Genomic DNA, 56,736 nt, shown 5'->3' on the forward strand with positions numbered 1-56,736 from the left:
CCCGCGGAGCGGGTCCCTCCGGGCTTCGCCCGGAGCAAGCGAACCACCGCGCTGCGCGCGGTGGTTGCGCTCCCGCTCCGCGGGAGCGCTGGCGGATGGCTGCGCCGTCCGCACACCCTGCCCGCTGCGCGGGCAGGGTGACGGTCCGTTCGCTGCGCTCTCGGACCGGTGGGACTTCGTCCCACCGCCTGGCTTTCGCTTCGCTTCAGCCAGGCCGGCGGGTCCGCTGCGCTCCCCCGCCTGACGGTCCTTCCGGCTGCGCCTCCAGAACCGTTGGGGCCCGCTGACGCGGGCCCGGCTGGCTACTGAGGGTCAGACGCTCGTTCGGGTGGGTTCCGGTGTACCGCGCACATCAGATTGATGCAGCATGTACCGTTGGCGGAAACAGGAGACCCCCGGAATTCCGAGAGGAACGACCGCTGATGGCCGGTCACCACGAGCTTACCGGACCCGATCCCGCACTGAGCAGCGATTCTCTGCGCCGGGTGACGCAAGACGGCGCCCGTGAACGTCTGGCTGAGGTGTTCACGCTCCTGGAGGGCGCGTGCCCGCGAGCGAGGCGGACGACCTGGTGACCGGGGCGCAGTGCCAGGTGGTGGAGCTGGACGGCATGGCGCCGGCCTCCCGGGGCTCGCTGTTCGCGGACGGCTGGGATGACGGCGTGAGGGCTGTGGGCGAGGCCCCGGTGGGCATCTCGGACCGGGAGTGGTCCCGGCGCGGCGGCCGGTCGGCCGGGGCCGCTGAACTGGCCGTGCACATCGCGGACGTGAGGCAGCGTGAGCGGGCGGGCCTGGTGCGGCTGGAGAGGTTCGTCCGGGAGAGTGTGCTGCCGGGCATTCATCCGCACGCCACGGCACGGCGTCGGGTGAGGCCGGCGGTCTGTGCACCGCGCGCACGAGGAACAGCGACGGGGACGGCACCGAATCGTCTGCACGCTCGATGCCGGGCACTGCGACTCGGACGACAAGCCGCCGTTCAAGGACGCAAAGCCCGGCGGCCGGCACAAGGTGGATACGTCGATCTGGGCGTGGCATGCATTCCGCACGCGGCCGTCTGAGAATCTGTGACATCCGAGAAGGAGGGGTGGAAAATGTCTTTGGTTCCGCTCAAGGAACACCAGGTGGACCACAAGTTGAGTTTCCGGGATTGGGTCGGATTCCCTGCAAGATCTTTCGTGCCTCCGGAGGGGGCGCGCGCCACGGGGGTGTCCGCGACCGGGTCGGGGAAAACGATCACGGCCGCAGTGTCCGCCCTAGAGTACTTCCCGGACGGGCGGATTCTGGTGATGGTGCCCACGCTGGACTTGATCGTGCAGAGCGCCCAGTCCTGGCGGCGGGTCGGGCACCGTGCCCCGATGGTCGCGGTGTGCCGGGTGGACCGCGATGAGGTCCTGGAGCAGCTCGGGGTTCGCACCACCACCAACCCGATCCAGCTGGCCCTGTGGGCCGGGCGCGGGCCCGTGGTGGTGTTCGCGACCTATGCCTCGCTGGTGGAACGGGAGGACCCCGCCGACATCACGGGGCGGCGCAGGATGCCAGGGCCGTTGGAGGCTGCCCTGGCCGGTGGGAAGCGGCTGTACGGGCAGCGGATGGCTCCGTTCGACCTGGCGATCCTGGACGAGGGGCACATGACTGCCGGGGACATCGGCCGCCCCTGGGCAGCGATCCACGACAACGGCCGGATTCCCGTCGACTTCCGGCTGTACCTGACCGCGACCCCGAGGATTCTGGCCTCTCCCCGGCCGCAGCGCGGAAGGGACGGCCAGGAGCTGGTGATCGCCTCGATGGACGAGGACTCGGCCACCTACGGGAAGAGGATTTTCGATCTTGGGTTGGCGGAGGCGGTGGAACGCTCGATCCTCGCCGGGTTCGAGATCGACGTGTTGGAGATCCGCGACCCTGACCCGGTCCTCGGGCTGTCGGAGGACGCGCTGCGCGGCCGGCGCATGGCCCTGCTCCAGGCGGCGCTGCTGGAGCACACGGCGCAGATGAACCTGCACACCACCATGGTGTTCCACCAACGGGTCGAGGAAGCGGCCGCGTTCGCCGCGCAGATGCCGGCAACGGCCGCCGAGCTGTACACGGCCGAGGCGTCTGCGGCCGCTCTCGCCGACGCGGAGGAACTGCCCGCCTCGTCCATCGACGCCGAGCTCTACGAGCTGGAAGAGGGCCGCCACGTGCCCCCGGACCGGGTGTGGGCGGACTGGCTGTGCGGCGACCATTCCATCGCCCACCGGCGCGTGGTGATCCACCGGTTCGCCAACGGCATCGACGCAGACAACCGACGAGTACACCGGGCGTTCCTGTCCTCGGTACGGGCTCTCGGGGTCGGCGTCGACATCACCGGACTGCGCGGAGTGGAAGCGGTGTGCATCGTCGGCTCGCGCAGCTCCCAGGTCGACGTCGTCCAGAACATCGGACGCGCCCTGCGGCCCAACCCCGACGGCACCACCAAGACCGCGCGGATCATCATCCCCATCTTCCTCACCCCCGGCGAGGACCCCAAAGACATGGTCGCCTCAGCCAGCTACCAGCCCCTGGTCGACATCCTCCAGGCCCTGCGCTCGCACTCGGAACGCATGGTCGACCAGCTCGCCTCCCGCGCCCTGACCCGTGGCCAAGAGCGCCGACGCCTCCACGTCCGCCCCGCCCTCACAACGGGAGCAGACAGCGGTGACGACGGTGAGGAGCCCGACGAAACGCAACAGGAGGTCGACCGCGTCACCTCGGTCGTGGTCAACTTCGCCTCCCCCCGCGACGCCGCCGACATCGCCGCACTGACCCGCTGCCGCGTCATCCGACCCGAGTCCCTGGTCTGGCTGGAGGGCTACCAGGCCTTGATCCGCTGGCGCGCCGAGAACGAGATCACCAGTCTGTACGCCGTCCCGTACGACACCGAGACCCCAGTGGGCGTGACGAAGGACTACCCCCTGGGCAGGTGGGTCCACCAGCAGCGCCGCGCCCACCGCGCAGGCGAACTCGACCCCCACCGCAAAGAACTCCTCGACGACGCCGGAATGGTGTGGGAACCCGGCGACGAGGCATGGGAGAACAAACTCGCCGCCCTCCGCTCCTACCGGCGCGCGCACGGGCACCTCGCACCCCGCCAGAACGCCGTCTGGGGCGAAGGAGCGGCGATGGTGCCCATCGGGCAGCACACCGCCAACCTCCGCCGGCAGGGCGGCCGGGGGAAAGACCCGGAGCGGGCCACCCTGCGCGCGGCACAGCTGACGGAGATCGACCCGGACTGGAACTGCCCATGGCCACTCGACTGGCAACGCCACTACCGGACCCTAGCCGGTCTGGCCGACGCCGACGGCATCCTGCCCCACATCGCGGCGGGCACCGTCATCGACGGTGACGACGTGGGCAAGTGGTGCTGGCAACAACAAGAACCGGGCACCTGGACGCGGCTCCTGCCCGAGCAGCGGGAACGGCTGACCGCCCTCGGCATCAACATCCCCGCAACCCCGTCTCCCGCCCCGGCTGCCGCCCGGTCGACGAAGGGCTCCGGGAAGGCGCCGACGGCCTTCCAGCGGGGCGTTCAAGCCCTCGCGCAGTGGGTGGAGCGGGAGGGCCAGCGGCCTGTACCACGCGGCCATGTCGAAGCCGTCGTCATCGACGGCCAGGAGCACCAGCACAAGCTGGGCGTCTGGTACACCAACCAGAAGCAGCGCCGGGGCAAACTCGCCCCCGAACAGCGGGCCGCGCTCACGGAGCTGGGCGTGGAATGGGCGTAAGAGCCGGACAGCGTGCTCGGGTACCGCCCTCCCCTTTCTTTTCCTCAACTCCAGCCAGGGACATGGCGAAAGCGGCCGCACCAAAGATGCCAGCGGTCAGACCACGCCCGTACGCCTGTGGTGACCTGGGCGAACGCCGGAGCGCCAGGAAGGATCGCGCAACAGATGTCGCAACCCGGCACGGCTCAGGCTCCGGGACGGAAGAGCCTGCCCGGCGGGACCTCATGCAGCCTGTGCCGTTTCCCGGGCGCGGGCCATCTGCCGCAGCTGCGTGCGCGCCACCGGGGCCGACGGAGTGGTCTCCCAGTACGGGCGCCGCCACAGACGTACGGCCAGCCGCACGAGTCGGCGGCGCAGGGCCGCGGTGTCACGGGGCCAGGGCGCGGCGAACGCTTCGTAGGTGGCGTTGAAAGCGTGCTACGTCGGCACCCAGGTCGTCAGGGAAGCTCGCCGCCGCAGTCATGAAGCGTCTCGTGAGCACCAGCAGCGATGTGAGCGCGTAATTTTCTGACGTTACTGAACGGCGTATTTTCCGAGGTCAATTGGGATACGCGCAGCAATCTGCAGCGGTCAAAAAGCTGCTGCCGAAAAAACTTTGGAACGTCGTGTGACATTCACGCTTCCACCCTGCACAGGACTCAGTACAACCAGGCGACTGACGTCGCTGACCTCGCGCGTGTCGAAGACATCGTCTGAGGCGAAGTCAGTCCAAGACGAGGAGTTCTGTATGTGTGGGGAGCACGAGATCGCGGAGGCGGTCGACGCGCACCTGTCTGTCAACCGGACAGACCGGATCCGGCGCGATGCCGCTCAGGTCAGTGAACTGGCTGAGAGTGGCTTCGCGGGGCTGGCCTACCAGGTCTTCGAGAACGAGCTGTGCAAGGAGAACTGGCCGGTCCTGCGCGGCATGCTGCGTACCGGCAAGCTCGCCGGGATCGCGCAGAAGCGGTGCAGGGAGTTGGGCCGCTCTTTCTGGATCCACCCCGCCGACTCCGCTCTGCTGCGCAGCAGCGGCGAGGCCCGCGACGAGCTCCTCACCGACCTGCTGCTGCGTGCCCTGAAGTCCTTCAGCTTGTTCTTTATGGTCTGGCCTGGTCGCGTGCGGTGATCGTCTCGGGGCGTTTGGCGGTTTTGCCCACGTCGTAGCGGGTGGCGGGCCGTCGGTTCTTGGAACCGAGTGGCCTGCCGGGGCCTGGCCGGGTGGGTTTCGGCGCACGGGCGGGGCAGGGCAAGGTGGCACGGAGGTTCCGAAACCCTCTGCGGACGCGGGCCGGGGTGAGGCGGGCGGGTTCGGCGGGCTGTTCCCAGGGGCGGCGGAGGTCCTCGACAAGCGGGCGGCCGAGCCGCAGTTGGGTGTGGGCGGTGATGACCAGCCACGTCCAGCGGTCCGCCGCCTCGGGGGTACGGATCTTCGGGCGGGTCCAGCCGAGTGTCTGCTTGATCATTCTGAAGGTGTGCTCCAGGTCGAACCTGCGCAGGAACGCCTGCCAGCGCAGATCGACGTCCTCGCCGCTCATCCCCGTCTTGGAGGACCACAGCCAGACCGGCAGCGGGTCTCCGCCGCCGGGCAGGTGGTCGACCTCCAGCCGGATCAACGTGCCCTCGACGAGCGGGAGTTCGCCGTCGTGGCCGATCCAGGCCGAGCGGGTGGTGAGCCGGGGGTGGATACGGTCCCACGCCATTGCCCGGGCGGTGCCATAGCGGTCGGTGACCTGCACGGTCGCCGCGTCCGGCTCATCCCAGGTGTCTGGCCTGGCGAAACGGAACTCTTTGCCGTGCTTCGGAGGCCGCCCGCCCTGCGGCGGCGAGATCCAGGGCCGGGGCACGGGCTTGCGCATCACCCGGTCCGAACGCAGTCGGCCGAGCACTTCGACCGGCAGGCCGTGAAGGAGGTGGGCCATGCGCGGGGCGTCGTATCCGGCGTCGAAGCGGTGACTTCGGCGACGTCGTCCTCGGGTCCGAGGCGCACGGCGTCCAGCAGCTGGCACTAGGAGGTGCGGCCGGATTCGAAGGCGGCGACGAACGAGTACGGCCAGCCGGGGATCATCACGTGCTGGTCCCGGCCACGGCCGTAGGTGTGGCAGAACAACCGCTCCGCGCTGCACGGTGCGTCCGGCCGCAGCCAGTTGCTCACGTCCACGGCCAGGACGAGCCGGCCGTCGGCTGCCTTGGGCTGGGGCAGTGCGGCCAGCGTCCGCCGCAGCCGCCCGGCGTCGGTGCGGCCGCGGTTGAGGGCGTCGTACAAGGCGCCGTGTCCACGGCGGTGCTCAGCCAACAGCGTCAGATCCACCGGCGTCCTCACCGGCCCGTCCGCGCACAACAACGCGTCGGTCAGTTCGAACAGTTCGTCACGGCGGGCGGTCAGACACGCATAGAAGTCGTCCCGGAAGTGTGACGCCACCGCGAACGGCTCCCGCTGGGCATCGTGGTGCAGCAGACTCATTCCCCCACGGCCTTCGTACTGGTCAAGTGCCTCTTTGGTCGGAGCACAGGATCAGGCGAAGGCCGTGTTCACGTCCCCGGAATCCCCGTACGAGCGATCACGTTCGGGGCATCGTTCGAGCACAGACTCGCAGGGGGACAAGCCAAAGCTGTGGCACCGTCAGAACTCCGACGACAGCCCTGGGCAGCCCGAGCGCACCACTCCGAACGGAGTGCCTCGTGGAGGCCTCATGGGGACTGACGCTGCGAGCGCCGCGCTGCGGGGAAAGCGACACCGAGGACTCCGCCTGCGCCACTGCCGAGCACCAGGCCGATCGCCAGGTTGTCGAAGACAGCCAGCCCGAGCACAAGCCCGACTCCGATGCCGATCAGCATGCCTACAACCAAACCTGCGCTGATAGACGGTGCTCCGGCGTCCTCACTATTCGTCACACGACCATTGTGTCGAACGAGCCTTCGAAGGCGAGATCCAATACGGCCAACCTTCAAAGTAGGCCAGACCATAAAGAACAAGCTCAGGCGCAACGCGCTGGTCCGGGGCGGATGGAAGCCCGACTACAAGGGGCGCCGCGGGCCCAACTGCCTGACCACGTACTTCGTGGGCGAGTGCATCTGGGAGTTCCGTCGGGTGTACACGGCCTGGGCGAAGAACCGTCAGAAGTGGGCCAAGCAGCGTGCCCTGGAGGGGCCGGGGCTCTTCGACGCGCTCATGGCGGCGGGCTACCTCTCCGAGCCCGAGGCCGCCGTCCTCAGCACCGACTTCGAGGACATACTGAACGAACAGCCCCCGGTCACCCAGGCCGTCATTCGCATGACCACCGAGGGCTACGCGAACACCGAGATCGCGGACGTACTGCACGTCAGTCACTCGACGGTCAGTTCCCGCAAGACCCGCTTCCGTGACGTCCTGTACCAGGCCGCCCGGGAGCGGCGTATCTGGATCCCCGAGCAGCTCCACACCAAGGCCGACACGCACCGCCGCAAGCAGCGGGGTGCGGCGTGACCGTCCAACTGCTGATGTTCCTGATGCTCATGCTGGGCATGTGCATCCTGTTCTCCGTCTTCGCCGGCCTCATCGGGTTCGGCATCGCCCGCCTGGTCAAGGCCCCGGTGAACAGGGTGATCGTCTGGGGGAGCTGCGTGGCCTTCAGCATCATGACGCTGTGCATCGCCGTGATGGCGATCGTCCTGCCGCTGGTGACGTGACCGGCCCGTCGCATGCGTGAGCGCGAACGGGCTTCACAGCCGCACTGTGCAGCCCGTCGCTCTTCCAACCAGTGCAACCAGCCCCATCCCGACCACCTGGGATCAGATGCACCCCGTTGACCGGCCGGTGAGGACCGCGAAGGGGACAGAAGCACCCTCAGGCGCCCTTGGTGAAGATACGCCCAGTCTCGTCAGTCAAGGCCTGCAGGTGCAGCGCCCGGTTATGGGAAGCGGCGCCGCCGATACCGACCGCCATCCCGGCGGCATCGACTGCGCCGCCGACGGTGGCTGCGGCATAGCCGCCAGTACAGACGGCTGCCCCCGCCACGATCATGGGAATACCGATGATGGCGCCGATGATCGTGAGAGTCAGAAGCGTACCGAAGACGATCATGCCGATGCCGGTGAGCACTCCCACGCGCCAAGCTCACAGACCCGTCGCCACCTGTAAGATCACAGCTTGTCGCATGAAGTAGACAGATCATGTCGCATCGAGTAGCCTAGCCGAGTGCAGAAACGAGCACTGCTCCGGGAACTGCGGCGAATCGCCGCCGACAAGGGGGCGGATCTCGTACTCGCGAGACAGGGAGCACGTCATGAGATCTACACCCTGCAAGGTGTGTCTCTTCCCGTCCCGCGACACCGAGAGATCGCCGAAGGGACCGCCGAGACTCTGATCAAGGCGGCGGAGGGAGCGTGATCGACGGGGGGCCGAGTCCAAGTCGGCCCCCCACCGATCAGGATCCCACCACTTCGGCGAGGCGTACAGGAAGGGAAGGAGAAATGGGCGACACAACGACATACAACGCGATTGCGAAGCATGATGGCTCCCACTGGGCTGTGACGATCGCCGACCTACCGCAAGGCTTCGTCGGAGTCACACAGGGGCGCACTTGGAGCGAAGCGAGCAGGATGGCCGCCGACGTGGTGGCGATGCTGCTAGAGATTCCCGAGGAGTCGTTCAAAGTCGTGCTGCGACCGGCCGATCCCGAAATGGCCGAAGCAATCATCACGGCCGAGGAGGCTAGGGAAAAAGCCGAAGAAGCCGCCAAGGCGGCCACTGAGGCTCTCATGGCCGCCGCACGAACTCTGACCGCGAAGGCCACGGTCAGAGACGCGGGAGCCATGCTCGGCGTCTCACACCAATACATCGCCAAACTCGCACCCAAGAAGGGCTGACACTTCTCCACTCAAGGCCACGGCGCCCCCGCAGGTTCACAAACCTGCGGGGGCGCCACAGCCACACCACTAGTGAACAAAACGGAGCCTGTCAACGCGATCAAGGCAGGTAGATCGTTCTATCCCTGTGCCGGGATCGTTTGATCGTCGTGTCGGGGGTCGGGGGGCTTGTTGATCCAGGCGGCCTCGGGGAGTTTCGGGGGTTCGGGTGCCCCGCGGACGAATCGTTCGGGGTGCTGGCGGTAGACGCTCGCGAGGACGTCGGCGCGCATCTCGCGGAGCTGGCCGGCGAGGCCGAAGTGGACATCGAAGGGGGTGTGCATGGCTATTCCGGAGTGCCGGTGGGCGAGGTTGTACCAGTCGAAGAAACCGGTGCACCAGGCGCGGGCGTCCTCGATGCAGCCGAACCGCTCGGGAAAGTCATGCCGGTATTTGAGGGTCTTGTACTGACTCTCCGAGTACGGATTGTCGTTGGAGGTCTTGGGCCGCGAGTGCGACTTGGTGACGCCCAGGTTGTTCAGCATCTGCGCGACATTGTGGGCAATCATCGGTGATCCGCGGTCAGAGTGGATCGTCAACTGGCCCTGCTCCACTGGGTACCTGGTGATCGTCGAGGACAGGAACCGCTCGGCCAGCTCCTTGTTCTCCGAGGCGGCAACCATCCAGCCGACCGTGTAGCGGCTGTAGATGTCGATGATCGTGTAGAGGCAGAAACAGCTGCCCTTGACCGGGCCCTTCAGCTTCGTGATGTCCCACGACCACACCCGGTTCGGTGCGGTGGCGATCAGCTCGGGCTTCTTGCGCGGCGGATGCGTGGCCTGCCGGCGCCGTTCGCGCACCTCGCCGTGCCTGCGCAGGATCCGGTACATCGTCGCCTCCGAGCACAGGCAGATGCCGCGGTCCAGCAGCACCGCACAGATCTCGGCGGGCGCCATGCCGACGAACTCGGCCGAGCGCAGCACGGCCAGGACCTTCGCCTCCTCCGTCTCTGTCAGGGCCCGCGGATGCCACTTGCGCTCCCGCTTCGGCCGCACCGGAGCCGGGGACGTGCGGTGGTGCCGATACCAGGTCGCCCGGCTCAGGCCGAGCGCGGCGCACGCCTGCACCCGTCCCACCAGCAACGACAGCGATTCCAGGGCCTTGGCGCGGGCGGCCTCGAAGACCCCTCCCGCTGCCGTCACGGCTTCTCGCCCGTCGTCCCGTCGCTGCCCGTGGCGAGTTGATCCAGCAGCGCGGAGAGTTTTCCCTGCACCTCGATGACGGTGCGGGCCTTGCCCAACTCGCTGCGGAGCCTGGCGTTTTCGGCTTCGAGCCGGGCGATCTCCTTCTCTCCGGGATCTGCCTTCGGCCGGCCCGCAGGGGCGGCGAGCGCCGCCTTCGCGCCGTTGTCCCGCTGCTGGCGCCAGTTCGTGATCAGCGACGAGTACAGACCCTCGCGCCGCAGCAGGGCACCCTTGCCCTGCTTGTCGAGCGTCTCGTACTCGGCCAGGATCCGCGCCTTGTAATCCGCCGAGTACCGCCGCTGCCCGGCCGACCGGGGTGTCACCTGCGGATCCGGGGCCCCGTGGTCGTTGGTGCTGGCCACTACGGGCACTCCTCCTTCTCCGCCCTCGACTCAATGAATCATCCAGTATGCCCGGCTTGAGTCACTTTGACAGAGAGGGCTTCCCTGTTCGATCGCCCCTACATCACCGGCACGATCGCCGTGGGACAGCACCCGGGGATCACGAGTCCCGACCTCGCCCAGGCCATCACCGACCACCGCGGCCGACACGTGTCCTGCTCGGCACCGACGAAGCACTGCTGTACCGGCGTTTTACCGGCTCCGCCTTCCTCGGCGCCGTGACAGCGGTGCCCGCGTGGACTTCGCCGGCACTGACCTGTTCGCCACCGGCAGCCGGAACCTTCACCGCACAACGCCACGTCGAAGACCTGCTCACCCTCACCAGCCGACCGCGCCCGGACCACACCGGATCATGACCGTGTCACCGACGCCGGAAAGCAAACGGCGGCCGTATCGAGAACGTCGATACGGCCGCCGCTGCCGTGACGAGGTTCGGTCGCCCGGCGGTGATGCCGGAATGACGAGAATCAGACGCCGTAGGGGTTATCGATGATGTAGACCCAGTCCCCCTCGGTCGTCCTCTTCATCACCTCGACCGCCTTGCCTTCCACTATGCCGTCCTCGCTCGTGATCCGCCAGGACGGCTGGACCATCGCCAGGTCGCCGTTCTGATGGACCGACGCGGCCACCACCTCCATGGTGCTGGGCGAGGCGAGGTAGGGCTTCAGCGCTTCCTTGATGTCTTCCCTGCCGTAGACCGGCTCCTGTCCCGGTCCCGGTACGAACATGGCGTCTTCGGCGAACAGGGAACCCAGTCCGTCGAGGTCCCGGTCCTTGAGGTACTGGGCGAAGCGCTCGTGCACGACTTCCGGTGTCATGTTCTTTCCTTTTCTTTCTCTCGTTGCGGACGGGTGGGTCGGCGGCGGCCCTGGGTGAGGTGTCAGCGGGTGTGCGGGTCCGGCAGGGTGACGGGCTCGCCGGGAGTGGGCCAGTGCAGCGGGACGCCGGCGGCGTCGAAGGTCTGCTGGACGTGGCTGCGGTCTTCGGTGTAGTGCGCCCAGCCCTCGGCGTGCACGGCCACCACGAGGGGGGCGCCGAGCAGGCGGCGGGCCTCGACGGCCTGGGTCGCGGTCAGCGACAGCCGTACGTCACCGAATGCCTCGAAGCCGGCCGCGCCCAGGTGCAGCAGCGCCACGTCGACGCGGTACCGCTCGGCCAGGGCGCTCATCGAGTCCAGGTCGACGGTGTCACCGGAGACGTACACCGTCGGTGCCGAGCCGTCATCGGTGTGCAGGAGGAAGCCGGTGACCGGGCCGGTGAGGTCCTCGGTGCCGACGGGACCGTGGCGGGCGGGAACCGCGGTGATGTTCAGCAGCGTGCGGCCCGGCTTCGACAGGGTCCGGGTCTGCCAGGGCTCCAGGCCGACGGCCGCGCCCCCGAGATCCTTGGCGCCGGCGACGGTCGTGAACACGTTCGAGGCAGCGGAGGCCGCCGTACGCCCGGCAGTGTCGAGGTTGTCCAGATGCCCGGTGTGGCTGACCACGACGGCATCGAGAACGGGCAGTTGCGAGGGCTTCAGCGCCGGGTCGGCGGTCTTGCGCACCGGGACCGGGCCGTCCTGGTACTCGGTCCCGGCGGCGTCGAAGGTCGGGTCGGTCAGCAGCGTCCAGCCGGCCAGGCGGATCAGCGCGGTGGGGCCGCCGAGCACCGTCACGGTGTTCGCGTCACGGGTCACGGCAACGTCGATTACCACGGGTTACTCCTTGACGATCAGGGGTTGGTCCCCTCACTCTGACCGAGTTACTTTCTATGGGGAAGTACATACCTTCAGGTGAGGTGAGCACGTGCAGGAAAGCAAGCGGGGCAACGTCCGTAATCCCGCCTGCCCCGGCAGGCAGCTGTTCGACCTGGTCACCGCCCGGTGGGCCGCCCTGGTCCTGGTGGATCTCATGGAGGGCCCGCAACGCTGGTCCGAGCTGCGCCGACGGGCCGGCGGCGTCAGCGACAAGATGCTCGCGCAGACCCTGCGCGACCTCGAAACCGGTGGACTGATCACCCGCACCGTGCACACCAGCCGCCCACCGACGGTGCAGTACGCCCTGACCGACCTCGCCCGCGGCGCCACCGCCGCACTGCAACACCTGCAGAACTGGGCCGAAGAGCACACCAGCGACTACGACCACTACCGGCGCATCCACATCGTTGACCCGAAGCCCTGACCAGCATGAACTGCGTGCAAAGCTCAGAACTCGACAACGGCTCGCCGTCACTCACGGTAGGCGCACAGCGGCTTCCGCACGGCAGGTCGCCGCCGATGGCGGGATCGTGGGTGGTCTGCGTGCCGTTCACGTTCCGCGTACCCGGCGCCGGCGCCGGCGGCCAGGAGACGGAAGGCACGGGGTGGCCCGCCTCGCTCGCCGGGTTCCCGCTGGGGCAGTGGACCGCCGACGCGCGCCGGGTCTACGCCCGCGGTGACATGGACGCCGACCGCGTCGCGCAGCTGGAGAAGCTCGGCATGGTCTGGTCGCACTTCGACGTCGCGTGGGAGAAAGGCCTGTCCGCCGCACGCGGATGGGCCGCCGGACACGGACACCTCCTCGCCCCGCCGGACGCCACCTACCAGGGCTACAGGGTGGGCATCTGGCTGAAGAACGCCCGCGCCGCCGCCCGGCGCGCCCAGGAGCTCGAACAGCGGCATGCCGAGGGCCTGCCGGTCCCGTCGCCGGCCGGGGCGCTGCCGGACGAGCGGCGCGAACAGCTGGAGGAGATCGACGCGTCCTGGTGCCCCTCGTGGCCGGTGGCGTGGCAGCGCTGCTTCCACCTGGTGAGGATGCACCTGGACGCCGGCGAGGCGCTGCCCACCGAAGCGGGCGACGTCGTACGCCAGGGCGAAGACCTCGGACGGTGGGTGACGTCCGTACAGCACAGGTGGGACAGACTCACCACCGTCCAGCAGTGGATGTGCGAACACATCCTCGGGATCGAGCCCGCCACCGAGGACGAGAAACCACCGCCCCGCCGCACACAGGCCGACACATGGGCACTCAACTACCAGGCCGCCCAACAGTACTACCAACGCGAAGGACACCTCCAAGTCCCCAGGACGTGGGTAGAGCGGATCCCCATCAGCGGTAACGGGAGCAGCACGGACCACGAGAAACGGAAGGACCAAGAAGAACGGAAGGACCAGAAAGAACGGAAGGAACGGAAGGAACGGAAGGGGCGGGAGGACCAGGAGGAACGGGAGGGGCGGGAGGAACGGGAACTCCGGCTCGGGGCATGGATCAACAACCAACGCAGCAGAGCCACGACCCTGACCCCGCAACGGATCGAACAGCTATCCGCCATCGGCATGCGCTGGACATGATCACCATCACCGTCACCGCGGCAGCTCGCTCGACCCGGTCCCCAACACTCCCGGCAAGCACCCGAAGAACCCCACCGGCAAGAACAACAAAACCCCGGCCGAGGAAGAAACCCGGCGGACACCGCCGAGACACCGCTGTCACGGCCACCACCCAGCAACTCACCCCCGTCCCCACGGAATATCACACCACCTACCGCCAACCAACCGCAACAACAACCGACAAAGATCCCCACCAGGACCCGCCACCAGCAGCAGCAGACATCCCAGACCTCAACCAGACACCAACCACACCCAAACAAACCCACAACCCGACAAACCTCGGCAGCGTCCACCCGAACGCTCTTCGGCGCGCCACCGCAGGGGACTCGCTGATCGATCTCGGCTCCCTCACCACGCACCCGCATGCCACCGGCCCCTTCGGACCGCCCCCCACCCCCCCTTTCCGCAGCTCACGTGGCCCGCGTCTCGGAACTGCTCGGTCAGATCGGCTTCCCGGCCGTCCTGGCCGGCCTGCCGACCGAAGACACCGAGACCGCTTCCTTGACCGGTCATACAGCCGACAAGATCGTCGGCGGCCCGAGAAAGTACCTGCTGAAACACTTCAATGCCCTGCACGAGTTCTACCTCGCCGCATCCCGACGGCACCTCCTCCTCGTCCTCTGGTGGGACTGCCCCAGAACCTCACAGCCAGGACACCACCCAGAACCCGGGGAATCACGAGCCCTAAAGATCGATACGGATATGCGCCACATCCGTGAACTCCACGCCCAGACCCGCCGCACGCGTGTTGTTGTTGCGGAAGTACATCTCCGCCAGCGCGTCCGCGGCGATCGCGCGGAGCTGGTGTTCGTCGGCTCCCGCGTCGCGGGCCGTGAACAGGCGCTGTGCCCAGTGCGGAGGCAGGGCCTGGGTGATGTCGCGGGTACGGGCGTCGTCCGTCGTACCGGGCGCCGCGGTGAAACCGAAACGCGCGCGGGCCGACACGATCACACCGTCCGTCGAGGCGGCCTTCTTCTTCGCGCGGGCGCGGACCTGGGGCTGCCAGCGCTTCCTCACCTCGTGCTCCAGGCGCCCACGCAGATCACGGCGAGGACGTTTCAGTTTCCCCGCCACGTAACGCTCCACCGTGCGCTGGGAGATACCGAGCGCCTCGGCGGCGGCTCTGGTGCTCTTGAGCTGTTTCACCAGGTACTTCATCTGCGCCTGGGCACTCTGGGGGATACGGCGCGTGAACGCCGACTCCAGCGCCGCGTCCAGGCCGTCCCCGACCGAATCCGACATTGCCGGCTACTCCCCTTCACCCGTACCGGGAGCCGTCTTGATGAGGTTGGCGAGGTTGAAGACCGTGCCCGCCTCCTCGAACTGCTCCTCCGCCCACAGGACCGTCCTCGTCCCCTGATGCTTCACCATCCCCGGCGACACGCCGAGCCGGAAACCGCCCGGCAGCGGCTTTCCCTCACCGGTGTGCGGCAGGGCGTCCAGCGGGGACGGGCCCCCGGAGGGGTAGACGACCGCATCCGTGCCGATCGCCACCGGGTACACGCCGGCCATGGCGGCGGTCTTCAGCAGCTTGCGGTGGATGCCGATGCGCTGGTTCGCGAGTACCGCCGCCCGGATGTCCGGACGCCACGTCTCCCTCGCGAGCGCGGGCCACGGCTCGTAGTACGGCACCTGGCCCCGGCTACGCTGGCGCAGCTTGCCGATGCCGCCCTTCGCCGTCGCCTTGACCGCCGTCGCCAGCAAGCCCAGTACCGGATCGGCGTCCCCGGTACGGGCCATCGCCTCCAGGAACTCGCGGCCCGCCAGGTCGGTGGTGACACCGAGATCCGCCATCGTCGCCACGTACGCGTCCCGCAGCCGCTTGTACCAGCCGTCCAGATAACGACCGGACCGGGTACGGACATACGCCTCGGTCGGGGCGACCTCGAAGCCGAGCTCCACCGCGTACGCGACGGTCGGAGTGGCGTACCAGGCCGGGCCGGCGGGGGGCTCGCCGGACGGAGTGAACGGGGACGGGAGAAGTCCGGCATCCACCTCACGACCGTCGGCCCGCACCCGCGACAGGTCCACGTGGGACAGGTCGACCAGCCACGAACCCGGCAACGACGGGTCGAACGGCGGGTTGTCCGGCAGGTGGGTCGGGCCGTTCAGGCCGACGTTGAGACCGTTCGCCGCCGCCGCGAACGACATGTTCACATCGACCGCGACCAGGAAAGCATTCCCGCACTCCTCGTCCGTCAGCGGGCGGCACCAGTCGTAGGGCTCCTCCATCAGCATCTCCGCGGGCGTACGCAGATGATGACGCGCGAACCTCCCTTTCAGCAGCGGGTGTTCGTCCGGCACCTCGCACTCCACCACGTCGTACACAGCCGTCAGCGCGTCCGGGTTGAACGCCCGTCCCCACGCGCCGGTGGCCTCGTCCTTCTCCGCACGGGTCGGCGGGCGCAGGGCCACCATCAGTTCCAGGCCGGTGACCGCTGTCGTACCGCGTGGTGTCATCACCCGCTGTGCGTATGTGCCGAGGTAACGGGCGAGGTCGGCCGGGTGCATCGTGGGCAGGACCGGAGCGTCCTTACGGTCCCACTCGCGGACGTCCAGAGCGTTCCAGGCAGGGATGCACACCTGGACACACTGCCGCCTGGAGCCCTCCGCGGGGCGGTAGACCCGCGCCCACGGGCCGAATCCCCGCCGGGTCAACTGCCAGCCGGCCTTGAGGAGTTGCCTGACCGTCCGGTGGCTGTCCGGGAGCCGTCCGGCGCGCCGCTCCTCCTGCGACAGGGCGGCGGGCAGGCCGTAGCGCTCCAGTACGGCCGGGGTGAGGACGAGCACCGGGTCGGCGTCGCGGCCGTGGCGGTGCAGGCGGGGCTGGCCGAGACGGGCCTCGGCCAGCGTCCACTCGATGAGCGCGGGCAGGGAGCGGGCGGGTACGTCCAGGACGAGGCCGCCGACGCAGTACGCCGATACCTGGCCGTCCTCGACGTCGATCACGGCCAGCGGGCCGTTCTCGAACCTCGGGTCGGTCGCGGGCTCCGCCGGGGTGGTCTTCCTCGGCGCCTTCTTCGTCTTCGTCGGCTGTCGCACAGCCGGTCCGGGGGTGCCCGGTGCCGGACGGGCAGGGGGCTCTACGGCAGCCGGGGCCGTCGGCACAGTGGAGGGGGGCGGGGCCGTCCTGCGCGTGTCCGGTGCGGGCTCAGGAGCAGGTGCAGGCGGGGGCGCGGCAGTCGTGGCGGGGGCGGCCGTGTCCTTCACCGGTGCCGTGGAGTCGGGGGCCTCGGGGTACAGCTCCGCGAGTTGCTTGAGCAGCCGGGCGTATCCGTCCCGTTCCGGTGGCCTCGGTTCCGTCCTGCCGGACTCCCAGCCGCCCACCGTCGCCCGCCGTACGCCGAGCGCCCCCGCCACCTCGTCGAGCGTCAGGCCGTGCGCGGTGCGCAGCCGTTTGCGCTCCGCCGGTGCCGGCAGTGCGGACCTCGACGCGACCAGCGCATCCACCCGGCCGAACAATCCAGGATCAGTCTCGGACACGGACACACCTCCCGCACCGACCATAACGTGAAGCGCACCTATCGCGTACGAACGGCGTACGTGTCGCGCACGTACGGAGTGCTCAGGAGCCTCCGGCGCCGAACGTCTTCAGGATGCGGTCCGCCGCCAGCGCCGGGGTCACCGTGCCCGTGCGGATCTCCTCCTCCACCTCCGGGGTCAGGGAGCGGACCGCGGGGTCCGTGTGGAGGCGGGACAGGAGTTCGTCGTGGACCATCGACCACGTCCACGCGACCTGCTGGTCCTGGCGGCGGGACGTGAGGCGGCCCGTGGAGTGCAGGAGGGTGCGGTGCTGTTCCAGGCGCTCCCACAGCGTGTCCAGGCCCGTCTCGTCGCGGGCGCTGCAGCTGAGGACCGGCGGGGTCCAGGCGGCGTCGCGGGCGTGCATCAGGCGCAGGGCGGCCGACAGTTCGCGGGCCGCCGTGCGGGCGTCGCGTTCGTGGGGGCCGTCCGCCTTGTTCACCGCGATCACGTCCGCGAGTTCCAGGACGCCCTTCTTGATGCCCTGGAGCTGGTCGCCGGTGCGGGCCAGGGTGAGGAGGAGGAAGGAGTCCGTCATGTCGGCGACCGCCGTCTCGGACTGGCCGACACCGACCGTCTCGACCAGGACGACGTCGTAGCCCGCCGCCTCCATCACCACCATCGACTCGCGGGTCGCGCGCGCCACCCCGCCGAGCGTGCCCGAGGTCGGGGAGGGGCGGACGAACGCCGCCGGGTCCACCGACAGGCGCTCCATCCTCGTCTTGTCGCCCAGGATGGAGCCGCCGGTGCGGGTCGAGGAGGGGTCGACGGCGAGGACGGCGACGCGGTGGCCCATGCCGGTGAGCATCGAGCCGAACGCGTCGATGAACGTGGACTTGCCCACGCCGGGGACGCCGCTGACGCCGATGCGGCGGGAGCGTCCGCTGTGCGGGAGCAGCGCCGTCAGCAGTTCCTGCGCCGGGGCGCGGTGGCGGGGGTGCACCGACTCGACCAGGGTGATCGCCCGCGCGATCACCCCGCGCCTGCCCTCCAGGACGCCCTTGACGTAGGCCGCGACGTCCGTCACAGGGCGTGTCCGAGGCCGGACGCCAGACGCTCCACCAGGTCGTGGGCCGCGTCCGGGACCACCGTCCCCGGCGGGAAGACCGCCGCCGCGCCCATCTCCAGGAGGGTCGGGACGTCCTGCGGGGGGATCACGCCGCCGACCACGATCATGATGTCCCCGCGGTCCTCCGCCGCCAGTTCCTCGCGCAGGGCGGGGACCAGGGTGAGGTGGCCGGCCGCGAGGGAGGACACGCCGACGATGTGGACGTCCGCCTCCACCGCCTGGCGGGCCACTTCCGCCGGGGTCTGGAAGAGGGGGCCGACGTCGACGTCGAAGCCGAGGTCGGCGAAGGCCGTCGCGATGACCTTCTGGCCCCGGTCGTGGCCGTCCTGGCCCATCTTCGCCACCAGGATGCGGGGGCGGCGGCCCTCGGCCTCAGCGAACGCGTCCACCAGGGCACGGGTGCGTTCCACGGTCGCCGACTCGCCTGCCTCATTGCGGTACACACCGGAGATCGTACGGACCCGGCCCGCGTGACGGCCGAACACCTTCTCCAGGGCGTCCGAGATCTCCCCCACCGTCGCCTTCGCGCGGGCGGCGCGGACCGCGAGGTCCAGGAGGTTGCCCTCGCCGGAGGCCGCGCGGGTCAGGTCGTCCAGGGCGTCGCGGCACGCCTGCTCGTCGCGTTCGGCGCGCAGGCGGCGGAGTTTGTCGACCTGGCGGGTGCGGACGGCGGAGTTGTCGACGCGCAGGACCTCGATGTCCTCGTCCGTGGCCACCCGGTACTTGTTGACGCCGATCACCGGCTGGCGGCCCGAGTCGATACGCGCCTGGGTGCGGGCGGCGGCCTCCTCGACGCGGAGTTTGGGGATGCCCTCGTCGATCGCGCGGGCCATGCCGCCCGCCTGCTCGACCTCCTGGATGTGCTGCCACGCGCGGCGCGCCAGGTCGTAGGTCAGGCGCTCGACGTACGCGCTGCCGCCCCACGGGTCGATCACCCGTGTCGTGCCCGACTCCTGCTGGATCAGCAGCTGCGTGTTGCGGGCGATGCGGGCCGAGAAGTCCGTGGGCAGGGCGAGGGCCTCGTCCAGGGCGTTCGTGTGCAGGGACTGGGTGTGGCCCTGGGTCGCGGCCATCGCCTCCACGCAGGTGCGCGTCACGTTGTTGAAGACGTCCTGTGCCGTCAGGGACCAGCCCGAGGTCTGTGAATGGGTGCGCAGGGACAGGGACTTGGCGTTCTGGGGGTCGAACTGCTTGACCAGCTTCGCCCACAGGAGGCGCGCGGCGCGGAGTTTCGCGATCTCCATGAAGAAGTTCATGCCGATGCCCCAGAAGAACGACAGCCTGGGGGCGAACACGTCGACGTCCAGGCCGGCTTCACGGCCCGCGCGGATGTACTCGACGCCGTCGGCGAGGGTGTAGGCGAGTTCCAGGTCGGCCGTCGCGCCCGCTTCCTGGATGTGGTAGCCGGAGATCGAGATCGAGTTGTAGCGGGGCATGTGCCGGGAGGTGAACGCGAAGATGTCGGAGATGATCCGCATCGACGGGCCCGGCGGGTAGATGTACGTGTTGCGGACCATGAACTCCTTGAGGATGTCGTTCTGGATCGTCCCCGCGAGCTTCTCCGCCGGGACGCCCTGTTCCTCCGCCGCGACGATGTAGAGGGCCAGTACCGGCAGGACCGCGCCGTTCATCGTCATCGACACGCTCATGCGGTCCAGCGGGATGCCGTCGAAGAGCTGGCGCATGTCGTAGATCGAGTCGATCGCCACGCCCGCCATGCCGACGTCGCCGGTGACGCGCGGGTGGTCGCTGTCGTAGCCCCGGTGCGTGGGCAGGTCGAACGCGACCGACAGGCCCTTCTGGCCCGCCGCGAGGTTGCGGCGGTAGAACGCGTTCGACTCCTCCGCCGTGGAGAACCCCGCGTACTGGCGGACCGTCCAGGGCTGGTTGACGTACATCGTCGGGTACGGGCCGCGCAGGAACGGCGCCGCGCCCGGGTACGTGGACAGGAAGTCCAGGCCCTCCAGGTCGTGCGCCGTGTACAGCGGCTTCACCGGGATGCCCTCGGGGGTCTCCCACAGCGGGGCGTCGCCGCCCGCCGCGTGTTTCAGCGCCGCGTCCCAGTCGGCCGGGGTGCCGTCGGCCGACGGCTCGCCCAGTCCGATCCCGGAGAAGTCGGGGATCCCCATCACGCCACTCCCAAACGGTCGAGGGCGGCGGTCAGCACGGCGACCGCGTCACAGCCCGCGAAAACGTACGCGTCCACACCCGGGTAGGTGCCCCGGCCCGCCAGCGACACGTGGGCCGCGCCCTGGGACCTCAGGGCCTGCGCGGTCCGCGCCGCCTCCTCCTCGTACACGGCGTCGCCGGAGCACAGGCACACCTCGGTCGTGCCGCTCTCCTGGAACGTGCCCTCGGTGACCGGTTCGATGCCGCCCGCCTGGAACAGGGCCGCCGCGAAGGAGAGGCGGGCGGTGTGGACGGCGGCCGGGCCCAGGGCCGCGAGGTAGACGCGGGGGCGGGTGCCCGTCGCGGCGAGGTGGGTGTCGGAGCGGGCGCGCAGTACCTCGTACGCCTCGTCGCGGCGTACGCGCGGCAGGCCGCCCGTCGGGGGCTGCGGGGCGGGCGGGCGGTGTACCGGTTTCTCCGCCAGGTGCGGGAACTCGCTCACCCCGGTGATGGGTTCACGGCGTTTCGCCAGCTTCGTCGAGCGGTCCGCCCACGTCGCCGCGAGGTCGTCGGCGAGGCGGCCCGAGCGCAGGGCCGGCGCCATGCCGCCGCCCTGCTCGATGCCCTGGAAGAACTCCCAGGCCGCGTGGGCGAGTTCGTCCGTCAGGCGCTCCACGTACCAGGAGCCGCCCGCCGGGTCGATGACGCGGGCCAGGTGGGACTCCTCGATCAGGATCGTGGAGGTGTTGCGGGCGATGCGGCGGGCGAACGCGTCCGGGAGGCCGAGGGGCTCGTCGAAGGGGAGGACGGTCACCGCGTCCGCGCCCGCCGTGCCCGCCGCGAGCGCCGCGACCGTCGTGCGCAGCATGTTCACCCACGGGTCGCGGCGCGCCATCATCACCGGGGACGTCACCGCGTGCTGGAGCTGTGCGGCCGGGGCCCCGCAGACCTCCGTCACGCGGGACCACAGGCGGCGGGCCGCCCTGAACTTCGCGATCGTCAGGAACTGGTCGGCCGTCGCCGCGTACCGGAACTCCAGCTGGGCGCATGCCTGTTCGGCACTCAGGCCGAAGTTCGTCAGGTCGCGGAGGTAGGCGACCGCCGTGGCCAGGGAGCAGGCCAGTTCCTGGGCCGCCGAGCCGCCCGCCTCGTGGTACGGGAGCGCGTCGACCGTCAGCGCGCGCAGGCCCGGGTGTCCGTCCGTGCAGCGGCGGGCCAGGTCCGCCGACGGGATGTCCGCTCGCTCGCCCGTGCGGGCCTCGTGTCCCAGGGGGTCGGCGCCCAGGTTGCCCCGTACCGCCTTCCCCGCGACGCCTGCCGCGTCGTACAGGCGCAGCAACTCCTGTGCGGACGCGGCTGTTTCGGCGCCCGCGTCCAGGACGACGGGGGCCAGGTCCAGGTAGACGCCGTCCAGGGTCGCGGCGAGGTGCTGGGGCGGGATACCGGTCAGCCACAGGGACGTGACGCCGTTCTCCAGGTCCATGAGGACGGCGTCGTTGTGCGGTGCCGTGTGCCGCTGACGTACGTCCCAGCCGCCGGCCGTGTTGCCCTCCGGCCTCGATCCCCTCGTGAACGGGGCGAAGCCGGGCAGGCCGGGGTCGGGGGCTGTGTCGTGCGCGGTGTAGAGGGGGCGGGTGCGCAGCCCGTCCTCCAGCGCGGTGGACAGGGCTTCCTCGGCGGCGGTTCCCTCTACGTCCTTGCCCGATTTGCGCAGGACACCCGCCACCAGGCGCTGCCACTGCTCATGGGGTACGTCAGGGAATTCGCCGGCCAGTTCGAGCCCGTCGTCAGGCAGGACCGTCATGGTCGGATGCTAGGACACGGGCGCGGAGGAGCGGAGAGGGCGCGGCTGTGACCTTTCCCTCGGTCTTCTTGTGATCGCGATCTCTTCGGGGGCGGGGTGATCTGTGTGGGGGTCAGATCCAGCCGTCCAGGGACTTCATGAAGGCGTCGTGGTCGTCGCGGTGGATGGTGTGGCCGGTGCCGGTGACGGGTCTGACCTCGAATCCCTGTTCTTTGAGGCGGGTTGCGAGGGCGGGGCTGACGAGGGGGCTGGGGTCGGCTGTCAGGACGAGGGAGGGGACGACCGGGTGGGTGGGGATGCGGTCGAGGGCGTTGGGGCCGAAGACCGCGTGGGTGGTGTCCGGGTCCCAGGCGGCGAGGGTGGCGAGTTCGATGTCCAGGTCGGTGGTGGTCCAGTCGGGGTTGCGGGTGGAGAGGGATGCGCGGGTGGCGTGTTTGAGGTCCGTGTAGACGGCGGGGTCGACGGTTCTCCCGTGGTGCAGGGCCCAGGCGGGGTCGGCGTAGACGGCTCGCGCGGGGGTCAGGTGTTCCACGGCCAGGGCGAGGGCCATGCCGCCGAGGGAGTGGCCTATCGCCAGGTCCAGGTTGTGCGGGAGGGTTTCGGTGAGGTCGTCGGCCCAGGATTCGGCGCTGTAGGGGCCTCGGGGGCTGGCGCCGTGGCCTCGGAGGTCCACGGCGATCACGCGGTAGCCCTTGGCGGCGAGGGCGGGGCCGACTCGGTGCCAGGTGCGGTGGTCGGACATGATGCCGTGGATCAGGGCGGCGGTTCGGGGGCCGGTTCCCCATTCCTGGGTGTGGAGTTTCATCGGTGCCCTGCCCTTGCCCTTGGCGGGTGTGGTGATCACATCATCCGGCCGGAGGGAGAAATCGCGGGAACTGTGGGGTGGGATTCGGGCACGATGCCTGCTGTGGATGATGTGTTGCAGGGGCTCGCGGCCAATCCCGCGTTGCCGGGTGAGTTGGTCGATCGGTTGATCGGGTTCGCTGACGATGACGTCGTCGGGGTTCTTGCCGGGCGGGAGGACCTGAGTCGGGGGCAGGTGGTCGCGTTGGCGGGGCGGGGGGAGGGTGCCGTTCTATCGTTGGCCTGGGCCGGGAAGTTGGCGGTCGGTGACGTCGATCCGGTGAGCCGGCCGCTTGCTGCGATCGCGATGCTTGATCAGGGGCTGGGGGATGTGGAGTGGGCTCGGGTCCTCGCCGGTGATCCCGTTGTCGGGCATCGGGAGAAGCTGGCGAGTTGTCCTGGGCTTCCGGACGATGTGGTCGAGCGGCTCGCCGGGGACGCCGATGTGTCTGTCGTCGCCGAGCTTGCGTGGTTCGCGTCGGCGGAGGTGGCGGCGGGGCTGGCCCGGCATCCTCACGCCGAGGTGCGGATCGCGGTGGCGGGGAATTCTCGGACGCCGCCGGAGGTGCTGGCGATGCTGGTCACGGGGGTGGGGTTGCCTCCGGTGCGGTGGTGTGTCGTGTGTGAGCGGGTGGAGATTCCCTTCGTCCATCCGAGCGACTGCATGCGGCCCGACTGTGATCTGCCGTCCGGGGCCGCTTGTGACGGGTCGCATCAGTCGTCCGTCCATTGGATCCTGCATCGGGTCGCGGGCAATCCGGGTACGCCCGCCGAGGCCGTCGTCGGGCTCGCGGATCATCCGGAGATGCTGATCCGGTGGCAGGTGGCCGAGCGTGCCGACCTGCCGCAGGACGTGTACGCGCGGCTCGCGGTGGATCCGTACGCCGGTGTGCGTGGTGCGGTCGCCGGGAATCCGGCGATCGGGGAGGCGGTGGCGCGGGTGCTGGCCGGGGACGAGGACGTCTCGGTGCTGCGGGAGCTCGCGCACAACCCTGCCGTACCGCTCGATGTGCTCGTCTCGGTCGCCGGGGTCTCCAAGGTCGGCGCGGTGTTGTTGCCGAGGGTGGCCGCCGCGAGTCCTGCGGAGGTGGAGGAGTTGGCGGTGTCGCGGAGTTCGTCGGTGCGGGTGTTGGTGGCTCTTCGGTCGGATCTGCCGGAGGCTGTGCGGGATGCGTTGGTGGTCGATCCGGATGCGAAGGTGGTGAAGGCCGTCGCCCGGCATCCGGGGCTGTCCGAGGGGCAGTTGAGGGGGATGGTCGAGCGGCACGGGGTGCGGGTCGCCGCTCAGGTGGCGGTCAATCCTGATGTGCCGTGGGGGTTGTTGGAGGAGTTGGCGCTTCAAGTGCGGCCTGTGGGGAAGGTGTTGCGGGCGGTGGCGGGGCGGGCCGATGCGCGCGGGGCGGCTCTGGTGGCGTGCCTCGGAGAGGTGCGGGCGCGGCGGGTGGCTGCCGCGCATCCTGCTCTGCCGGTGGAGGTGATCGTGGAGTTGCTCGGGCATGAGGAGGACGGCGTGGTGGAGGCGGCGGCCTCCAATCCCTCGCTGCCGGTCGAGGTGATGCTGGGGCTGCTGGCGTGAGGGGAGGATGGCCGTGTGGTGGCGGTTCCGCATGATGCCGAGGGCGTTTCCGAAGGGGTCGAGGGTCAGACGTCCTTGATGTACACGAGGGCGTCGATGGTTGGCAGGTGGCTCGGGTCGAGGGGGGCGTAGCCGAACCAAGGGGACACTCGGGGGTGGGTGTTGGGGAGGTGGGCCGGGTCTATGACGTATTGGGGGTGCGGGATTTCGTACAGGAGGCCCTCCAGGGTGTCCGGGGGCGGGGTGTCGACGCCCTGGTGGTGGAGTGTGCCCAGGGCTGTTGCCGCGAAGGCGTAGTTCTTGCCCAGGCGGGCGGTCACCAGGGCGCCCGCGCTCCACCATTCGACCTTCTCGTGCCACATCTGCATCGAGCTTTTCTCGCGCTGGAGGTGGGCGTTGTGGGCGTGGACGAAGGTGGGGCCCTGGTCGGCGAGGGCGAGGAGGTTGTGGGCCATCGTCGCGTCGCGCTGGGCGCACAGGCGGGTCATGCGGGTGGGGGTGGGGTCGGCCATCCAGTGGTGGTAGCGCAGGAGGGCGGTGGCGGTGCGGGCGTACAGGTCGGCTCGGGGCGAGTGGGGCTGGTGGTCGAGGAGGGCGGTCAAGTCGTCGGCGAGGAGGCGGAGTTGCTGCGCTTCGGGTGAGCGGCCCGGGGAGCGGGTGGGGTCGAGCATGGCGGCCTGGTCGGTCCAGCGGGCGTCGGGGCCGAGGAGGTGGTCGAGGTGGGTGGTGTCCAGGGCGAGGTGGGTGTGGAGGGCGGTGAGGGCCTCGCGGGGGCTTTCCGCGTGGGTGATCTCGAAGGGGCCGTCGAAACCGGCGAAGTGGACGTGTTCGGCGGCGGGGCGGGTCTCGTTGTGGGCGCGCATCCAGCGTACGAGGTCGCGGTTGGCGCGGTGGGTTCCCCAGTCGTGGCTGAAGCCGTGGGTCATGACGTCGTCGAGGGTGCCGGTGCCGGTGGTGATGTAGTCGTCGACGAGGAGGGCCTTCAGGCAGTCGCTCTCGATCGCGATCGTGCGGTAGCCCTCCTGTTCGGCGAGTTGGCGGAAGACGTGGTTGCGGAGGTCGAGGAGGGTGTTCTCGCCGTGGGTGGGTTCGCCGAGGGCGAGGAGTCTCGGGCGGGTGGGAAGGAGATCGAGGATGGCTCGCGCCTCGGCGGGACGGGCGGTGTCCTTGATGTCGGTGACCATGCCTTCAACGGTATCTTTGAACCTTCGGTGGAAACTTTTGCGGGATTTCGGCGGGGATATGGGACGTAACCTTCAAACGGGTGGGAAGCTGCGGCCGGTCGATCTGGCGCGGGGGCACGGGATTTCCACGCAGGCCGTGCGCAATTACGAGGAGGACGGGATTCTTCCCGTCGCCGGGCGGACGGTTCATGGGTACCGGGTCTATACGGCTGTGCACGCGCGGGCGCTGGGGGCGTTTCTCGCGCTGGTGCCGGGGCACGGGCATGCGACGGCCTCCGCGATCATGCGGGCCGTGAACTCGGGGGACGTCGACGAGGCGTTGCGGATCGTCGACGGGAGTCATGCGCAGTTGCTGGAGGACCGGCGCACGCTGGAGGCCGTGGAGGGGGCGCTCGGGGATCTCACGCCGGTGGACGAGGCCGGCGGGGTGTTCATCGGGCCGCTCGCCGCGCGGCTGGGGGTGCGGCCGGCGACGTTGCGGAAGTGGGAGCGGGCCGGGTTGGTGCGGCCCGCTCGGGATGCGGTGACCGGGTATCGGGTGTACGACGCGGGGGCGGTGCGGGATGCGCGGCTGGTGCATCAACTCCGGCGCGGGGGTCATCTGTTGGAGCGGATCGCGCCGGTGATGGCGCAGGTGCGGGCGGCGGGCGGGGTGGAGCCGCTCGGGGGGTTGCTGCGGGAGTGGCGGGGGCGGCTGGCTGCGCGGGGGCGGGCGTTGCTGGGCGGGGCCGCTGAACTGGACGGGTATCTGCGGGAGTTGGAGGGGGTGGGGCTCCCGTGAGAGGGCTGGAACTCCTGTGCGGGGGTGCGTCCTTGTATCTCCAGGTGGCCGGTGGTGGAGGCCGTCGGCGACGGTTTCGAGGTTGTCGGCGTCGCCGGTTGCGGTGAGTCGGGACAGGGGGAGGTGCGGGCCGGGTTGCGGGTGCTGGAGAGGCGGCTCGTCCCCGGCGCGAGCCGCCCCGGGAGGTGCGCCGGGAGTCGGCGTGAGGGGTCCTCAGAACGTGAGGAGGATCTTGCCGAGGACTCCCCCGGCCTCGAACTGCTCGTGCGCGGCGCGGACTTGGTCGAGCGGGTGGCGGGCGGCGATGCGCAGGCGCAGGTCGCCCTTGTCGATCAGGGCTACCAGGTGGGCGAGGTGGGCCGCGTTCTCCTGGACGTAGCTCTTCATCGCGCCGGGGACCTCGGGGAGGGGTTCGTCGGCGATCGAGACGTACCGGCCGCCGGGGGCCAGGAGGTGGCCTGCGTCCAGGCCGGCGGTGTCGAGGATCGCGTCGTACGTCGCCGGGGTCAGGTCGGTGAGGGTGTGGGTGACGTGTACGGCGCCCAGGGCGCGGGCCTCCTCGTGGTGCGCGGGGCGGGAGACCAGGGCGTCGGCCTCGGCGCCGGCGTGGCGGGCGAGCTGGACGGCCAGGCCGCCCACGGCTCCGGTGGCGCCGATGACGAGGAGGCGGGCGCCTTCCGTCAGGGCCGTCTTGTCGAGGGCCTGGACAGCGGTGACGCCGGCCAGCGGGAGGGCGGCGGCGTCCGTGAGGGGGACCGTCGCGGGGGCGTGGGTGAGCAAGTGGGCCGGCAGGGCGACCAGTTCGGACCAGGTGCCGCGGGCTGTGGCGATCTGGGCGGACATCGCGACGACCTGGTCACCGGGTTCGAAGGGGGCGTCGTTCGCGGTGACGACCGTGCCGGAGAGGTCCCAGCCGAGGGTGGCGGGGAGGGCGGGGCCGATGTCCTGCGCCCGGGTCTTCCAGTCGACCGGGTTGAGGCTGCTCGCGGCGGTCCGGATCAGGACCTCGCCGGGGGCCGGTACCGGGTCGGGGATCTCGCGGACGGTGAGGACTTCGGGGCCGCCGTGGTGGTCGATCCGTACTGCGCGCATGGTGCGTTCTCCTCCGGGAGGGCATCGGTCTTGTTCGCTCCCGACGCTAGACTCTGACATCGGTGTGAGAGTCAAGCCGAAGGGGAACCGCCGGTGCGTATCGGGGAGTTGTCGCGCAGGACCGAGGTGCACGAGCGGCTGCTGCGGTACTACGAGGAGCAGGGGCTGCTGTGTCCGGCACGGCGGCCCAGCGGATATCGGGAGTACGCGGACGACGATGTCGACACCGTCCGGCGCATCCGCTCGCTGCTCGCCGCCGGGCTCAGTACCGCGACGATCGGCGCGATCCTGCCGTGTCTGCGGGATACGCCGGAGGGGTTGGTGCCGACGTGTTCGGATCTTGTCGCCGATCTGCATCGGGAGCGGGAGCGGATCTCGGGGTCGATCGCTGAACTCCAGGCGTCGTTGGGGGCGTTGGAGCGGGTCATCGCGGCGGCGCCGGAGGATGTCACGCGGCGGGCGTTGGCTGCGCTCGGCGGATGAGCGGGGACGGCGCGGTGGGAGCGTGCGGATGACCACCGGCCTTGTACTGCCGGCGAGTTGGGGGACGCGACGCCTAGGTCAAAGGGGTCAGCTCCCCTCCCGTGCGGGCGCGTTCGACGGCCCGCGCCGCTGAAGCTCGCCCCTCATGACGCTCCGCCCAGAAAGACGCGGACCACCTCGTCGAGCGCCCGGGTCGTGAGGTGCAGGCTCTCGACGTCCACGTGTTCGTCGTCGCCGTGGAAGAGTTTGCGGGTCTTGCCGACGTCCCAGCCGGGCGCGTACACGCCGAAGCCGTACGCCACTCCCCCGGCGTCGCGGACGAAGCGGGCGTCGGTGCCGCCCGCGGTGAGGGTGGGGAGTATCTCGGCGTCGGGGAGCTGGTGGCGGATCGCGTCGCCCATCACCTCGTACAGGCGGCCCTCGGGGGACGCGGAGGCGGTGCGGCGGGACAGGCGCTCGATCTCGACGCGGTCGGCCAAGTCGCCCAGGGCGGTGCGGAGTTCGGCGTCGATCTCGTCGTCGTCCTGGTCCGGCAGGGAGCGTACGTCGACCTCGATGACGGCCGTGGAGGGGATGACGTTGAGCTTGTCGCCGGATTTCAGGACGGTCGGCGCGAAGGTGAGGTGGGTGAGGGCGTGTGCGAAGCGGGCGCTGTCGCCGAGGTGGACGAGGTGGTCGTCCAGCGTGTCGGGGTTCAGGAGTCCGGCCGTGACGTCGGCGGGGAGGCCGGTGGCGTGGACGAAGTCGTGCCAGCGTTCGTCGGTGCGGGCCGGGGTGCGGTGGCGGGCCACTCTGAGGGCGGCCTCGGCGGCGAGGAGGGCCGCGTTGTCGGTGCCCCAGGGCATCGAACCGTGTCCCGAACTGCCCCGGATGTGCAGGCGGCGCGGGAAGGCGCCCTTCTCGCCGACGGTGACCGTGACCGCGCGAGGTCCCACGCGGGCGCCCGCGCTCTCGGTGAGGGCGTGGTCCCAGGGCAGCAGGCCGGGTGCGTGCTCGGCGATCCAGCCGACGCCGTAGCGGCTGCCGGCCTCCTCGTCGGCGACGGCCGCGAACACCAGGTCTCCGGCGAGCCGGTGCGGCGTACGGGAGACGGCCTTGGTGACGACGGCCATCGCGGAGGTGAGGTTGAGCATGTCGATCGCGCCCCTCCCCCACACGATGCCGTCGCGGACCTCGCCGGAGAACGGGTCCCGGGTCCAGGTGCGCGGATCGGCCGGGACGACGTCGGTGTGGCCGAGCAGCGTCAGTGCGGGGGCCTTCGGGTCGTGGCCGGGGACCCGGAAGAGGGTGGTGACGCGGCCGGGGACGGGTTCGACGCGTTCGGTCTCGACGGCGGAGCCGGAGAAATAGTCGGCGAGGGTGTCGGCGGTGCGTGCCTCGCCGCCGGACTCCGGGGTGGGGGTGCCGTCGTTGACGCAGGCGTTGCGGATCAGCGCCGACAGCAGGTCGACCGTTTCCTGGGGGTCCGGAGTGGATTGCCGGTGAGGGCTCATACACTTCATCGTCGGTCTGTATTCATGCGGATACAAGCGGATACCTGGGGGGAGAGGGTTCTCCATGAGTCCACAGAAGCGTTAGACGGCCCCCTCACTCCATGAAAGGTTCCGCCGATGCCCGGCTTCCTCGACCTCGTCCCGGACCCCGAAGGGCGCCCCCTGCTGGGCATCCGCCGGTTCGGCGAGCCGTTCCTCCTGACCGTCTCCCTCTCGCAGGGCCTCGGCTCCAGCGACCTGTGGCTCGACCGGGGGCGGGCGGGCAAGGCGCGGCTCGTGGAGTTCCGACGGGTCGGGGAGCGGGTGCTGTTCGCCGTGCGGAACAAGCATTTCCTGAGCACGGGGGATGCCGCCGCCGTGCGCGCCGGGGCGGAGTCGTTCGCGCTGTCCGTCGTGTGGAGCGGGCCGGTGCTGCGGGAGGAGGGCGGGCTGGCCGTCGTCGATGCCACGGGGCTCGCGCTGTACGACCACGACCGGGTCGCCGAGCATCTCGCCGAGCACGGGCAGGGCGAGTACGTCCTCGACGAGCCGACCAGCGTCGCGCTGGCCGCGTCCGCGTCGCCGCGCGGTGTGCGGCTGCCGGCGCTGCTGACGTTCCGGGGGCCCGGCCGGGGTGCGGCCGTACGCGCGGTCGCCGCCGATCCGCGCGCGCTCAGCGTCGTACAGCAGCTCAATCTCGTACCGCTGCCCTCGTCGCCGATGCCTGCGCGGAGTTATCACCCCGCGTCCGGCGGGTACGGCGTCGGCTATGTCGATCACGGGCTCGGTGGGCGGCAGGTGAAGGTCCAGCCCCGGTTCCGGGTGGGGGGCGGGGCTCCGGCGGTCGTGTTCCAGGTCGATCCCGCCGTGCCGGAGCCGCTGCGGTCGGCGGTCGTCGAGGGCGGGAACTGGTGGCGGGAGGGGTTCGCCGCGATCGGGCTGCCCGAGGCGTACCGGGTGGAGGCGGGGGGCGCGGACTTCGATCCGTACGAGCCCGGGGTGAACGGCGTCGTGTGGGTGCACCGGGCCGGACGCGGGTGGTCGCTCGGGCAGGGGCTCACCGATCCGCGTACCGGGGAGGTGCTGCACGCGCGGGTGCGACTCGGGTCGCAGCGGGTGGAGCAGGTGCGGGCGCTCGGCGAGGCGCTGCTCGCGCCGTACGGGCAGCGCGACGAGGCCGAACGGCTCGCCGCCGTCGAGGAGTTGGTGCTGGCGCGCATCCGGCAGCTCGCGGCGCACGAGATCGGGCACGCGCTCGGGTTCATGCACAACTACGCCAGTACGACGCACTTCCACCCGTCGGTGATGGACTATCCGCACGCCCGGATCGGCGTGAACGCGGACGGGACCCTGGATCTGGGGGACGCGTACGCGGCCGGTCTCGGGACCTGGGACCACTTCCTCGTCCGGCACGCGTACGGCGATCTGACGGACGCGCAACTCGCCGAGCTGCGGGAGGAGTTCAGGCATCTCGCGTACGTCACCGACGAGGACGGGCACGGGCCGGACGCCGCCCATGCCGACGGGGTTCCGTGGGTCACCGCCGGTGACGCGCTTCCCGCGCTGGAGCACATCCTGCGGGTGCGGCGGATCGCGCTCGCCGGGTTCTCGCGCGGTGTGCTGCCGCCCGACCGGCAGACGGGGGAACTGGAGGAGCGGGCCGTGCTGCTGCATCTGCTGCACCGGCACGAGGTGACCGCTGTCGCGCGGCTCGTCGGCGGGGTGCGGTACGGGTACGGGGTCGCCGGAGACCGTGGAGTGGGGACGGTCGTGGTCGAGGCGGAGGTTCAGCGGAAGGCGTTGAGGCGGCTCGCCCGGTTGCTGCGGGCCGAGGAACTCGCCCTGCCCGAGAGCGTGTTGGGTGTGCTGACGCCGCCCGCGATCCGGTACGAGCGGAGCAGTCAGTACTACGACACGTCCGCCGGGCGGGTCTTCGATCCCTTCACTGCCGTGCGGGTCGCGGTGACGCTGGTGACGGAGGCGTTGTTGGATCCGGCCCGGCTGAACCGGGTGGCCTGGCAGCATGCGGCCGATGTCTCGGTGCCCGGGGTGGCGGACGTTCTCGACGCGATCCTGTCGGCCACCTGGGGGCGTGCTGACTCAGTGTCGGCGGATGTGCCTGCGGGTACGGCCGTGCAGCACACCGCCGACTGGGCCGTTCTCCAGCACGTCCTGCATGTCCTTGACGGGGGCGGGCTGCACGCTTCCGTCCGGACCGAGGCGCGTTCCGTGCTGCGGCGGTTGGCCGTGGAGCTGGGGCAGGGCGACGAACGGCGGCGTGATGCCGCCGAGTTCGTGACCTCGTACCTCGCCGATCCCGCCTCGGTCCGGCTGGAGCCGTTGCCCCGGGTGCCGGCCGGGGCGCCCAACTAGCGTTTCGGGAGCGGGACTCCTGTGCGGCGGGACTGCGCCAGGGACGCCGGGGAATCCGTGCTGCGGGCGGCCTCCGTGGGGATGTGTGGGGGTGTCCGTGGCATCGGAGGCGGGGTGTAGCCGGTCAGGCGGGCCGTTCCCCAGACGTACGGGTCGGCCTGGGGGCTGCCGTACGGGGACCAGGCCAGGCGGGTCTGGCCGGTGCGGTCGGTCGTGTCGGAGTCGTAGACGAGGATGTTGAGGGCGAAGCGGTCGGGATCGGGGGGTGCGGGGAGGTCGGTGAGGGGGATCTTCGCCTCGATCGTGTAGCCCTGGGGCGTGGGGTGTGCGGCGACCTGGAGCGGGGCTGGGCCCTGGTGGTTGTCGGCGTCCCGTTCGGCTGCCGGGTGTCCGTGGGGGGTGGTGCGGGGAACGATGCCGGTTTTGAAGGTGGTCGAGGTGTCGTCGGCGTCGCCTCGGGGGTCGATGGCGATCTCCACGGAGTCGGTGCGCCAGTGGCGTTTGACGTCGGTCTCTTCCAGGGCCGCGCTCTGTCTGTCGTCCTGGACCCGGATCAGGACGTACAGGTCGTCGGCGTGGCGGGTGAGTCTGGCGGTTGCCGAGCAGTCCTGTGCGGTGGCGGTGTCGCCCTGCCAGTGGGTGAGGGGGAGTTCGGGGCCGGGGTATTCGGCTTCTCTGCCGGTCAGGGTCGGGGGGCGGGTGGCTGCGGGGATCGTTGTCGTCGGGCGGGGCGGGTAGGCGGGTTGGGCGTTGTTGGCCAGCCACGGGAGGCCGATGCGGTGGGTCCAGTCGCGGAACTCGGCGTACCGGGGGCGGAGTTCGGGTTGGTCGTGGACCGGTGCCTCGACCGGGTGGGTGTCTTCGGCGAGCACGGTGAACCAGTCGGAGTCGAGGTGTGCGGGGACCTCCTGCGGGAGGGCGACCCAGCCCTGGGTGCGGTAGGCGCGGGACGCGTCGCGTTCGGCCTGGGCCCAGGTCGTGCGGTGTGCGCGGGAGGGGGTGCCGGACCAGACGCCGATCACGGGGAGGCCGGTGTCGGGGTCGGTGCGGCGGGTTTTCGGGGCGTCCGGGCCCAGGAGGTGCTGGAAGTTGGCGTTCTGGGCGAGGAGGCGGCGGGGTTGCCAGGGGGTGAGGTGCCGGAACGCTGTCGGGTCGGCCGCCTTCCAGAACGCCTCGATGGCCAGGCGGGCGGAGAGCTGGTGCGCGCCGTGCTGGCCGAAGGGGCGGGGGTCCATCGTGACGACGGTGTGGGGGGTGGTTCTGCGGATCAGGTGGACGATGCTTCGGAGGGTGTCCTGTTCGTTCCAGATCCGTGCGGTCAGGGGGGCCGAGAGCGTGTACCAGAAGTCGGGTTTGTCGAGGTAGTAGACGTTCTCGATGCCCGCGTACGCGGTTGCCGTGCGCTCCTCGGTCTCCCTGAGCAGGCCCAGTTCCGCGCCCTCCTGCGGGCCCGTCGCGTTTCCGCCGCCCTCTCCTCGGGTGACCGTGAGGATGGAGGTGGTGAGGCCGTGGAGTTCTCGCCATTGGCCGAACGTGGAGAGGTTCTGGGCCTCGTCGTCGGGGTGGGCGCCGATGAAGAGGATGTCGGTGTGGGCGGGGTTCTCGCGGGGGCTCGCGGCGAGGGCGCCTGCGGCTACCAGGGCCGTGGCGAGGAGGGTTCGGCGGCGCATGGGGAGTCCTGGGTGCGGGTGGGGGTGGACCCGCACGGTAGCGCTCTTACCGGCTGGAAGGCCGCAGTTGACGTTGTTTCACGTGAAACATGCGGAAAGTGGTCAGAAGCGGTCCAGGGTCTCCTGTGCCTCCGTGGCCATCCTGGTGACCAGCTCCTCGGCGGACGGCAGGTCGGTGATGAGGTCGACGGCCTCGCCCGCCCAGACCGGACGCGGGGTGATCACGCCTGCGGCGAGGTCGTCCTCGTAGTCCTGGCGGGCCCGGGGGTCGGCCGTCGCTTCGGCCTCTCTCCCCCGCCAGCGGTCCAGGTGCGGGTGGTTGAGGGTGCGGGCCGGGTAGTGCGCGGGCCAGGCGGAGCCGCGCATCGGCGCAGGAGTTCCGGTATGTCCTCGGCGGTCCCGTAGTTGTGTTCCAGTGCCGCCCAGTTGATCCGTTCCCCCATGCGCGTGACCCTATAGGGCCACCAGCCGCCCGCTGCGGCCCCGGAGTCGTAGCGAGGCGAGGGTGCCGAACGCCGTCGTCATGGCGAGGAGGACCGCGCAGGTCGTGAGGACCGTGCCGGGGTCGCCGGAGAGGGCGGCGCGCAGGCCGTGGGCCGCCCAGTAGCCGGGGGACGCGGGGGCGATCGTCGCGATCCAGGCGGGGAGGGACGAGAGGGGGACGAAGGCGCCGCCCACGCTGCTGAGGAGCATGCCGCCGATGTCGTAGGCCGCCGAGAGTTCGCTCATCGTGCGGGCCAGGACGCCGAGGAGGGCGCCCAGGGACAGGAGGGTGCAGCTCCAGGTGCACAGGACGGCCAGGAGGAGGGCGGGGTGGGGGATGCGGAGGGCGAAGAACCAGGCGCCCGCGGCGATGATCAGGAGCTGTTGAGTCAGGAGTGCGGCCAGGACCGGGAGGGATTTGCCCGCCAGGAGTTCGGCGGGGCTCAGGGGGGTGCTGCGCAGGCGGTCCCAGGTGCGGGCGAGGCGTTCGGTGAGGATGGCGCTGCCGGAGATGCTGAGGGCGAGGAGGGAGAAGGTGACGAGGGTGCTGATGACGGCCTGTTCGGTGCCCGCTCGGGGGCCTTGCGCGGCGGCGTAGAGCGGGCGGAGCAGGGTGAGGAAGACCAGGGGGAGGATCATCCGGCTGAGGAGGGGGCCGGGTTCGCGGAGCATCAGGAGGGTGTTGTGGCGGACGAGGACGGCGAGGCGGGTCATCGGGCGGTCGCTTCCAGGGAGTGGTAGAGGTCGTCGAGGCTCGGGCGGCGGACGTCGACGGTGACGGGGGTGCGGCCGGTGGCGAGGAGGGCGGCGAGGTCGGCGGCGGGGGTCTTCGTGGGGGCGCGGTGGTCGGGGCCGGTGGCGAAGGTGACGCGCAGTTCGCCGGGGAGGTCGCGGGTGAGAGCCTCCTGAGTGCCCCGGGCGATGACGCGGCCTTCGCGGGCGAGGGCCAACGTGGCGTTCAGGTCGACGAGTTCGGGGAGGTAGTGGGTCGTGTAGACGACGGCGGCACCGGCGGCGGCGCGGGCCTTGACCGCGTCCAGGAGTGCCGTACGGGTCTCCGGGTCGGCGCCCGCCGTCGGCTCGTCCAGCAGCAGGAGCGGGGGTGAGCCGACCATGGCGGTGGCGGCCTGGACTCGGCGGCGCTGGCCGCCGGAGAGGGTGCCGGTGGGGCGGTCGGCCAGGTCCGTGAGGTGGAGTTCCTCCAGGACGCGGGTGATCTCGGCGTCCCGGTGGCGTCCGTGCAGGCCGGTGAGTCCGGCGCAGAGCCGTACGTTCTCGCGGGCGCTGACGGTGCCGTACAGGGCGAGTTCCTGGGGTGCGACGCCGAGCAGATGGCGTGCGGCGCGCGGGGTGTCGTGCGGGCCGATGCGGAGGTGGCCCTCGTCGGGCTCGATCAGGCCGGTGACGGTTTCGACGAACGTCGTCTTGCCCGCGCCGTTGTGGCCGATCAGGCCGACGATCTCGCCGGGGGCGACGGTCAGGTCGAAGCCGTCGAGCGCGCGGCGGGGGCCGTAGGACTTCACGAGTCCTGTCACCGTGAGCATGTCTGCCTCCAGGGGATGTATACGGCGTATACGTCTACACTGTAGACCCATGAGTGGCAGGCGGGAAGAGATCCTGGACGCGGCGCTGGCGATCGCCGACGAGCGCGGACTGGAAGCGGTGTCGATGCGGGCGCTGGCCGACCGGGTCGGGGTGACGCCGATGGCGTTGTACCGGCACGTCAAGGACAAGGCGGCGCTGCTGGACGGCATGCTCGGGCGGCTGCTGGTCGCGCTGCCGCCGGGTGCCGCCGAGGAGCGGCCCTGGGACGAGCGGCTCGCCGTCCTCGCGCGCGCCGTCCGCGAGGTGACCCGGCGTCACCCGTGGGCCGCGCAGCTCCTCTTCTCCCGCCCCGCCGTCACCCCGGACGCCGTGCGCGCGGTGGACCTCGTCTACGCGGCCCTCATCGAGGCCGGGGTCCCGGAGCCGGCGGTGCCTCGCCTGGAGCGGCTGGTCAGCACGTTCGTCATCGGGTTCGCGGCGTCGGAGGCGTCCGGCCGCTTCTCCCCCGGCAGCGTCGACCCCCGCGGGCGGCGCGGTCAGCTCCCGGAGGGTGAACTCCCCGCGCACAGCAGGCTCGCGCCCTGGCTGGACCTGCCGCTGGACCTGACCGCCGAGTTCGAGGCGGACCTCGCGGACATCAGGAGGCTGGTCGAAGCCGTCGCAGGGCGCTGAGGCTGTCGGGTCCGGCCTGGTAGACGACGAGTTGCTGGCCGGGAGCCTCGCGGACGTCGAACGCCTGGTAGGTCAGGGTGAGGGGGCCGACGTCCGGGTGGCGGAGGTGTTTCGTGTCGGACGTCTTGCCGTGCACGGTGTGGGTGTTCCACAAGCGGGCGAAGTCCTCGCCGAGGGCGGCGACCAGTTCGCGCAGGCGCGGGTTGTCCGGGTCGGGTCCGGCCGCCTCGCGGAGGTGGCCGACGACGGATACGGCCGTGCTCTCCCAGCGCGTGTTGACGTACCGGCCCGCCGGGTCGAGGAACGTCATGCGGGCCAGGTTGTCCAGGCGCTCGAAAGGTGAATAGAGGGCCCTGGTCAGGGCGTTCGCCGCGAGGATGTCCAGCGTGCGGTTGACGACGAACGCCGGGGTGTCCAGGTGGGCGTCCAGCAGGCGGCGCAGGGAGGGGCTGACCCGGTCCGTGGTCGGCGTGAGGGTGTTCGGGGTGGTTCCGGCGAGGCGGTGCAGGTGGGTGCGGGCCTCGGGGGCGAGGTGCAGGGCGCTGCCGAGCGCCTCGACGACCTGCGGTGAGGGGCGGCGTTCTCGGCCCTGTTCGAGGCGCGTGTAGTAGTCCGCGTTCATCCCGGCCAGGACGGCGACCTCCTCACGGCGCAGCCCCGCGACCCTGCGGACACCGTGGCTCGCCATGCCGACGTCGCCGGGGCCGAGAGCGGCTCTGCGCGCGCGGAGGAACTCCCCCAGGTGGTTGCCGGTCATGCGTCCAGGCTAGGCGGTCGCGCGAGGCCGTGCCCGGGTGTGGCGTACCCAGGCAACGGCCGTCCTGGTCCGCCCTGTTCACGCCGCTCAGACTCGCTGCCGTACCCCACCGGACAGGAGTTGCGGACATGAAGGTCGTACTGGTCACCGGAGCCAGCAGCGGGATCGGGGAGGCGACCGCGCGCCGGCTCGCCGCCGACGGGCACCGGGTGTTCCTCGGCGCGCGGCGCGTCGACCGGCTCGAAACGCTGGGCAAGGAGATCGGGGCCGCGTACCGGCGGCTCGATGTGACGTCCCTGGAGGACGTGCGGGGGTTCGTCGATGCCGCTCGTGCGCGGTACGGCCGTGTCGACGTCGTCGTCAACAACGCGGGGGTGATGCCGCTGTCGCCGCTGGAGGCGCTGCGGGTCGAGGAGTGGGACCGGATGATCGACGTCAACGTGCGCGGGGTGCTGCACGGGATCGCCGCCGCGCTGCCGGTGATGCGGGAGCAGGGCGGGGGGCACTTCGTGAACGTCGCGTCCGTCGGCGCGTACGAGGTGTCTGCGACCGCCGCCGTGTACTGCGCGACGAAGTTCGCGGTCCGTGCGATCTCCGAGGGGTTGCGGCAGGAGGTGGCCGGGGGTGTGCGGGTCACGTTGGTCTCCCCCGGTGTGACCGAGTCCGAGCTTGCCGACGGGATCTCGGATCCGGTCGCGCGGGAGGCGATGCGGGCGTACCGGGCGGTGGCGATGCCGGCGGCGGCGGTCGCGGAGGCGGTCGCGTACGCCGTGGGGCAGCCGGAGGGGGTGGATGTGAACGAACTTGTGGTGCGGCCGAGGGTGGTGGGGTGACCGGGGGTGGTGCAGGCAAGGTGGCTCAGCCAATTGGCCACCGCCACCGCCACCGGCTGAGTGGCTGAGTGGCTGAGTGGCTGAGCCAATTGACCACCGTCAGTGGCCAAGTGGCTCAGCCGATCAGTGGCTCAGCCAGTCGCCTGGACCGCCTCGCGGATCACGTCCGCGACCTCCTTCGGCCGCGACACCGCGACCGCGTGGGACGCGCCGGCGAGTTCCGTCACCTTCGCGCCCGCGCGTTCCGCGCCGAAGCGCTGGACGTCGGGGTTGATGGCCTGGTCGGCGGCGGCGACGATCGCCCAGGAGGGCTTCGTGTGCCAGGCGGCGGTGCTCGCCGTCTCCCCGAACACGGCGGCGGCCAGCGGGCGTTGGGACACGGCGAGGACCGACGTCGTCGCGGCCGGGACGTCGGCGGCGAAGATCTCCGGGAACGCCTCGGCCTTGATGGTGACCTCGGTCGCGGTGGTCCCGTCCCCGGTCGGGTACGACCCTTCGCGCAGGTTGCTCACCAGCGGCGACAGCGGGTAGCGGCCCTGGAGTCCGCCGAGGCTCTCGCCCTCCTCGGGGGTGTACGCGGCGACGTAGACGAGGCCGACGACGTTCTCGGCGGCGCCCGCGACGGTGATGACCGCGCCGCCGTAGGAGTGGCCGACGAGGACGACCGGGCCGTCGATCTGCCCGACGACGGACGCGATGTACGCGGCGTCGGACGCGAGACCGCGCAGGGGGTTGGGCGGGGCGGTCACCGCGATTCCCTGGCCGGTGAGTTCGGCGACGACGCCGGACCAGCTCGCCGCGTCGGCGAAGGCACCGTGGACGAGGACGACGGTGGGAGTGGACATACGAGTGTTCTCCTCAGGAGTGGAGGGCGGTGCGCAGGGTGTCCGTCGCCAGTGTGATGGCGGCCTCGGCGGCCTGGGTGCCGCGCAGGGCGTTCAGCATCACGAAGTCGTGGATGATGCCCTGAAACCGTACGGCGGTGACCGGAACCCCTGCCTCGCGGAGCTTCGCGGCGTACGCCTCGCCCTCGTCCCGCAGGACGTCGGCCTCGGCCGTGATGACCAGGGCGGGCGGCAGTCCGGTGAGCTGCTCGGTGGTGGCGCGCAGCGGGGACGCGGTGATCCGGGCGCGGTCGGCCTCGTCGGCGGTGTACTGGTCCCAGAACCACCGCATGCCGTCGCGGCGCAGGAAGTAGCCGGTGGCGAACCGGTGGTACGAGGGGGTGTCGAAGGCGGCGTCGGTCACCGGGTAGAACAGCACCTGCTGGACCAGCGGGACGTCCCCGCGCTCCTTGGCGAGCAGCGTGAGCGCGGCGGTCATGTTGCCGCCGACGGAGTCCCCGGCGACGGCGATCCGCGTGGCGTCCAGGCCGTGTCCGGCGCCCTGTTCGACGACCCACCGCGCGACGGCGTAGTTCTGCTCGACGGCGACCGGGTAGCGGGCCTCGGGCGAGAGGTCGTACTCGGGGAAGACGACCGCAGCGCCCGCGCCGACGGCGAGTTCGCGCACGAGCCGGTCGTGGGTGTGGGCGTTGCCGAAGACCCAGCCGGCGCCGTGGATGTACACGATGACCGGGAGGGTGCCCTCGCTGCCGGCGGGCTTGACGATGCGGGCGCGGACGCTGCCGGTGGGGCCGCCGGGGACGGTCACCCACTCCTCGTCGACGTCGGGTTTGTCGATCTCGCCGGACTGGACGTCGTCGACGGCCTTGCGGCCCTCGGCCGGGGGCAGGTCGAAGAGGTACGGCGGGTTGGCGGTAGCTTCCGCGAAGGCACGGGCGGCGGGTTCCAGCACCGGGTCCACGGCATCGGGCATGAGTGTCTCCGTGTTGTTCGAGCGGGGTGGGCGCAGGCTTCTCCGGCGGCGGATCGGCCTGCCCCGTCAGCCTGGCAGGCGTCCCTGCCCCGGCGCATCAGTAAGTTGACTGTCCCAGCGCCGACGCGAGGAACCGGGCTCCCTGTCCGATCGCGGCCCGGGTGGGCGGGCTGTCGCGCAGGGAGTTCAGGGAGACGAAGTCGTGCACGGTCCCCAGGTAGCGCACGGCGGTCACGGGGACGCCCGCGCGGCGCAGCAGGCCCGCGTACTGCTCGCCCTCGTCGCGCACGACGTCGGCCTCGGCGGAGACGACCAGCGCGGGCGGAAGTCCCGCGAGGTCCTGTTCGGTGGCGCGCAGGGGGGCGGCGGTGGGTTCGGTGAGGGCGTCGGGGTCGTCGGCGTACTCCTGCCAGTACCAGGCGACCGCCTCGCGGGTGAGGACGTAGCCGGACGCGAACCGCTGCGCGGACTCGGTGTCGCTGTCGGGGTCGGTCAGCGGGCAGTACAGGAGCTGGGCGCGGATACGGGGGCCGCCGCGCCGCTTGGCCGTCATGGCGAGGGCGGTCGCCAGGGTCGCGCCCGCGCAGTCCCCGGCGACGGCGAGCCGGCTGCCGTCCAGGCCCAGGGTGTCCGCCTGGCCGGCGATCCAGGTGAGGGTGGCGTACGCCTCCTCCAGGGCGACCGGGTAGCGGGCCTCCGGGGTGCGGGTGTACTCGGGGACGACGAGGGCGGCGCCGCTGAGGTCGGCGAGTTCGCCGACGATGCGGGCGTGGGTGCGGGCGTCGCCCAGCATCCACCGGCCGCCGTGGAGGTAGACGACGACCGGGAGGGGGCCGGACGCCCGGCGGGGGCGGAAGAGCCAGAAGCCGACGAGCCCGGAGGGGCCGACGGGGGCGACGCGGAACTCGGCGTCGAGGTCGTCGTCCGGGTGGCCCTGCATCTCCAGCAGGGCCTGGCGGCCGTCGACGGGGCCGATGCGGTGCAGGTAGGGCGGGCCGGCCGAGGCGTCGACGAGCCGTCGGACAAGGGGGTCGAGGACTACACGGTCCGGGTTCACGCGCCTCCTTGCGGCGTGCCAGGGTCTCACGAGTCCTCGACGAGGTCCCGGAGCTGGTTGCGGCTGCTCACCCCCAGTTTCGGATACACCTGGTACAGGTGGGAACTGACGGTGCGCGGCGAGACCATGAGCCGTTCCGCGATCTCCCGGTTGCGCAGCCCCTTCGCCGCGAGCCGGACGATCTCGCGCTGCTGGGCGGTGAGTTCGGCCAGCGGGTCGCTGCGGACCGGCGTCGTACCGACTCCGCTGGCCCGCAGCTCCACCCGCGCCTCCTCGGCGAGCCCGGCCGCGCCGAGCCGGGTGAACGTCTCCAGCGCCACCGCCAGCAGGGGGCGGGCGTCGAGGGGGCGGCGGCGTCTGCGCAGCCACTGCGCGTAGTGGAGCCTCGCCTGGGCGCGGGCCGGCGGCCACTGGTCGGCGGCCGGGTTGACGGTGGCGAGCCGGAAGTGGTGCTCGGCGTCCCGCGCGGGACCGGTGAGGGCGGCGGCATGGTGCAGGAGCAGCATCGTCCGGGTCGTGGGGCGGGGGCCCAGGGCGATGCGTACGGCCTCGACGACCGGCGCCGTCTCCTCCTGGCGTCCGGTGCGGTGGGCGGCTGCGGCGAGGTCGGCGACCGCACGCGGCGACAGGAAGTAGTGCAGCGGCGTGCCGTCCTCGCCGAAGAGGCTACGGAAGTGCCGGTACGCGGCCTCGTGGTCGCCGGCCACCGTCGCGGCGACGCCCTCCGCGCGCAGGAGGCGGGCGTGGGTGGCGCGGTTCTCGTCCAGGTCGACGGCCGTCCACGCCAGGTCGGTGCCGCCGGGTACGCCGCGCAGGGCGCGGAGCGTCGCGCGCAGCGCCTCGACGTCGGTCCGCACGAACTTCAGGGCGTGGACGGCCGCGAGGGCGGCGATGCGTTCCAGGTGCTCGTCCGCCTCCGCCCAGCGGCCGGTGTCGATGAGGGCGCCCGCCATCGCGGTGAGCGTGGGGGCGGCGGGGCCCATCGCGCCGTACGCGCTGAGCCCGGCGTACACCTGGCGGAACGTCTCCACGCACAGGTCGGACTCGTCGGCGTACCAGGCGGTGCCGCCGATGCCGAGGGTCCAGGTCAGGTCGGCGACCCGGTCGGCCGGTTCGCGGCCCGGCGTGCCCCGGCGGATGTCGCGCAGGAGGTCGGGGGCGTGGGTGGGGTCGGCGGCGGCGAGGGTGGTGGCGCGTACGGCGGCCCAGCTGCCGTTGCTGGACAGTTCCGCGTACGGGGTGTCGCCGTGCCGGTCGCCGGCGCCCGCGAGGAGGGCGGTGAGGGGGGCGCGGGGTTCGGGCAGGCCCGACTGGTAGGCGACCGCGCCGAGGACGCTGGCCAGGGCGAACACCGTCATGCCCGAGGTGGGCGGGGTGGGGGCGAGGGCGTCGGTGAGGATCTGGGTCGCCTGCCGCTGGCGGCCGTGCAGGGAGAGGGCCATCGCCACGCCGCAGGCCGCCATGGAGAGGACGTCGCGGTCGGTGGTGAGGGCGGTGACCTGGTCGTACAGCTCCCGGACCCACGAGGGGTCGGCGGCGTTCGTGGCGGCGTGCAGGGCCTTGGCGTAGCGGCGGGCCCGGTCTGCGGGGGCGGGGCTGCACTCGGCCGCGCGTTGCAGGGCGCGGGCCGCCGCGTGGAAGCCGCCGCAGCGTTCGGCGAGGCGGGCGGTGTCCTCCAGGGCGGCGGCCACGGACTCGTCGCGGCCGGGGCAGGCGGCGGCGAGGTGCCAGGCTCGGCGGGAGGGGTCGTCGGTGAGGGCTGCGGCGAGGTCGCGGTGGGCCTGCTGGCGCTGGTGGGCGGGGGCGGCGTGGTAGCAGCCCGCGCGGGCCAGGGGGTGGCGGAAGAGGACGCGGCCGTCGGCGACCGTCACGAGGCCGGCGTCCTCCGCCGGGGCCCAGGCGGTGAGGTCGTCTCCGGTGCCCGCTGCCTCCATGACGGTGACGAGGTCCTCGTACTGGGAGGCCGCCGCGTACAGGAGCAGGCGGCGGGTGGTGTCGGGGAGGGCGGGGAGCCTCGCGGCGTACAGGCGTTGGATGCGGTCCGTCTGAGGGAGGGCGCCGGTGGGGAGTAAGCCTTGCCGGGCCGCGCGGGAGAGTTCGATGAGGGCGAGGGGGTTGCCCTGGGCCTGACCGAGGAGTTCGCTGCGGGCTCTGCCGGTGGGGGCGTGGGGCTGGGCGTCGAGGAGGTCGGCCGCTGCCTCGTCGGAGAGGGGGCCCAGGAGGGTCGTACGGAGGTCGGTGGGGACGCCGTCGGGGGGTGTCTGGCCTCGGGCGGCGAGGAGGGTGGGGATCGTGGTGCGGCGGAGGACGAAGGCGAGGACGTCCAGGGAGTCGCGGTCGAAGAGTTGGAGGTCGTCGGCGGTGAGGAGGAGGTGTCCGGGGCGGGGGGACTTGGTTCTGGCGTCGGTGTCGGGCTCGGCTCGGGGCTGGGCTGTGCTTTCGGCTTCGGCTTCGGCTTCGGCTTCGGTGAGGAGTGTCAGGACCGCCAGGCGCAGGAGCATCGGGTCGGCCGGGGTGCCGGTTAGGGCTGTGCCCAACGCCGTGTCCAGGGCGGTGCGTTGGTGGTCGGGGAGGGTGGCCGTGCGGGTGAGGAGGGGCAGCAGGAGCTGGTGCAGCGAGGCGAAGGAGTGGTGGGCCTCCGCCTCGCTGCCCCGCGCGGTCAGGACGAGGTGTCCGCGCTCGCGGGCCTGGTCCGTGACGGTCGTCAGGAGCCGGGTCTTGCCGGTGCCGGGGTCGCCGAGCAGGAGCAGGGTCCTGCCGTGCGCGACGGCGTCCTGGAGTTCGGCGAGTTCGGGGCCACGGCCCGTCAGCTGTCCTTCGGTGTTGTCGGCCACCGCTCTATGATCGCCTGTTCTTCGACGCGTTGCCGTGCTCCTCCGCGAGGCCGTGCGGGTGCCGACGGAGCCCGGCAACAGCTGGCTCTCGCCGATGAGTTCGGCGTTCCGGTGGGCGGGGTGGACATGCTGCGTGACGGCGCGTCACAGACCGGCTGTGGTCGATCAGCGCCACAACCTGGACCGGGGCTTGACGATCGGTCAGAATCTGTTGAAGCACGGCCTGTACCACGGTCTGTCGCGCACCGAGCGGCGGAGCCGGGCGGACGGTCCGCTGGGGGGAGATGGGTCTCGCGGACCCGGACGGGGGCGAAGGCCGGTCAGCTGTCGGGCGGCCAGCAGCGGGTGACGACCGCCCGCGCGCAGATGCACGAGCCGTCCGTGCTGTTCGTGCTGTTCGTGTGCGACAAGCTGACGGCGCCGCACGCACGGGGGTGTGACAGTGGTGATCACCACGCACGACAGGGACGCTGCGGCACGCCCCTGCGACCGCGTCGGCATCAGGGACCCCGGCCGCCTGCGCCTGCACACCTCCGCTGACCGTCGACGTCGCCGTGCCCGCCCTGTCCGTCCTGGGGTTCGGGGCGGCGGGCTTCCCACCGGACAAAGGAGTTGGCCATGAGCGACGTTGCTCGACCGACGGGCGCCTCGCCCGGGCCCGGACGGGTCGTGGTGACCGGCGGCGCCGGGTTCCTCGGTTCCCACCTGTGCCGTGTCCTGCTCGGCGCGGGCCGCGAGGTGGTGTGCGTCGACAACCTGTGCACGGGCCGTCCGGCGAACGTCGCCGACCTGGCCGGGCATCCCCGGTTCCGGTTCGTCGAGGCGGACGTCACCGAGCCGCTGACGATCGACGGGCCGGTGTCGGCCGTGGCGCATCTGGCGTGCGCGGCGTCCCCCGTCGACTACTTCAGCCTGCCCGTCGCCACGCTGCGCGCCGGCGGCCACGGCACGTACAACATGCTGGAGCTGGCCCGCGCGAAGGGCGCGCGTTTCCTGCTGGCGTCCACGTCCGAGGTGTACGGCGATCCCCTGGTCCATCCGCAGACCGAGGAGTACTGGGGGAACGTGAACCCGGTCGGGCCGCGTGCCGTGTACGACGAGTCGAAGCGGTTCTCGGAGGCGATGGCGGTCGCGTTCCGGGGGGAGTTCGGGGTGGACACGGGCATCGCCCGCATCTTCAACTCCTACGGCCCGTTCATGCGCGCCGACGACGGGCGGGTCGTCCCGACCTTCATCACGCAGGCGTTGCGCGGTGAGCCGCTGCCGGTGATGAGCGACGGGCGGCAGACGCGGTCGCTGTGCTACGTGGACGACACGGTCGACGGGCTGGTGGCGCTGCTGGACAGCGGGGAGGCGGGCCCGGTGAACCTGGGCAACCCGAACGAGATCACCGTCCTCGGACTCGCCGAGCTGATCGTGGAGATCACCGGCAGCCGCTCCCCGCTGACGTACATCGCGCCGCACCCAGACGACCCCCGGCGCCGCAGGCCGGACATCGCGCGGGCGCGCGCCCTGCTCGACTGGGAGCCGCGCGTCGCCCTGTCCGACGGTCTGAAGCGGACCGTGGAGTGGTTCACGCGGGCCCGGGCCGATGCAGGCACGTCCCGGTGACAGCGGCGGCACGCCACCCGTACGGCCGCTCACGGCCGGGTCGTGGCCCGGCCCACTCCCATGCAGGTCAGGCCGAGGCCGCTCAGGCGGTCGCGGTCGAGGGCGTTGCGGCCGTCGTACAGGAGGCTGCCGCGCATCGTTCCGGCGACCTCCGCCCAGTCCGTGTCCTGGAGGTCGGACCATTCGGTGACGACGATCAGGGCGTCGCAGTCCTCGGCGGCCTCGGCGATCGTCTTGGCGCGGCGGACGCGGGTCCAGGGGTCGTCCGAGGGGAGACGGGCCATGGGGTCCCAGCCGGTGACCTCGCAGCCCTCGGCGAGGAGGCGGGCGGCGATGACGGCGGAGGGGGCCTCGCGCATGTCGTCGGTGTCGGGCTTGAAGGTGAGGCCGAGCAGGGCGATACGGCGTCCTTCGAGGCCGCCGAGTTCCTGCTTGATCCGCTGGACGGCGCGGCGGGGCTGGAGGTCGTTGACCTCGATGACGGCCGACAGCAGTTGGAAGGGGTAGCCGCTGTTGGAGGCCATGGCGCGCAGGGCGCGGGAGTCCTTGGGGAAGCAGGAACCGCCGTATCCGAGGCCCGCGTTCAGGAAGTGCGGGCCGAGGCGGTGGTCCATGCCGACGGCGCGGGCGACCTCGACGACGTCGGCGCCGGTCTTCTCGCAGACGGCGGCGATCTCGTTGATGAACGTGATCTTCGTGGCGAGGAGGGCGTTGGCGGCGAGTTTGACCATCTCGGCGGAGGGCACGGTCATGATCTCGACGGGGCCTTCGACGCCCTGGTGGAGGTCGGCGACGAGCCGTGCGGTGGCCTCGTCGTCGGAGCCGACGACCACCCGGTCGGGACGCAGGAAGTCCTCGACGGCGCGTCCCTCGGCGGTGAACTCGGGGTTGGCGGCGTAGCCGACGTGCGCGAGGCCGGCCGCGTCGAGGGCGCGGCGGACCTTCTCGCCGGTGCCGACGGGCACGGTCGACTTGAGGACGACGGCCTTGAGGTGCGCGGCGTCCTCGATGTCGGCGACGACGGACCAGACGCGGGAGAGGTCGGCGTCGCCGGAGGCGGTGGGCGGGGTGTCGACGCAGATGTAGGCGACGTCGGCCCCGTCCAGGGCGTCGGCGGCGTCCAGGGTGAACGTCAGCCGGTCACGATTCTCGCGGATCAGGTCCTCGAGTCCGGGTTCGTAGATGGGGATCCGGCCCGCGTTCAGCAGGTCGACGCGCTCGGGGACGATGTCCCGTACGACGACCCGGTGCCCCAGCGCGGCCAGGCAGGCACCGGTCACCAGACCGATGTAGCCGGCGCCGAATACGCCCACGCGCATGGCAGGCCCTACCTCTCCGACGTGTCCGCGGCACGCGGCGCGCGCGTGCCCTGTTCCTCCGGCACGGCCGGCGGCCCGTCCCCGGGCGCCTGGCCGTCGTCCCCCGGTGCTGCGGAGATCCACGGCCCGGCGTCGGCTCGGAGCGTACCGGAGACCTCGCCGGTGACGGTGCCGAGGTCCTGGTCGGCCCTTCAGGTGCGCAGGGCGCCGGTCATCTCGGTGACGAGGGCCTGGGCGTGGGGGGTGATGAAGAAGTGGCCGCCGTCGAAGATCCGCAGGCGGAACTCGGCCTCGGTCAGGCCGGACCAGGCGCGCAGTTCGTGTTCGTCGGCGCGCGGGTCGTGGGTGGCGCCGAAGACGGTGAGCGGGGTGGTGAGGGCGGCCTCGGGGACGTACCGGTAGGTCTCGTTGACCTCGAAGTCGGCGCGCAGGGTGGGCAGGAAGACGTCCAGGAGGTCGGGTTCGCCGAGGACGGACTCGGGGGTGCCGCCGATCTCCCGCAGGTGCGGGACGAGTTCGGGGGTGGGCAGGGCGTGGAGGGTGGGGCGGACGTCGGGCAGGTGGGGGGCGGCGCGGCCGGAGACGAAGAGGTGGACGGGTTCGGTGGCGCCCTCGGCGCGCAGGCGGCGGGCGAGTTCGTGGACGACGAGGGCGCCGAGGCTGTGGCCGTACAGGGCGTAGGTGCCCTCGAACTGGCCGTCCAGGCTCTCCATCAGGTCGTCGAGGAGCGCGTCGAGCCGGGTGTGGGGTTTGTGCCGGTAGCGCTCGGCGCGGCCCGGCGGCTGGAGGGGGCAGATGTCCACGCCTGGGAGGGCGAGGTCGCGCCAGGGGGCGAACGCGGCTGCTCCGGCGCCCGCGTTGGGGTAGCAGAACAGGCGGGGACGGTCCGGGGCGGCCTCGCCGAGGGGGAGCCAGGCGCGGGTCGCGGCTGCTGTGGTCACAGCACCTCCACCGTGAGGTAGTCGGGCGGGATCTGCTTCGAGGACGACATGATCGCCGTCGCACCCGGCCTCGGTGAACCCGGCGCGGGCGTAGGTGACATACATCATCCGCGGCCGGTCTCGCCTACACGCCGGGCGGGACACGGCCGTCTGTCTTCCTCCTGCTCATCTCTTTGTCGAAAACTGACGTTCTGATGGGGCTGGAGTCGGCTTTCCGATCAACGATCGTCCGGTGAGCACGAAAAGAGCACTCGCCGTCGGCGCCGTCGTGGCCGCCGTCCTGTCCTGCCTCACGGCAGCCGGCGAGACACCCCCCACGCCCGCCTCCGCCACCCCCACCCAGCGCGTCGTCGTCGTGATGCGTGACCAGCACCCGAGCCTCCTCCCGCGCGCCAGGGCCACCCAGCGCGCGCACGCCCTGGACCATGACCAACTCCCCCTGGTCCACGCCCTCCGAGGCAGCGGCGCGACGCACCTCCAGCGCCTGGACACGGTCAACGCCGTCGCCGCGACCGTCTCTCCCGCCGAACGCTCCCGGCTCGCGGCGGACCCCGCTGTCGCCGCCGTCGTCCCGGACCGCTGGATCCCCGCACCCCACCGCACCGTGAACGCCGCCTCCGCCTCCCCCACGGCCACCCCGGCGTCCGGACTGTGCCCGGCGGACCCCGCCACGCCTCTCGTCGAGCCCGAGGCGCTGCACCTCACCAAGGCCGACTCGGCGCAGCGCCTGGCGACCGGCAAGGGCGTGAAGGTCGCGTTCTTCAGCGAGGGCGTCGACGTCGGCAACCCCGAGTTCGTCCGCCCGGACGGCAGCCATGTCATCTCCGCCGTCCGGGACTTCACCGGCGACGGCACCGCCGACCACACCGACGGCGGCGAGGCGTTCGGCGACGCCGGGGCCATCGCCGCGCAGGGCGCCCGCACCTACGACCTGGCGACGCAGCTCCCGTACTCCGGGCTCCCGAAGGGGTGCGCGTTCCGCATCCGGGGGTTCGCCCCGGACGCCGACCTGGTGGCCCTGAAGGTGTGGGGCGAGCACTCGGGCGGCTGGCTCTCTCAGATGGCCCGCGCCATCGACGACGCCGTGTGGAACGAGAAGGCCGACGTCATCAACGTCTCCACCGACTACGGCGCGCTCCCCGACACCCCCGACGACCCGCTGCGCCTCGCGATCCGCGCCGCCGTCGCCGCCGGGGTGACCGTCGTCCACGGCAGCGGCGACTCCGGGACCTCCGGCACGATCGGCGCCCCCGCCAGTGACCCCGCCACGATCTCCGTCGGCGGCACCAACTCCTTCCGGCTGGTCGCCCAGGCGTACGGCTACCCGAAGTACACCAGCAACGACATCGCCGCCCTCTCCTCGGGCGGCACCACGCAGGGCGGCAAGCTCGTCGACCTGGTCGCCCCCGCGCAGGCCGGCATGGCGCCGTGCACGGTCGACCCGCACTACACGGGCTGCACCGGCGACACCCTCGTCTGGGGCGGCACCAGCCAGGCGGCCCCCTTCGTCGCGGGCGCCGCGGCCCTGGTGATCGAGGCGTACGAGCACGCCCACGGCGGCACGCGCCCGGCGCCCGCGCTGGTCAAGCGCATCCTCACCGGCACCGCGACCGACCTGGACTCCCCCGCCGACGAACAGGGCGCGGGGCTCCTCGACACCGAGGCCGCCGTACGGGCCGCGCAGGGCGACGGCGGGCTCCTGCCCTCCGCGAGCCAGGTGGACGTCACCGGCGCGCCCGGCACCGCCCACGACACCACGCTCTCCCTCACCAACACCGGCAGCCGGCCCCGCCAGGTCACGATGACCTCGCGCGCGGTCGGCGCCGAGACGTTCCGCACCGACCGCACCACCACGGTCGGCGACCCCCAGGACACCGGCGCCCCCGAAGGCGCCCTGGCCGCACCGGCGGTCACCTTCGACGTCCCGTCCGGGACCCCGCTGCTCGACGCCCGGATGGTCTGGCCCGGCACCGGAGACTCCGGCACGCTGGCCCTGTTCCTGGTGGACCCCGAGGGCCGGCTCACGCAGATGTCGTACGACTACGACGGGTACGGCAGCTACACGAACCACCAGCACGTCGACGTCCACCACCCCGTCGCCGGGACCTGGACGGCGAAGGTCGTCTGGAACAACGGGCGCGCCCATCTCGCCGACCCGCCGATCGAGCCCGGCTCCTACCGGGGGCCGGTGCGCCTGCGGTTCACCGGGCACGGGTTCGTCTCCGCCGGGGTCCCCGAGGTCACCCGGACCGTCGCGCCGGGCGCCACCGCCGACTTCGGCGTCCATGTGCCCCTGCCCGCCGAGGCCGGTGACGCTCCCGCGTCCCTCCAGTTCGACGCGGCCGACGGCACCCACCTGTCCGTGCCCCTCGCCCGGCGGACCCTCCTCGGCGACACGTTCACCGCGACCGTCACCGGAGGTGTGGGGCGGGTCTTCGGGCAGGTCCTCGGCTACGACCTGGACGTCCCGGCGGGCCACCGGAATCTGAGCGTCGACCTCGCCGCGCAGGACCCGGACACCACGCTCGCCTACTACCTCGTCGACCCCGAGGGCCAGATCGCAGCCTCCGACACCAACCTGACCGGCACGGACGGCACGACGCACACGACCGCCGCGAGCCTCACCGCCGACGCGCCCGCCGCCGGGCGCTGGCGGCTGCTCGTCGTGCTGCCGAACCCGGTCAGCGGCAAGGACTTCACCGACCGGGTCACCGGGCACGTCCGCTACGACAGCGTCGACATCACGGCCTCCGGTCTGCCGGGCGACCAGGCGCAGAAGCTTGCGCGCGGCACGGCGCGGGAGGTGACGGTACGGGTGCGGAACACCGGGCCCGCCGGGCGGTACCTGTTCCTCGATCCCCGGCTCGCCACGGACACCGACCTCGCGCTGACCCCGACGAGCGGCTCCGCCACCGCGCGACTGCCGTTCCCCGACCCGGCGAACTGGCGGGTGCCCCGGCACACCAGGGCGCTCACCGCCGTCGGCACCGCCGACTCCCCCGTCGACCTGGAGACGGCCCACACCACGGTCGCCCCGGACCTCGTCGGCTTCGCGCGCTCCGGCGACACCGTGACCGCCTCGCTGTCCGCCGCCGAGGTCACGCCCGGCGACTGGTACACCGAGCTCACCCCGGCCGGCCCCTTCGGCACCGCCCCGGCTCCCCAGGGCACCGGTCACGTCACGCTCACGGCCCGCACCGAGTCCTTCGACCCGGCCGTCACATCGACCACCGGTGACCTCTGGCTCCCCGGCTCCACGGTCACCCCCGTGTTCGTCGCGGCGGGCGACACCGTGACCCTCAAGGCCACGCTCAAGCCGACCGAGCCGGCCGGAACGGTGGTCCGCGGCACGCTGTACGCCGAGACGTACACGCCCGCCTTCACCGAACGCACCGGCTCCGTCCTGACCGGCATCCCCTACACCTACACCGTCGGCTGACATTCCCTCACCCCCCGGCCCGCCTCCGCCGAGGAGGCGGGCCCTTCGCCTTTTCCCCGGCCGGTCCCGCCCCGGAAAGCGGTGCCCTCCCTCTCAGGTCGTAGTCGCGTTCGGTTCCTCGAACTCATCCAGGCGCGTCGAGCCCGGTGGCCCGTGTCACCGCGTGTTCCGTGAACCGGCCGCAGGTACGGAACCCCAGGCGGCGATAGACCGGTTCGCCCTCGGGGGACGCCTGGAGGACGGCGATGCGGTGGCCGTGGGCGAGGGCGGTGCGCAGGGCGGCGCGGGTGATGGCTCCGCCGTATCCGCGTCGGCGGTGGGCGGCGAGGGTGGCGATGTTGTAGATGCCGGCGACCTCGGCGTGGAGGAAGACCTCGGCGGTGCAGACGGGGGCGCCGTCGAGATAGCCGACGAGGTAGTGGGCCGGGGAGTCGGGGGCGAGGGCATCGGCCCGGGCGTAGAAGCGGCGGACCGTGTCCGAGGGCGGGGTCCAGTTGGCGGCGAGGACGCGGGCGCAGTCGGCGAGTTGGGCCGGGGTGGTGACGGGGCGGATGTCCAGGGAGGTGGCCCGGTCCGGCTTCGGCGGCGGTCCGTCCAGTTCGGCCCACATCGCCGTCTCCCGCTCCGACTCCGGCAGTCCCGCCGCCGTCAGCCGCGCGCTCAGGTCGTCCGGCGTACACGTCGGCCCCACCCACCAGGAGAACGTCCGCCCCGGCAGCGACTCCACCGTCTCGGCGATCCGCCGCGCCGCGTTCGTCCCGGTGAACCGCGCCGAGGTCACGATGTTGAACGTGTCGTCGTCCGAGCCGCTGTCGGCGACGAGGAGATCCCCGGTCTCCGTGACGCTCGCGCCCGGCAGCGCGCGGTGCAGATGGCAGGCGTGTTCCGCGAGATTGCGGGCCATGCGGTCGAGCAGGTCGGCGTCCGGGAGGCGAGAGGTGTCCATGACGGACGATCCCAGCACGCCCCGACGGTAAAGCGCACGTCAATTGACGTGCCGTGCCACTTCCGTACCGCCCGTCCATCAGGAAACCTGCGCTTCACAGACCTCGGACCCGTTGGACACCCGATCTTGTCGCGGCGTTCTGACATGACCGCGACACTGTCATGGTTCGTCACCCCCCAGGAGGCCCTTTTCCATGCGCAGACTCCTCGCCTGTCTCGCCACCGCCGCGGCTGCGGTGGGCGCGCTGACCGCGACCACCACCCCGGCCTCGGCCGCGACGTCCGGCAGCTTCAGCGTGCTCACGTACAACGTCGCCGGTCTGCCGGAGTCGCTCTCCAGCGCCTCGACGCCGCGTGACACGAGCACGACCGAGATCGGCCGGCGTATCGCGCCGTACGACATCGTGAACGTGCAGGAGGACTTCAACTACCACGCGTACCTGTACTCGACCGACACGCACGCCAACCGGACGGCGACCAGCGGCGGCGCGGGGATCGGCAGCGGGCTCAACACCGTCTCCAACTACGCGTGGGACGGCGACGACTTCGAGCGGGTCCGGTGGACCTCCTGCCAGGTCGACTCGGGCGACTGCCTGACCCCGAAGGGCTTCAGCTTCATGCGGGAGCGGCTCGCGGAGGGGGTGTACGTCGACTTCTACAACCTGCACACCAACGCGGGCACGAACGACGGTGACGAGGCCTCCCGCGCGAGCAACCTCAGCCAGCTCACCGCCTTCATCAACACGCACTCCGCGGGCAACGCGGTCGTCGTGATGGGCGACACCAACACCCGGTACACGCGCGCCGCCGACACCATCGGCGAGTTCGCGTCGGCCAACGGCCTCACCGACGCGTGGGTGAAGCTGGTGCGCGGCGGCACCCCGCCCGCCAAGGGCGCCGACGCGCTGGTGTGCGACCAGACCGGCGCGACCGTGCCGAACACGTGCGAGGTCGTCGACAAGGTCCTGTACCGCGGCAGCAAGCTGGTGACGCTGAACGCGACGTCGTACAACAACGAGCACGCCAAGTTCCTCACCTCGGACGGCAAGATGCTCTCCGACCACGACCCGGTCACGGTCGGCTTCACCTGGTCGCAGAGCCCCGACTTCCAGCTCAGCGAGCAGTTCGGCGGACCGCACGGCGACTACTACCAGGACCTCCCGAAGGTCGCGGCGGGCGCCCGCGCCACCACCGTCTCCCTGCGCGCCGGTACCCGCGTGGACCAGGTCGGCCTCACCCTCTCGGACGGCACGACCCTGACGCACGGCGGTACGGGCGGTACGGCGTCCTCCCTGACCCTGGCCTCCGGCGAGTACGTGACGTCGGCGCTCGTCTGCCAGGGCCCGAAGGACGACCACACCCGGATCTTCTACGCGAAGTTCACCACCAACCTCGGCAACACCCTCGCGGGCGGCACCACCACCTCCGACTGCGTGACCCGCACGGCTCCCAGCGGCTGGCAGATCGCGGGCTTCCACGGCCGCGCGGCGGACGAGCTGGACAAGGTCGGCTTCATCTACACGAAGCGCTGACGCTCACCTCGTAGAGAACCTCTCTGTACGCCGGGAAGGGCAAGGAGTTCGCCTCCTTGCCCTTCCCGCGTACCCGGACCGGGTCAGGCGCCGCGCCGGATCACGAACCGTTTCAGCACCGGCCACAGCAGCACCACCAGGACGACCGCGTAGACGGTCACCGAGAACGGTGTGTCGACCAGCCCCGACACGCTCCCGTCGCTGATCTGCAAGGCCCGCCTGAGCTGTTGCTCGGCGTTCGGGCCGAGGATCACCCCGATCACGGCGGGCAGCACCGGCAGCCCGTACCGCCGCATCCCGAACCCGATCAGCCCGATGATCAGCAGGATCACGAGGTCGACGACCTCGCCGCCGACCGCGTACGCGCCGACGGCCGCGAAGAAGAGGATGCCCGCGTAGAGGTAGGGCCGGGGGATGCGCAGGAGTTTCGCCCAGACCGGCGCGAGCGGCAGGTTGAGGGCGAGCAGGAGGACCATCCCGACGAACAGGGACGCGATGAGCCCCCACACGAGGTCGGGTTCGTTCTCGAAGAGGAGGGGGCCCGGCTGGATGCCGTACTGCTGGAACGCGGCCAGCATGACGGCGGCGACGGCGGTGGTCGGCAGACCCAGCGTCAGCATGGAGACGAGCGTCCCGGCGGCCGATGCGGACGCCGCCGACTCGGGCCCGGCGACGCCCTCGATCGCGCCCTTGCCCCACTCGTCCTGGTGCTTGGAGAGGCGTTTCTCCGTGACGTACGACAGGAAGGTGGGGATCTCGGCGCCGCCCGCCGGGATCGCGCCGAAGGGGAACCCGATGAACGGTCCGCGCAGCCAGGACTTCCAGGTCCGCTTGAGGTCGTCACGGCCGAGCCAGGGCCGTCCGACGGGGATCGCCCGGCCCGTCGTGCGCCGCAGGTGCGCGGCGACCCACAGGGCCTCGCCGATCGCGAAGAGGCCGACCGCGACGATCACCACGTCGATGCCGTCGGCGAGTTGGAGGGAGCCGAAGGTGAGGCGCTGCTGGCCGGTCATCTGGTCGAGGCCGACGAGGCCGAGGGTGAGGCCGATCAGCAGGGAGGCGAGGCCGCGCAGGCGGGAGGCGCCGAGGACGGAGGTCACGGCGATGAACGCGAGGACCATGATGGCGAAGTAGTCGGGCGCGCCGATGTCGACGGCGAGGTCGGCGACGGTGGGGGCGAGGACGACGAGGAGGATCGTGCCGATCATGCCGCCCGCGAAGTGGCCGACGGCCGCGGCGGCGAGGGCCTGCGCGCCGCGCCCCGACCTGGCCATGGGGTTGCCCTCCATGGCGGCGACCACGGCGGCGCTCTCGCCGGGGGTGTTGAGGAGGATCGAGGTCGTCGAGCCGCCGAACATCGCGCCGTAGTAGATGCCGGCGAACATGATGAACGCGCCGGTGGGTTCGAGGCCGTACGTCACCGGCAGGAGCAGCGCGACCGCCATCGCGGGGCCGATGCCGGGCAGGACGCCGATCGCGGTGCCGAGGAGGACTCCGAGCGCGGCCCACAGGAGGTTGACCGGTGTGAGGGCCGTACCGAAGCCGTCCACGAGGGAGTTGAGGGAATCCATGTCACAGCACTCCCATGAGGGGGCCGCCGGGCAGCGGCACGCCGAGCAGGTGGTCGAAGAGGATGTAGGTGACGAAGGAGAGGCTGGCTGCGATCAGCGGATCGCGGTCGAAGCGGCGGCTGCCGAGGACGAACGCGGCGCCCCAGAACAGCAGCGCGCCGGCGACGGGGAAGCCGGCGGGTTCGATGAGGACGGCGGCGGCGAGGAACACTCCGGCCAGCCCCAGCACGGCACGCCAGTCGGCGGGTTCGGTGAGGTCGATGTCCTCGCCGGACTCCGCTTCGCCCCGGCCGCCGCGCAGGACGTCCACGGCGAGGAGGACGGCGATCAGCAGGAGCCCGGCGCCGACGGCGATCGGTACGGTGCGGGGGCCGACGGGGCCGCGCTGGCCGATGTCGATGTCCATCGTGAGGGCGTCGGTGAGAACGAGGGCGCCGAGCGCCAGCAGCAGGGCGCAGACGCCGAGTTCGGAGTGTTCACGCCACCAGGCACGGGTCATCACAGCCCCAGCTCCTTCAGTACGGACACGACGCGCGCGTCCTGCTCGTCGAGGAACGTCCCGAAGTCGTCGCCGGTGAGGAACGCGTCGTCCCAGCCGTTGCGCTTGAGGGACTCCTGCCATTCGCCCGACGCGTGCAGCTCCTCGAAGAAGGTGACGAGTTTGTCGCGCTGGGCGTCGGAGATGCCCGGCGGGGCCACGACGCCACGCCAGTTGGTGAACTCGACGTCGTACCCGGCCTCTTGGAGCGTCGGCGCGTCGAGCCCGGCGACGCGTTTCGTGCCGGTGACGGCGAGCAGGCGCAGTTCGCCGGACTTGATCTGGTCGAGGTACTCGCCGACGCCGGACACCCCGAAGGCGACCTTGCTGCCGAGGATGGAGGCGAGGAGTTCGCCGCCGCCGTCGAAGGGGATGTAGTTGACGTCCTTCGGGGTGATCCCGGCGGCGCGCGCCATCAGCATGGGTGCGAGGTGGTCGGGTCCGCCGGGTGAGGAGCCGCCGCCGACCGGGAGCTTGCCGGGGTTCTTCCGCCAGGCGTCGACGAGTTCACGGATGGTCTTGTACGGCGAGTCCGCCGCGACCACGACGACGTCCTGTTCCTCGGTGAGGCGGGCGATGGGGGTCGTGTCGGCGAGCGTCCTGGGCGCGTCGTTGGAGCGGGCCGCGCCGACCACGCCGAGGCCCATCGACATCGCGAGCCGTCCGTTGCTGTGTTCGCTGACCAGGCGGGCGAGGCCGACGGTGCCGCCGGCGCCGGGGAGGTTGAACACCTCGATGTTGTGGGTGAGTCCGGCGTCCTCGGCGTTGCGGGCGGCGGTGCGGGCGGTGATGTCGTAGCCGCCGCCGGGCGAGTTGGGGACCATGAAGCGCAGGCCGGGGATCTGGGTGCCGGTCCCGGCGCCGCTGCCGGTGGCCAGCAGCGGGGGTCCGAGGAGCAGCAGGATCGCGGCTCCGAGGAGGGCGAGGGGGGTGCGCAGGCGCACGGGTGCCACCACCTGTCGTCGTACGGGGGTCGGGGTGCGGGGAGGTGAGGTGCGAGGTGTCCATAGGGTGCACGCATGTCAGGGGTCCGTCGCGCTTGCGGAACCAATGGAGGTTCTGGTCTTTGTGGTCACCCCGGTTCTTTGTGGTCACCCCGGCCGCGCGCCCCCGCCGCTACTGCCGTCACCCCAGACCGAGTTGGACCACCAGCCGTGCCACGAACGCGTCCTGCTCCGTCAGGAACTCCCCGAACGCGTCCCCCGTCAAGAACGCGTCGCTCCACCCCCGCCGCTCCAACTCCCCCTGCCACTGCGGCGTGTCGTGCAGCGCGGTCAGTGCCTGGACCCACCGCCGCCGGTCCCCGGCGCTGATCCCGGGCGGCGCC

The 56,736-nt window shown here is 71.4% G+C and carries 47 protein-coding genes and 1 pseudogene (1 of these 48 only partly in view); 17 read left to right on the plus strand and 31 right to left on the minus strand.

Annotated elements, in window-relative coordinates; genetic code table 11:
- The first annotated feature begins 544 nt into the window (after window positions 1–544).
- From ACQCO7_RS00005 to ACQCO7_RS00015, 3 genes are all read left to right on the plus strand, one after another.
- Window positions 545–1,057, plus strand: coding sequence for a hypothetical protein (locus ACQCO7_RS00005; RefSeq protein ID WP_464069756.1), 513 nt, complete (start codon window positions 545–547; stop codon window positions 1,055–1,057).
- A 33-nt stretch (window positions 1,058–1,090) separates the two neighbouring features.
- Window positions 1,091–3,739, plus strand: coding sequence for a helicase associated domain-containing protein (locus tag ACQCO7_RS00010; RefSeq protein WP_464069757.1), 2,649 nt, complete (start codon window positions 1,091–1,093; stop codon window positions 3,737–3,739).
- Between the two features lie 727 nt (window positions 3,740–4,466).
- Window positions 4,467–4,847, plus strand: a complete 381-nt coding sequence (locus ACQCO7_RS00015) for a hypothetical protein (protein ID WP_464069758.1) — start codon at window positions 4,467–4,469, stop codon at window positions 4,845–4,847.
- On the opposite strand, the pseudogene ACQCO7_RS00020 reads toward ACQCO7_RS00015, so the two are convergent.
- Both ACQCO7_RS00020 and ACQCO7_RS00025 read right to left on the minus strand, forming a co-directional pair.
- Window positions 4,819–6,182: pseudogene (locus tag ACQCO7_RS00020) on the minus strand (transposase). The gene ACQCO7_RS00015 and the pseudogene ACQCO7_RS00020 sit on opposite strands and share 29 nt — an antisense overlap.
- A 227-nt stretch (window positions 6,183–6,409) precedes the next feature.
- Window positions 6,410–6,556: a hypothetical protein gene (locus ACQCO7_RS00025; protein WP_464069759.1), complete on the minus strand. Its 147-nt coding sequence runs from the start codon at window positions 6,554–6,556 to the stop codon at window positions 6,410–6,412.
- 223 nt (window positions 6,557–6,779) lie between these two features.
- Here ACQCO7_RS00025 and ACQCO7_RS00030 point away from each other — a divergent pair, with 223 nt between their 5' ends.
- Both ACQCO7_RS00030 and ACQCO7_RS00035 read left to right on the plus strand, forming a co-directional pair.
- The gene (locus tag ACQCO7_RS00030; RefSeq protein WP_464069760.1) at window positions 6,780–7,184 is read left to right on the plus strand and encodes a LuxR C-terminal-related transcriptional regulator; all 405 of its coding nucleotides are present in this window, start codon (window positions 6,780–6,782) and stop codon (window positions 7,182–7,184) included.
- The gene (locus ACQCO7_RS00035; protein ID WP_464069761.1) at window positions 7,181–7,387 is read left to right on the plus strand and encodes a hypothetical protein; all 207 of its coding nucleotides are present in this window, start codon (window positions 7,181–7,183) and stop codon (window positions 7,385–7,387) included. The genes ACQCO7_RS00030 and ACQCO7_RS00035 overlap by 4 nt, the downstream gene beginning before the upstream one ends.
- 157 nt (window positions 7,388–7,544) lie before the next feature.
- Here the strand turns inward: ACQCO7_RS00035 and ACQCO7_RS00040 are convergent, their stop codons facing one another.
- Window positions 7,545–7,805 carry a DUF5362 family protein gene (locus tag ACQCO7_RS00040; RefSeq protein WP_464069762.1) on the minus strand — a complete coding sequence of 87 codons (261 nt, stop codon included), beginning with the start codon at window positions 7,803–7,805 and terminating at the stop codon, window positions 7,545–7,547.
- 365 nt (window positions 7,806–8,170) lie between these two features.
- Here ACQCO7_RS00040 and ACQCO7_RS00045 point away from each other — a divergent pair, with 365 nt between their 5' ends.
- A complete protein-coding gene (locus tag ACQCO7_RS00045) occupies window positions 8,171–8,566 on the plus strand; it encodes a type II toxin-antitoxin system HicB family antitoxin (RefSeq protein WP_464069763.1) in 396 nt (131 codons plus the stop codon).
- A gap of 119 nt (window positions 8,567–8,685) precedes the next feature.
- Here the strand turns inward: ACQCO7_RS00045 and ACQCO7_RS00050 are convergent.
- The 3 genes from ACQCO7_RS00050 to ACQCO7_RS00060 form a co-directional block, all read right to left on the minus strand.
- Window positions 8,686–10,160 (minus strand): IS3 family transposase gene (locus tag ACQCO7_RS00050; protein WP_464069764.1). Its coding sequence is split into 2 segments (ribosomal slippage): window positions 8,686–9,812 and window positions 9,812–10,160, totalling 1,476 coding nucleotides; the frame shifts between segments, so codons are not numbered across the junction.
- A gap of 497 nt (window positions 10,161–10,657) precedes the next feature.
- Window positions 10,658–11,008: a YybH family protein gene (locus ACQCO7_RS00055; protein WP_464069765.1), complete on the minus strand. Its 351-nt coding sequence runs from the start codon at window positions 11,006–11,008 to the stop codon at window positions 10,658–10,660.
- Window positions 11,009–11,070: 62 nt separating this feature from the next.
- Complete coding sequence (locus ACQCO7_RS00060; protein ID WP_464069766.1) at window positions 11,071–11,883, minus strand: MBL fold metallo-hydrolase; 813 nt, start codon at window positions 11,881–11,883, stop codon at window positions 11,071–11,073.
- A 91-nt stretch (window positions 11,884–11,974) separates the two neighbouring features.
- Here ACQCO7_RS00060 and ACQCO7_RS00065 point away from each other — a divergent pair, with 91 nt between their 5' ends.
- Both ACQCO7_RS00065 and ACQCO7_RS00070 read left to right on the plus strand, forming a co-directional pair.
- Window positions 11,975–12,349, plus strand: coding sequence for a winged helix-turn-helix transcriptional regulator (locus ACQCO7_RS00065; RefSeq protein WP_464069767.1), 375 nt, complete (start codon window positions 11,975–11,977; stop codon window positions 12,347–12,349).
- Window positions 12,350–12,444: 95 nt separating this feature from the next.
- Window positions 12,445–13,497, plus strand: coding sequence for a helicase associated domain-containing protein (locus tag ACQCO7_RS00070; protein WP_464069768.1), 1,053 nt, complete (start codon window positions 12,445–12,447; stop codon window positions 13,495–13,497).
- Between the two features lie 723 nt (window positions 13,498–14,220).
- Here ACQCO7_RS00070 and tpg read toward each other — a convergent pair.
- From tpg to ACQCO7_RS00100, 6 genes are all read right to left on the minus strand, one after another.
- Window positions 14,221–14,778, minus strand: coding sequence for a telomere-protecting terminal protein Tpg (tpg, locus tag ACQCO7_RS00075; protein ID WP_464069769.1), 558 nt, complete (start codon window positions 14,776–14,778; stop codon window positions 14,221–14,223).
- Window positions 14,779–14,784: 6 nt separating this feature from the next.
- Complete coding sequence (gene tap / locus ACQCO7_RS00080) at window positions 14,785–17,019, minus strand: telomere-associated protein Tap (protein ID WP_464069770.1); 2,235 nt, start codon at window positions 17,017–17,019, stop codon at window positions 14,785–14,787.
- An 82-nt stretch (window positions 17,020–17,101) separates the two neighbouring features.
- Window positions 17,102–18,085 carry a methylmalonyl Co-A mutase-associated GTPase MeaB gene (gene meaB, locus ACQCO7_RS00085; protein WP_464069771.1) on the minus strand — a complete coding sequence of 328 codons (984 nt, stop codon included), beginning with the start codon at window positions 18,083–18,085 and terminating at the stop codon, window positions 17,102–17,104.
- Window positions 18,082–20,256, minus strand: coding sequence for a methylmalonyl-CoA mutase (gene scpA / locus ACQCO7_RS00090; protein ID WP_464069772.1), 2,175 nt, complete (start codon window positions 20,254–20,256; stop codon window positions 18,082–18,084). Before scpA ends, meaB begins: the two co-directional genes overlap by 4 nt.
- Window positions 20,256–22,040 carry a methylmalonyl-CoA mutase family protein gene (locus ACQCO7_RS00095; RefSeq protein ID WP_464069773.1) on the minus strand — a complete coding sequence of 595 codons (1,785 nt, stop codon included), beginning with the start codon at window positions 22,038–22,040 and terminating at the stop codon, window positions 20,256–20,258. The genes scpA and ACQCO7_RS00095 overlap by 1 nt, the downstream gene beginning before the upstream one ends.
- 112 nt (window positions 22,041–22,152) lie before the next feature.
- Window positions 22,153–22,845, minus strand: a complete 693-nt coding sequence (locus ACQCO7_RS00100; protein ID WP_464077115.1) for an alpha/beta fold hydrolase — start codon at window positions 22,843–22,845, stop codon at window positions 22,153–22,155.
- A gap of 102 nt (window positions 22,846–22,947) precedes the next feature.
- On the opposite strand from ACQCO7_RS00100, the gene ACQCO7_RS00105 reads away from it, so the two are divergent.
- Window positions 22,948–24,459 carry a hypothetical protein gene (locus tag ACQCO7_RS00105; protein WP_464069774.1) on the plus strand — a complete coding sequence of 504 codons (1,512 nt, stop codon included), beginning with the start codon at window positions 22,948–22,950 and terminating at the stop codon, window positions 24,457–24,459.
- A gap of 65 nt (window positions 24,460–24,524) precedes the next feature.
- On the opposite strand, the gene ACQCO7_RS00110 is transcribed toward ACQCO7_RS00105, so the two are convergent.
- The gene (locus ACQCO7_RS00110) at window positions 24,525–25,643 is read right to left on the minus strand and encodes an erythromycin esterase family protein (protein WP_464069775.1); all 1,119 of its coding nucleotides are present in this window, start codon (window positions 25,641–25,643) and stop codon (window positions 24,525–24,527) included.
- Window positions 25,644–25,701: 58 nt separating this feature from the next.
- On the opposite strand from ACQCO7_RS00110, the gene ACQCO7_RS00115 reads away from it, so the two are divergent.
- The gene (locus ACQCO7_RS00115) at window positions 25,702–26,424 is read left to right on the plus strand and encodes a TioE family transcriptional regulator (protein WP_464069776.1); all 723 of its coding nucleotides are present in this window, start codon (window positions 25,702–25,704) and stop codon (window positions 26,422–26,424) included.
- 213 nt (window positions 26,425–26,637) lie between these two features.
- On the opposite strand, the gene ACQCO7_RS00120 is transcribed toward ACQCO7_RS00115, so the two are convergent.
- Complete coding sequence (locus ACQCO7_RS00120; protein ID WP_464069777.1) at window positions 26,638–27,516, minus strand: NADP-dependent oxidoreductase; 879 nt, start codon at window positions 27,514–27,516, stop codon at window positions 26,638–26,640.
- Window positions 27,517–27,609: 93 nt separating this feature from the next.
- On the opposite strand from ACQCO7_RS00120, the gene ACQCO7_RS00125 reads away from it, so the two are divergent.
- Complete coding sequence (locus ACQCO7_RS00125; protein ID WP_464069778.1) at window positions 27,610–27,999, plus strand: MerR family transcriptional regulator; 390 nt, start codon at window positions 27,610–27,612, stop codon at window positions 27,997–27,999.
- Window positions 28,000–28,142: 143 nt separating this feature from the next.
- Here ACQCO7_RS00125 and ACQCO7_RS00130 read toward each other — a convergent pair whose 3' ends face one another.
- Window positions 28,143–29,492, minus strand: coding sequence for a M20/M25/M40 family metallo-hydrolase (locus ACQCO7_RS00130; RefSeq protein ID WP_464069779.1), 1,350 nt, complete (start codon window positions 29,490–29,492; stop codon window positions 28,143–28,145).
- A 117-nt stretch (window positions 29,493–29,609) separates the two neighbouring features.
- Between ACQCO7_RS00130 and ACQCO7_RS00135 the strand changes: the two genes are divergently transcribed.
- Window positions 29,610–31,844, plus strand: a complete 2,235-nt coding sequence (locus ACQCO7_RS00135) for a zinc-dependent metalloprotease (protein WP_464069780.1) — start codon at window positions 29,610–29,612, stop codon at window positions 31,842–31,844.
- On the opposite strand, the gene ACQCO7_RS00140 is transcribed toward ACQCO7_RS00135, so the two are convergent.
- From ACQCO7_RS00140 to ACQCO7_RS00155, 4 genes are all read right to left on the minus strand, one after another.
- Window positions 31,841–33,514, minus strand: coding sequence for a sugar-binding protein (locus ACQCO7_RS00140; protein ID WP_464069781.1), 1,674 nt, complete (start codon window positions 33,512–33,514; stop codon window positions 31,841–31,843). The genes ACQCO7_RS00135 and ACQCO7_RS00140 overlap by 4 nt on opposite strands.
- 102 nt (window positions 33,515–33,616) lie before the next feature.
- Complete coding sequence (locus ACQCO7_RS00145) at window positions 33,617–33,880, minus strand: hypothetical protein (protein WP_464069782.1); 264 nt, start codon at window positions 33,878–33,880, stop codon at window positions 33,617–33,619.
- An 87-nt stretch (window positions 33,881–33,967) separates the two neighbouring features.
- Window positions 33,968–34,711, minus strand: a complete 744-nt coding sequence (locus ACQCO7_RS00150; RefSeq protein WP_464069783.1) for an ABC transporter permease — start codon at window positions 34,709–34,711, stop codon at window positions 33,968–33,970.
- Window positions 34,708–35,541, minus strand: coding sequence for an ABC transporter ATP-binding protein (locus tag ACQCO7_RS00155; protein WP_464069784.1), 834 nt, complete (start codon window positions 35,539–35,541; stop codon window positions 34,708–34,710). Before ACQCO7_RS00155 ends, ACQCO7_RS00150 begins: the two co-directional genes overlap by 4 nt.
- Window positions 35,542–35,590: 49 nt before the next feature.
- On the opposite strand from ACQCO7_RS00155, the gene ACQCO7_RS00160 reads away from it, so the two are divergent.
- Entirely contained in the window at window positions 35,591–36,214 is a 624-nt protein-coding gene (locus ACQCO7_RS00160) for a TetR/AcrR family transcriptional regulator (protein ID WP_464069785.1), read from the plus strand.
- Here ACQCO7_RS00160 and ACQCO7_RS00165 read toward each other — a convergent pair.
- Entirely contained in the window at window positions 36,180–36,971 is a 792-nt protein-coding gene (locus ACQCO7_RS00165; protein WP_464069786.1) for a helix-turn-helix transcriptional regulator, read from the minus strand. The two genes, ACQCO7_RS00160 and ACQCO7_RS00165, sit on opposite strands and share 35 nt — an antisense overlap.
- Before the next feature lie 128 nt (window positions 36,972–37,099).
- Here ACQCO7_RS00165 and ACQCO7_RS00170 point away from each other — a divergent pair, with 128 nt between their 5' ends.
- Window positions 37,100–37,804, plus strand: coding sequence for an SDR family oxidoreductase (locus ACQCO7_RS00170; RefSeq protein ID WP_464069787.1), 705 nt, complete (start codon window positions 37,100–37,102; stop codon window positions 37,802–37,804).
- Between the two features lie 131 nt (window positions 37,805–37,935).
- Here ACQCO7_RS00170 and ACQCO7_RS00175 read toward each other — a convergent pair whose 3' ends face one another.
- The 4 genes from ACQCO7_RS00175 to ACQCO7_RS00190 form a co-directional block, all read right to left on the minus strand.
- Window positions 37,936–38,649 (minus strand): alpha/beta fold hydrolase, encoded by a 714-nt coding sequence (locus ACQCO7_RS00175; RefSeq protein ID WP_464069788.1) that lies wholly within the window; start codon window positions 38,647–38,649, stop codon window positions 37,936–37,938.
- Between the two features lie 13 nt (window positions 38,650–38,662).
- On the minus strand, window positions 38,663–39,622 hold the full coding sequence (locus tag ACQCO7_RS00180) for an alpha/beta hydrolase (protein ID WP_464069789.1): 960 nt from the start codon (window positions 39,620–39,622) through the stop codon (window positions 38,663–38,665).
- Between the two features lie 97 nt (window positions 39,623–39,719).
- On the minus strand, window positions 39,720–40,679 hold the full coding sequence (locus tag ACQCO7_RS00185) for an alpha/beta hydrolase (protein ID WP_464069790.1): 960 nt from the start codon (window positions 40,677–40,679) through the stop codon (window positions 39,720–39,722).
- A gap of 26 nt (window positions 40,680–40,705) precedes the next feature.
- Window positions 40,706–43,513 (minus strand): AAA family ATPase, encoded by a 2,808-nt coding sequence (locus tag ACQCO7_RS00190; protein ID WP_464069791.1) that lies wholly within the window; start codon window positions 43,511–43,513, stop codon window positions 40,706–40,708.
- A gap of 618 nt (window positions 43,514–44,131) precedes the next feature.
- Between ACQCO7_RS00190 and ACQCO7_RS00195 the strand changes: the two genes are divergently transcribed.
- Entirely contained in the window at window positions 44,132–45,124 is a 993-nt protein-coding gene (locus tag ACQCO7_RS00195; protein WP_464069792.1) for an NAD-dependent epimerase/dehydratase family protein, read from the plus strand.
- A 29-nt stretch (window positions 45,125–45,153) separates the two neighbouring features.
- Here ACQCO7_RS00195 and ACQCO7_RS00200 read toward each other — a convergent pair whose 3' ends face one another.
- Both ACQCO7_RS00200 and ACQCO7_RS00205 read right to left on the minus strand, forming a co-directional pair.
- Window positions 45,154–46,443, minus strand: coding sequence for a UDP-glucose dehydrogenase family protein (locus tag ACQCO7_RS00200; RefSeq protein ID WP_464069793.1), 1,290 nt, complete (start codon window positions 46,441–46,443; stop codon window positions 45,154–45,156).
- A gap of 191 nt (window positions 46,444–46,634) precedes the next feature.
- A complete protein-coding gene (locus tag ACQCO7_RS00205; RefSeq protein WP_464069794.1) occupies window positions 46,635–47,384 on the minus strand; it encodes a thioesterase II family protein in 750 nt (249 codons plus the stop codon).
- A 232-nt stretch (window positions 47,385–47,616) separates the two neighbouring features.
- Here ACQCO7_RS00205 and ACQCO7_RS00210 point away from each other — a divergent pair, with 232 nt between their 5' ends.
- Window positions 47,617–50,823 carry a S8 family peptidase gene (locus ACQCO7_RS00210; protein ID WP_464069795.1) on the plus strand — a complete coding sequence of 1,069 codons (3,207 nt, stop codon included), beginning with the start codon at window positions 47,617–47,619 and terminating at the stop codon, window positions 50,821–50,823.
- A 124-nt stretch (window positions 50,824–50,947) separates the two neighbouring features.
- Here the strand turns inward: ACQCO7_RS00210 and ACQCO7_RS00215 are convergent, their stop codons facing one another.
- Window positions 50,948–51,727 (minus strand): GNAT family N-acetyltransferase, encoded by a 780-nt coding sequence (locus tag ACQCO7_RS00215; protein WP_464077116.1) that lies wholly within the window; start codon window positions 51,725–51,727, stop codon window positions 50,948–50,950.
- 235 nt (window positions 51,728–51,962) lie between these two features.
- On the opposite strand from ACQCO7_RS00215, the gene ACQCO7_RS00220 reads away from it, so the two are divergent.
- Entirely contained in the window at window positions 51,963–53,300 is a 1,338-nt protein-coding gene (locus ACQCO7_RS00220) for a jacalin-like lectin (protein WP_464069796.1), read from the plus strand.
- A gap of 83 nt (window positions 53,301–53,383) precedes the next feature.
- Here ACQCO7_RS00220 and ACQCO7_RS00225 read toward each other — a convergent pair whose 3' ends face one another.
- The 4 genes from ACQCO7_RS00225 to ACQCO7_RS00240 all read right to left on the minus strand — a co-directional run.
- The gene (locus tag ACQCO7_RS00225) at window positions 53,384–54,871 is read right to left on the minus strand and encodes a tripartite tricarboxylate transporter permease (protein WP_464069797.1); all 1,488 of its coding nucleotides are present in this window, start codon (window positions 54,869–54,871) and stop codon (window positions 53,384–53,386) included.
- A gap of 1 nt (window position 54,872) precedes the next feature.
- The gene (locus ACQCO7_RS00230) at window positions 54,873–55,370 is read right to left on the minus strand and encodes a tripartite tricarboxylate transporter TctB family protein (protein WP_464069798.1); all 498 of its coding nucleotides are present in this window, start codon (window positions 55,368–55,370) and stop codon (window positions 54,873–54,875) included.
- Entirely contained in the window at window positions 55,370–56,353 is a 984-nt protein-coding gene (locus ACQCO7_RS00235) for a Bug family tripartite tricarboxylate transporter substrate binding protein (RefSeq protein WP_464077117.1), read from the minus strand. Before ACQCO7_RS00235 ends, ACQCO7_RS00230 begins: the two co-directional genes overlap by 1 nt.
- 181 nt (window positions 56,354–56,534) lie before the next feature.
- Window positions 56,535–56,736, minus strand: the final stretch of a protein-coding gene (locus tag ACQCO7_RS00240; protein ID WP_464069799.1) for a Bug family tripartite tricarboxylate transporter substrate binding protein. Its footprint extends 755 nt past the window's final position; 202 of the gene's 957 nt are visible here — the last part of the coding sequence; the start codon falls outside the window, past its right edge; it ends in the stop codon at window positions 56,535–56,537.

The organism is Streptomyces saintjeani (assembly GCF_055409605.1).

Excerpts from the sequence above, each read along its gene's own strand:
- ACQCO7_RS00010 (WP_464069757.1), top strand. The coding sequence starts at position 1,091 with ATGTCTTTGGTTCCGCTCAAGGAACACCAGGTGGACCACAAGTTGAGT.
- ACQCO7_RS00015 (WP_464069758.1), top strand. The coding sequence starts at position 4,467 with ATGTGTGGGGAGCACGAGATCGCGGAGGCGGTCGACGCGCACCTGTCT.
- ACQCO7_RS00025 (WP_464069759.1), bottom strand. The coding sequence starts at position 6,556 with ATGCTGATCGGCATCGGAGTCGGGCTTGTGCTCGGGCTGGCTGTCTTC.
- ACQCO7_RS00045 (WP_464069763.1), top strand. The coding sequence starts at position 8,171 with ATGGGCGACACAACGACATACAACGCGATTGCGAAGCATGATGGCTCC.
- ACQCO7_RS00055 (WP_464069765.1), bottom strand. The coding sequence starts at position 11,008 with ATGACACCGGAAGTCGTGCACGAGCGCTTCGCCCAGTACCTCAAGGAC.
- ACQCO7_RS00070 (WP_464069768.1), top strand. The coding sequence starts at position 12,445 with ATGGCGGGATCGTGGGTGGTCTGCGTGCCGTTCACGTTCCGCGTACCC.
- tpg (WP_464069769.1), bottom strand. The coding sequence starts at position 14,778 with ATGTCGGATTCGGTCGGGGACGGCCTGGACGCGGCGCTGGAGTCGGCG.
- scpA (WP_464069772.1), bottom strand. The coding sequence starts at position 20,256 with ATGGGGATCCCCGACTTCTCCGGGATCGGACTGGGCGAGCCGTCGGCC.
- ACQCO7_RS00095 (WP_464069773.1), bottom strand. The coding sequence starts at position 22,040 with ATGACGGTCCTGCCTGACGACGGGCTCGAACTGGCCGGCGAATTCCCT.
- ACQCO7_RS00100 (WP_464077115.1), bottom strand. The coding sequence starts at position 22,845 with ATGAAACTCCACACCCAGGAATGGGGAACCGGCCCCCGAACCGCCGCC.
- ACQCO7_RS00110 (WP_464069775.1), bottom strand. The coding sequence starts at position 25,643 with ATGGTCACCGACATCAAGGACACCGCCCGTCCCGCCGAGGCGCGAGCC.
- ACQCO7_RS00115 (WP_464069776.1), top strand. The coding sequence starts at position 25,702 with ATGGGACGTAACCTTCAAACGGGTGGGAAGCTGCGGCCGGTCGATCTG.
- ACQCO7_RS00120 (WP_464069777.1), bottom strand. The coding sequence starts at position 27,516 with ATGCGCGCAGTACGGATCGACCACCACGGCGGCCCCGAAGTCCTCACC.
- ACQCO7_RS00130 (WP_464069779.1), bottom strand. The coding sequence starts at position 29,492 with ATGAGCCCTCACCGGCAATCCACTCCGGACCCCCAGGAAACGGTCGAC.
- ACQCO7_RS00135 (WP_464069780.1), top strand. The coding sequence starts at position 29,610 with ATGCCCGGCTTCCTCGACCTCGTCCCGGACCCCGAAGGGCGCCCCCTG.
- ACQCO7_RS00140 (WP_464069781.1), bottom strand. The coding sequence starts at position 33,514 with ATGCGCCGCCGAACCCTCCTCGCCACGGCCCTGGTAGCCGCAGGCGCC.
- ACQCO7_RS00145 (WP_464069782.1), bottom strand. The coding sequence starts at position 33,880 with ATGCGCGGCTCCGCCTGGCCCGCGCACTACCCGGCCCGCACCCTCAAC.
- ACQCO7_RS00150 (WP_464069783.1), bottom strand. The coding sequence starts at position 34,711 with ATGACCCGCCTCGCCGTCCTCGTCCGCCACAACACCCTCCTGATGCTC.
- ACQCO7_RS00155 (WP_464069784.1), bottom strand. The coding sequence starts at position 35,541 with ATGCTCACGGTGACAGGACTCGTGAAGTCCTACGGCCCCCGCCGCGCG.
- ACQCO7_RS00160 (WP_464069785.1), top strand. The coding sequence starts at position 35,591 with ATGAGTGGCAGGCGGGAAGAGATCCTGGACGCGGCGCTGGCGATCGCC.
- ACQCO7_RS00165 (WP_464069786.1), bottom strand. The coding sequence starts at position 36,971 with ATGACCGGCAACCACCTGGGGGAGTTCCTCCGCGCGCGCAGAGCCGCT.
- ACQCO7_RS00170 (WP_464069787.1), top strand. The coding sequence starts at position 37,100 with ATGAAGGTCGTACTGGTCACCGGAGCCAGCAGCGGGATCGGGGAGGCG.
- ACQCO7_RS00175 (WP_464069788.1), bottom strand. The coding sequence starts at position 38,649 with ATGTCCACTCCCACCGTCGTCCTCGTCCACGGTGCCTTCGCCGACGCG.
- ACQCO7_RS00180 (WP_464069789.1), bottom strand. The coding sequence starts at position 39,622 with ATGCCCGATGCCGTGGACCCGGTGCTGGAACCCGCCGCCCGTGCCTTC.
- ACQCO7_RS00195 (WP_464069792.1), top strand. The coding sequence starts at position 44,132 with ATGAGCGACGTTGCTCGACCGACGGGCGCCTCGCCCGGGCCCGGACGG.
- ACQCO7_RS00200 (WP_464069793.1), bottom strand. The coding sequence starts at position 46,443 with ATGCGCGTGGGCGTATTCGGCGCCGGCTACATCGGTCTGGTGACCGGT.
- ACQCO7_RS00215 (WP_464077116.1), bottom strand. The coding sequence starts at position 51,727 with ATGGCCCGCAATCTCGCGGAACACGCCTGCCATCTGCACCGCGCGCTG.
- ACQCO7_RS00220 (WP_464069796.1), top strand. The coding sequence starts at position 51,963 with ATGCGCAGACTCCTCGCCTGTCTCGCCACCGCCGCGGCTGCGGTGGGC.
- ACQCO7_RS00225 (WP_464069797.1), bottom strand. The coding sequence starts at position 54,871 with ATGGATTCCCTCAACTCCCTCGTGGACGGCTTCGGTACGGCCCTCACA.
- ACQCO7_RS00230 (WP_464069798.1), bottom strand. The coding sequence starts at position 55,370 with ATGACCCGTGCCTGGTGGCGTGAACACTCCGAACTCGGCGTCTGCGCC.